Consider the following 54,258-nt stretch of genomic DNA (forward strand, 5'->3'; position numbering starts at 1 on the left):
CGGCTCGTCCACTGGGCCCGAACTCGGTTGCCGCACCGGCACTTTGCAGTATCCGGTAGACCTCGTCGTCGAGGTGAACAGCGCGAGGTAACGGATGCACGCCCCGTCGCCGTTCGACGACCACACAATCAACACCGTGTGCGGCCAGCAGGCAGGCCGCGGTCAGCCCTGTCGGTCCGGCCCCGACGACCACCACCGGCACCGTTGTCATCCTGCCGACCCCGCTTGTGCCCGCGGGGGCCGGGTGAGCGCCAGGCTGATGTTGGCCGGCCCGTCGAGCTGCGCGATCTCATCACCCAGTTCACGAGCACGCCGGCGATACCCCGGATCGGAGAGCACCGTGTCAACCGCGCGACGGATCGCCCGCGGTCGCGCTGATCGGAGCCGAATCCCACACCCGGACCGGACTATTCGGGCGGCGACCTCGTTCTTGTCCTCGGTTGTCCCGGCAACCACCATCGGAACGCCGTGCCTCAGCGCGTAATGCACCCCGCCCCAGCCGCCGTTGGTGACCAGCACGTCTGCCTTCGGCAGCATGAGATCGAACGGAACGAACTCTGTGACAATCGAATTGGCCGTTCGAACCCGCACCGACGATTGCGGTTTGCCACCTGTCGCAGCGACCACCACGGCGTCCATGTCCGCCAGACCGGCCAGGGTCGGTTCCACCAGCTTGCTCAGGTCACCGTTGTCGAGGGTGCCCTGCGTCACCACCACAACTCGCCTCGACGCGGTCACCTCGGGCCACCATTCCGGCGGATCATGCTGGCTGCCAACCGGATCGAGAACCGGTCCGACGAAGTCGAGACGGTCGGCAAGGTCGCGTCGCGGGTATTCGAACGATGGCGTGGTGAGCACGAAGATGTCGTCTGCCAGCAGTGGCCAATCCAGGATGAACGCGCCGGCACCGTGCCCGACGCACTCACGCACCGCTGTGTCGGCGAGGTGTTGCACCCGGCGCAGCACGAGGTGTTCGGCACCGACGGTCAGCAATCGGTTGCGCATCATGCCCAGGCGCGTGGTCGACGGCGGGATCCCTGGCCCGAACGGACCCGTGTCCCGGCTGTTCACCATCAACGGCGACGTACAGACCGAACCGACTCTCGGCCGCCGGCCGGCCCGCGTGAGCAGTGGGAGAACACCCAGGAACAGGTTCTCGGCCAGCACCACATCGACGTCGGTCTCGGCCACGAGCGCCGACAGCGCCCGGTATTGGTCGGCGATCTTTGCTGCGAACAAATGCTCGAGGTCAAAACGCGACCGCAGGACGCCGGGCATCCGGTGGCGGCCGGGAAAGACCCGGTCGAGGTCGCGGTCATCGAAGTCACACGACGCAGGAAGCGGAACGTGTGCCAATCCCGCCTCTTCGATGCGGCGGCGAAACCGGCTGCCGGTGAGAACCACAACGGTCCAGCCGTCCAGCCGGAGTTGTCTGCCGATGGCGATCATCGGCGCCACATGGCCGGTCAGCGGCGCACTGCACAACAAGACACCGGGCACCTGCGAACCTCGTCCTTCCAGCCCCACCGAACTCCCGATGTTGCCACACGAGCGCCATCATCGACGTCGCCGCGACGGATCGGCGGCCCAAAGGTCGAGCGGCTGAACGACACGCCCTGAAGATCTCCTGAAAATCACGGTCGAACCGGCGCCTCACGGTTGCGGTGGCACCCGATCGGACCTACGTTTGCGTCAGTCACGACGTTCGCACGGATGCGAGAAAACGACTGCCCCAGTTCTTTTGAGACAAGATTCGGACTTCATCTCATGGCTACTGCCTTTGTCAACCAGATCAGCACCGCTGTACCTGACCTCGATGTCCACAACATCTTCGTCGACCACGCGCCCGAACTGATCGAGGAACGACGCAAGATGCTGTTGTTCCGGCGAATGGCAGAGCGCGCCCAGATCTCTCATCGGTGGTCCGCGGTGGAGGACCCGATCACCTTCTACGGCGGAAACCCGAGCTCGGTCGACACCGAGACACGCATGGTCGAGTACGAGGACAAGGCCCCGAAACTCGCACGCAAGGCCGTCGAAGGCCTCGATCTCGGTGACGCGGCCAACGAGATCACCCATCTGGTGATCGTCACCTGCACCGGATTCTATTCTCCGGGAATCGATTACGACATCATCAAAACCTGTGGCATCAGCCCCAACGTCGACCGCACCCAGATCGGGTTCATGGGCTGTTTCGCCGGCATCACCGGACTCAAGACCGCCGACAACATCGTCCGCGCGAACCCACAGGCGAAAGTCCTGCTCGTGAGCGTCGAGCTGTGCTCGGTCCACATGCAGCAGCCCAAGAGCCTGGAATCGATGTTGTCGTTCCTGATCTTCGGGGACGGTTGTGCCGCCGCCGTCATCTCGGCCGATCCATCGGGCATCGAGCTCGACTCGTTCAAACAGGTCATGGTTCCCGATACGCGGGATCTGATCACCTGGCGCATCGGCAACGCCGGCTTCGACATGGTTCTCTCGGGCAAGGTGCCCGGACAGTTGGGCCGCGCACTGAACCAGGAGAACCTCAAACTCATCCTTGCCGGGCGCACCCCTGGCGACATCGATCTCTGGGCGATCCACCCGGGGGGCCGCACCATTCTCGACGCGGTGGAGAACGCACTCGAACTCGAGCCCTCCGCCTTGGAGGTGTCGCGGTACGTGCTCGACAACTACGGCAACATGTCGTCGGCCACCGTGCTGTTCGTGCTCGCCGAGATGATGAAACGGGCAGCTGCGGGAGGCCCGACCGGGATGGGCAGTGCGATGGCATTCGGGCCAGGCTTGACTGCGGAGACGATGCTGTTCCGCCTCTGATCGGTCCGATCAGTCCTGTTCGGCGCGGCGCCTGCGGTATGCCGCGACGTGGGCCCTGTTGCCACATCCCCCATCGCTGCAGAATCGACGAGATCGGTTGCGGGACAGGTCGATGAAGACGAGCCGGCAACCCTCACCCGCACATGTCTTCAGTCGGCTCAGCTGATCGGTGCGGATCAGGTCGATCAACGCCATCGCGTTCTCTGCAGCCATCCGGTCGGCGAGTGGCGCCTCGGGTTCGGTGACGTGAATATGCCAATCCCAACCGTCGTGGCGGGTGAGGTACGGCCGGGCGTCAGCCTCTCGGAGCATCACGTTCACCTCGTGCGCCGCGTCATCGATCCCGAGTTGCCAGAGGGTGTCGAGCCGGGTGCGCAGTGCTCGCACGGCATCGAGTTCGGCGGCGTCGCCGTCCCGGCGGCCCGTGTAGCCCTGGTCGTCGAGGAAGTCGCGGAGCTCGCCGGTGGTGCTCAGCGTGTCGACGTCGTCGCGGCCGGAGTTGATCAACGCGGCAGTGGCCACCAACGCGACGTCGGTGTCATGAGCAAATAGCATTTGACTCCTTACCAGCGATCCGTTTAGCTGTCATGAGTGTAAACAGTTTTACTCCTGTCACCCTCATCGGAGGAATCTTGAAGTTCGTTGATGCGCGCACCCTGCCCGGGTTCGGCTTGGTGATGGGCGTGACGTCGGCCGTGTCGTTCGGCACCTCGGGGCCGCTCGCCAAGGGACTGATCGACAGCGGCTGGTCCTCAGCCTCAGTGACGGCCGTACGCCTGGGCGCCGGTTCGCTCCTACTCCTCGTTCCGTTGATAATGCTGCGCCGCAACCTGTTTGCCCAGTGGGCCCGATCGCCGATGCTCGTGATCGCCTACGGCATCCTCGGCGTCGCCGTCGTCCAACTCAGCTTCTTCAACGCGGTCCGATACCTCGACGTGCCGGTTGCCCTGCTCATCGAATACTCGGGGCTGATCCTCGTGGTGGGGTACGACTGGCTCATCCGCGGACGCACGCCGACACCCTTGACCGGCCTCGGTTGTGTCATCGCACTGGCGGGTCTGGTGATGGTCATCGTCGGCGGCGGCGACATCGGTGACATCGACCCCGTCGGGTTCGTGTGGGCCGTCATCGCCGGAGTCGGACTCGCGGCCTATTTCATCCTGGCCACCGAGGATTTCGGCAAATCGGGTCAGAGCGTGGAGCCATTGGCCCTGACCACCGGCGGATTGCTGCTCGGTACAGCGGTGATCGGCATCGCCGGCGCGCTGGGTCTGCTGCCCATGGCCGCGGGCACCGGGTCCACCGTGCTCGCCGACACCTCGGTGCCCTGGTGGGTGGTCGCACTGGCGATAGCCGGGATCTCCACCAGCCTCGCGTACGTCACCGGCGTACATGCCGTTCGGCTCCTCGGCGCCACCCCCGCGTCGTTCGTGGCGCTCATCGAGGTGCTCTCCTCCGCGGTGGTGTCGTGGTGGCTGCTGGGCCAGACCATGACCGCGGCCCAACTGGCGGGCGCGGCGGTGCTGCTGTCGGGGCTGGTGGCGGTCAACATGGGCGGTCGACTCAAAAGCGATTCACAACTCGCGGCACGGGTATCCGTGGAATAACCCGCCAGGGGTCCGGACTTGCACCACAAGGCCGATGAACAGACGGCTGAACCGGACGAAAGTGCAAAGGAGCATGTTGTGGCAAAGGTGTTGTTCGTGATGACCGCCGCCGATCATTGGACCCTCAAGGACGGAAGCAAGCATCCGACCGGTTTCTGGGCCGAGGAGTTCGTGGCGCCGTACGAGGAGTTCACGAACGCCGGCCACGAGGTGGTGGTGGCGACCCCAGGCGGCAAGGTACCCGTGGTGGACCAGGGCAGTTTGGCCGCCGACGCCAACGGTGGGCAGGACAAGGCCGACGCGATCGCCGCGAAACTCGAGTCGAATGAAGAACTGAAGCAGCCGATCTCTCTCGACGACGTCGACCTGAGCCAGTATGTGGCAGTTTTCTACCCCGGTGGTCACGGCCCCATGGAAGACCTCGCGGTCGACGAGGTGTCCGGTCGACTGCTGACCGAGGCCATCGATTCCGGGCGACCACTGGGTGTGGTGTGCCACGCTCCCGCCGCACTGCTGGCCGCGACCCGCGATGACGGATCGTTCACCTTCGCCGGCTACCAGGCGACGGGATTCTCCAATGCCGAGGAAACCCAGGCAGGCCTGGCCGACAAGGCCGTGTGGCTGCTCCAGGACCGGCTGATCGATCTCGGCGTCGACTACCAGGAGGGCGAGCCCTGGGCACCCAAGGTTGTCGTGGACCGCAACCTCTACACGGGCCAGAACCCAGCGTCGTCCGCACCGCTTGCGCAGAGGATTCTCGCCGATCTCGGCTGACCACAACTGGTGCATGGGCGCCGGCAACGACGAGCGGTCGAAGAGACCGATCAGCCCCGTCGTTGCCGGCGTCTTGTTGTCGGCGTCTTGACGGCGTCTTCTGTACGGGGCCACGGCGCGGAATTAAACGGACCGTGGTTTCATTTACAGTGTCATGAAGAACATCGGATTTTTGTCGTTCGGGCACTGGTCGGATTCACCCGGTTCACAGACCCGCTCAGCCGCCGACACCTTGCTGCAGTCGATCGACCTCGCGGTCGCGGCCGAGGAACTCGGCGCTGATGGCGCCTATTTCCGCGTGCATCACTTCGCTCGGCAGCTGGCGTCGCCATTTCCACTTCTTGCCGCAGTCGGGGCGAGAACCAGTCGCATCGAGATCGGGACCGGCGTCATAGACATGCGCTACGAGAACCCGATGTACATGGCCGAGGACGCCGGCTCCGCGGATCTGATCTCGGGTGGCCGACTGCAGCTCGGCATCAGCCGTGGTTCGCCCGAGCAGGTGATCGACGGCTACCGGTATTTCGGCTATGCGCCGAACGAGGACGCCTCGGACGCGGACATGGCCCGCCAGCACACGGATGTCTTCCTGAAGGTCATCGACAACGCCAAGTTCGCGCAGCCGAACCCGTCGCCGATGTTCCCCAATCCCCCTGGCCTGCTGGGCATCGAGCCCCAATCGCCCGGCTTGCGGGACCGCATCTGGTGGGGTGCCGGTACAAGGGCCACCGCGGAGTGGACAGCCGAGCAAGGTATGAACCTGATGAGTTCAACCCTGCTGACCGAAGACACCGGAGTGCCCTTTCATCAACTGCAGGCCGAACAGATCGAGCGTTTCCGCGAGACCTGGGAGTCAGCCGGACACAAGCGCGAGCCGCGAGTGTCCGTCAGCCGCAGCATCTTTGCACTTGTCGATGATCGGGACCGCGCCTATTTCGGGCGTGGCGGGCAAGATGCCGATCAGGTGGGCATCATCGACGGGACCACGGCGCGATTCGGCCGGAGCTATGCCGACGAACCGGACCGGTTGATCGAACAGCTCCGCGAGGACGAGGCGATCGCGGCAGCGGACACCCTACTTCTCACCGTGCCGAACCAGCTCGGTGCCGACTACAACGCACACGTCATCGAGTCGATCCTGACGCACGTCGCGCCCGCCCTCGGTTGGCGCTGACATCGCCCGCGCCTGCGTGCGACCATGTCTCGATGAGCGAACGTGAAGTACTCACCTGGGACCTTTTCGGGGCGGCGAGTCGTGAACTCGCTCAGACGGTCGCCGATTCCGCATTCGCGCCCGACGTGGTTCTCGGCATCGCCCGAGGGGGCCTGGTGCCGGCCGGGGCGCTGGCGTACGCGCTCGACTGCAAATCACTGTTCACCATGAACGTCGAGTTCTACACCGGTGTGGGCACCACGCTCGACGAGCCGGTGATACTCCCGCCCATCCTCGATGCCACCGAACTGGACGGCCTGACCGTACTCGTCGTCGACGATGTCGCGGACAGTGGAAAGACACTGGAACTCGTACACACCTTCTGTCGCAATCACGCCTCCGAGGTACGGACGGCGGTGTTGTACGAGAAGCCTGCCTCGGTGATCAAGGCCGACTACACCTGGCGGTACACCGACCGCTGGATCAACTTCCCCTGGTCCACCGAGCCACCCATCACGCCTCGCTGACCACGGTGCACGTCCAGCCGTACTGTCGAGCCGCGCAGTGGGCGCCGTGATCAATCGGCGCACACTGACCAGCGAGACCGCCGTTGTTCTCCGCGGAGCGAGACAGCGTCTGGCCGGCGGCGACATCGCAGGTGCTGCCGCAACGCTGACCTACTTCGCCGCGATCGCCATCGTCCCCTGGTTCCTGCTCGCGGTGTGGAGCACCACATGGTTCGAACCCGACCAGCAGGCCCAGGAGGAACTGCTGGCATTTCGGGTCCTCATCCCGCCGGACATGGGGGCACGACCGGCGTACGACGCACTGGTCGAGGCCGGGGTACAGATGGACCCGCTGAAGGCACTTGTCCTGTTGTTCCCGGCATCGTTCTACGGCGAAGGTCTGCGGCGCGCATGCCTTTCGATGGCGCCCGAACCCGACCGATTCACCGGATGGCGCGCACGTGCCCGCGTACTGGCATTGCTGGTCGCGATACCGGTGTTCGGACTGGTGTTCCGGACCGTGGGCGAGCAGCTCGTCACTTTCGCACCGGAGGGCGGTGGCACCGGCAGTGCGGGGGACCTGATCTTCCGAACCTGGATCGGGTTCCTCACCACATGGCTGGTGCTGTCGGTGGCACTCGTCTGGGTGTATCGCGCTGTGACACCGGGCAGCCCGAGATGGTGGGTGGCAGCGGTAGGCGCAGTCACCACCGCATCGTTCATGGCCGGATTCCTCCAGGGCTTCGCGTTGTTCCTGTCGCTGCCCATCGACGTCGGGATCCCCTACGCGGGTCTCGATGTCATCGGTGGTGTGGTCGCGGTCGGTCTGTGGCTCTGGATCCTGCATATGGTGGTGATCATGGGTTGGGCGGTGACACGATCCCTCGACACCGTGGTGGACGGCCGGCGTGGGGCCGAACCCGACCACACCAGCAACGATCCGGAGGAGAAGGCTTGAGCCACATCGTTGTTGTCGGAGCGGGTGTGGGCGGATTGGCCGCGGCAACACGTCTGGCGGCACAGGGGCACGCTGTCACCCTCGTCGAACAAGCCGCCACGGTCGGCGGCAAGCTCGGTGTGGAGAAGATCGATGATTTCGTGTTCGACACGGGCCCATCCCTGTTGACTCTCCCCCAGGTTCTCGACGATCTGTTCGCCGCGACCGGCGGAGGCTCGGCATCCGACGAACTCGGACTCCAACGCCTCGACATCGCCTGCCGGTACACCTTCCCCGATGGCGCCGTCCTCGATCTCCCCGGCGACATGCGCGACATCCCCGCCGCACTCGACGCGGCACTGGGCGAGGGACGAGGCGCACAGTGGAGTGCATTCTCCGAGCGCGCCCAACGGATCTGGGACGTCACCCGCATCCCGTTCCTGGAATCACCGATAGACGTCCGCACGATGCTCGGACTCTCTCGCCGCCTCGATGAGCTCGCGGCGGTGGCACCGTGGCGGTCGTTGCGCGGGATCGGTAAGTCGTATCTGTCCGATCCCCGACTACGGATGTTGCTCGACCGATACGCGACGTACACCGGGTCTGATCCCCGCAGGGCCCCGGCCGCACTGGCGAGTGTGCCGTACGCGGAGCAGGCTTTCGGTTCCTGGTACGTCGCCGGGGGTCTGGGGCGTATCGCTGCCGCGCTACTCGATCGCGCGCTGACCTTGGGCGTCGACGTACGTCTTGGCACGAAGGTCACCGAGATCGTCTCGGACGCAACAGGTGTCAGCGGTGTTCGGCTCGACGACGGAGGAGTCATCTCCGCGGATGCCGTGGTGGCCAACGCCGATGCGCACCAGGTCTACAGCACCTTGCTCACGGCTCGCCGATGGTCGATCCGGCAGGCACGATGGCGCCTGCGTCGCACCACCCGTTCGCTGTCCGGGTTCGTGATCCTATTGGCGTTGCAGAACGCCCCTGCCGGACAGCCACACCATCATGTGATGTTCGCCGAAGACTACGACGACGAGTTCGACGCGGTCTTCGGCCGTCATGGTCGGGCCCGTCCGGTTCCTCGTCCTACGATCTATCTCAGCGCTCCCCCCGACCCGGCGATCGTTCCGCATGAGGGCGCGGGTGCGTGGTTCGTTCTTGTCAACGCGCCTCCGCACGACCCCGAATCGGGTACCGATTGGGACGCCCCCGGGCTGGGCGACCGGTACGCCGACCAGATCCTGGACCTGATGGCCGAACGCGGGCTGGATGTACGTGGCGAGGTCGAGAACCGGGTGATCATCAGCCCGGCCGATCTGCAGCGACGGACGATGACACCGGGCGGCTCCATCTACGGCACTTCGTCCAACGGTGCGATGGCGGCGTTTTTGCGGCCGGCCAACAGGTCGCCCGTTCCTGGCCTGTTCCTCGTCGGCGGCTCTGCCCACCCGGGGGGCGGCCTGCCATTGGTGATGATGTCGGCCAAGATCGTCGCTGACATGATCGGGAACGCTGAGGGCAGTCAGTCCTCTAGGTCGGAGTGAACAGCGACCAGTAACTGGGCCAGGCCCGCAACGGCCAACACGGTCGCGATGATGGAGTAGATGGTCACCAGGGTGATGCTGTCGAGCGCGGGCAACACGTCGATCCCCGAACGCCTGGCACACCATTCGATGGCGCTGGTCGCGGTGGCGAAGGAAGCGACGATCACCCGCGATGGACGTTCCCACCAGGTCAGCACTCCGGGCCCCTCCATCCCGGTGGCCTGGGCGTGCGCGCGCACGGATTCGAGCAACAACGTGAGCAGGGCGAGCGAAACCCCGAGCCACGCAGGAGCACCGAGGACAACCAGGGTGAGGATCAGCAACAGGTCCGAACAGCGGTCGGCGAACGGGTCGAGTACCCGACCCCATCGAGACGCCTTGCCGGCGCGTACCGCGATTGCGCCGTCCACACCGTCGAGCACCGCGCCGACGAGGATCACGAGCATGGCCACCATGGGCCACGCGGCACCGGCCGAAGCGATCAGCGGAACGGCCGCCATGACCGCGACACCCGCCACCGTGACCGTGCTGGGGCTGACACCTGCGCGCACCAACGGGGTCGCGCATGTGTGAGCGATACGAACCCAACCGCTGATCCATATCGAACTCCGGGGATCGATACCACCATGCAGACGCGACCATCCGGCATACGCTTCTTCACGGGAAAACACGGGCCGCATGAGTACTGATACCTCCGATCCGCGACTCGCAAACCCGACCGCACCGTGGCGTACGACATGAACCGGCAACGTGGTGCGGGCTGGGACGCACTTCGATCGAGCAGAGGAAGGAAGCCGTGGCCACCTTCGCGTTCATCCACGGGGCCGGGGATGTCGGCTGGTACTGGCACCTCGTGGAATCCGATCTACGCACGCGGGGACACGACACCGTCGCGCCTGATCTGCCCTGCGAGGACCACTCGGCCGGCGTTGCCGAGTATGCCGACACAATTGCCGCTGCGGTGGGCGATCGGTCCGACATCGTTGTCGTCGCGCATTCGGCGGGCGGTCTCACCGCTCCCCTCGTCTGCGAGCGGGTCGCCGTCGAGTTGCTCGTTCTGGTCGCGCCGATGATCCCGACCCCTGGTGAAGCACCCGGCGATTACTTCACCAACACTCGCCTCGGCGACGAAAAGCGCACGCACTACGACGATGTTGTCGCGCTGTTCTATCACGACGTGCCGCCGGAGCTGGCCGCGCAGGCCGTTGCGAAAGGTCGCGATGAGTCCGAGGCGCGGGCCGACGAACCCTCACTTCTGCGCGCCTGGCCTGATGTGCCCACCCGAGTGCTGATCTGCCGCGATGACCGGGTGTTCCCTGTTGCCTACCTTCGTCGGGTGGTCACGGAGCGACTCGGCCTCACACCGGAGGAGATCGACGGCGGACACACTCCCGCACTCAGTCGACCATCCGAGTTGGCAGACCGCCTCCACACCTATGCGGCCGAAAAGGGCCTGGCGCCTGCGATTGCCGGGCAGAAGACCGGCGGCCAGGTGCTGCCATGACAGACATCTACGACGGTTACGACGCCGAATTGTCGCTCTACGATGAACCACTGCATCGGGCCTGCGCCGTCGGAGCAGGCGACCGCGTTCTCGACATCGGGTGCGGAACCGGACACTCCACGCGCCAGGCGGCGCGAACAGCCCACGCCGGCAATGCCTTCGGGATCGACATCTCCGAATCGGCCATCGAGCGGGCCCGCGAATTCGCTGACGCCGAGCAACTTTCGAACGTGACGTTCGAGGTCGCGGACGCACAGACCCATCTGTTCACACCGGGCGGCTTCGATGTCGTGATCAGTCGCTTCGGAACCATGTTCTTCGACGATCCGGTCGCAGCGTTCGCCAACATCGGCCGCGCGATACGGCCGGGCGGGCGACTGGCCATGCTCGTGTGGCAGGCACGCGAGCACAACGAGTGGAGCTCGGCCATCGCCCGGGCGCTCGGCACACCCCGCCCCTCGGGCCCCGGTCAGGTACCTGATGCGTTCTCACTTGCCGACCCATCAACCGTCACCGCGATCATGAGCGATGCCGGGTTTGTCGACGTCGTCGTGGACGGCGTCCATGAGCCGGTCTTATACGGCCGAGACGTTCACGCCGCACTCGAATGGGTCGGTGGCTTTGCAAACGTTGCCGACACGATGGCACGGCTGAGTCCGCTCGAGGTGGAACAGGCCACGGGACGATTGCGCGACATGCTGGCGAGCCACCAACGTGGAGACGGTGTCTGGTTCGACGCGCGGGCCTGGCTTGTCACGGCCCACGTGGCCGGCCCTCAGTGACCTGGCCGTGTCCGGGAGCGGTGCCTGTGTGACACCGGCCATCAGTCGATGCGCCGACCCATCCGATTCGGGTTCTGTTCCGAAGAAACCAATGCAACGACTCAACAGTCTGACCGCCGCTCGGGGACGGAGAACGCCACATGACGTCAGTAGATCAACACACCGACGCGCCGATCTTCAACGATCTGCTCCGAGACCGAAGCCACGAGATCGTCACTGCTGTCAACGCCGTGCTCACCGCCCATGTCTCCGACCACTCGGCCGCAATGAGCGACCTGAGCGCGGAGGTCACCCCCCTGGCCACGGCCGTCACCGACAGCCTGGACCGCGGGAAACGACTACGAGCGCAGTTCTGCATGTGGGGTTCATACGGTGTGACTGGAGGCGAACTGACTGCCGGGGTCGCCGAGATGGCGGCGGCGATCGAGCTCTTCCACTTCGCTGCGCTCGTACACGACGACCTGATGGACAACAGCGACACCAGGCGCGGCCTGCCCACCATGCACCGCCACTTCACGGCCGAGCACGCGCGACAGCAACGACTCGGCGACGGTGACGAACATGGCTCGGCGGCCGCCATCCTGGTCGGCGACATGTGCCTGTCGTGGTCTGACGACTTGTCCGCGATGGCCACCGACACTCTCGATCCGCGGTCGCGCCGCGCGGTTCGGGCCATCTGGTCGCAGATGCGCGACGAGGCCTACGCGGGCCAGTACCTCGACATGCTCAGCCAGACCGAGGCCGCCACCTCCCGCCGCCGCGCCGACCTCATCCTCCGATTGAAGAGCGCGAAATACACGATCAGCCATCCGCTTCGACTCGGTGGCGCGATCGCCGGCGCCGATGACAGGCTCCTGCACCTCTACGACCAGATCGGACTGACCGCCGGCGAAGCCTTCCAGCTGCGAGACGATCTCCTGGGTGTGTTCGGTGACCCCCAGATCACTGGCAAGCCGGCGATCGACGATGTTCGTGAGGGCAAGCGCACCCTGTTGATGGCGGTCGCCGAATCGCGTGCCGGCAGCACACAAAAAGAAGTCCTCAGGCGCTCGCTGGGCAATCCCGAACTGACCGACGCCGACCTCGAGGCCGTGCGTTCGGTGCTCACCGAGACCCGCGCCGATCAGGCCATCGAAGCGCGGATCGGTGAACTCACGAGCGACGCAATGGAAATCGTGGGCTCACTGCCGGTGGACACCGTCACCCGGCAGGCTTTGACCACCCTCATCGAGAAGTGCGTCTGGCGCCAAGCCTGACCGACCTCTCCGGCAGGCGCGTCGGTGTGACTGGCCGACGTCAGTGTGACGGACCGACGCGTCAGTGTGACGGACCGACGGTCCGGTCTCCCTTGAGGCGTTTGCGGATGAGTTCGGCGCTGATCAGACACATCGGCAGACCGATGCCGGGGCGGGTACTCGACCCCGCATAGAACAGGCCCTCGACCTTGCGGGAGCGGTTGGTGGCGCGCAGAAACGCACTCTGCCGCAACGTATGCGCGGGGCCGAGTGCACCACCAGACCACGAGTTGACGTTGTCGACGAAGTCGGCTGGCCCCACCGACCGCCGGACGACGATCCGCTCGGCGAGATCCGGGATGTTCGCCCAGGAGGCGATCGTCGCTACAGCCTGGTCCACGACCTTTTCGATGTCGGGAGCGCCGGCACCGTCGATGCCCCCACGTCCCAGACCGGGATCCGGAGGTGAGGGCACCAAAATGAAGACGTTCTCGTGGTCTGCGGGCGCCACGGAGTCGTCCGTCGCGGACGGGCGGCACACGTACAGCGACGCGGGATCCGGCATGTGCGTCGGGGACTCAAAGATCGCGTCGAAGTTGGTTGTCCAGTCGTCGGTGAAGAACAGCGAATGATGAGCCAGTTCAGGAAGACTTCCCTGCACGCCCAGATACGCCAGGACAGCGCCGGGCCCCGAAGTCGCCTTGTCCCACCACCGTTGGGGGAACGTCTGCAGATGCTCCGGTAGCAGCCTGGTCTCCACGTGGTGCAGGTCCGCGGCGCCCACGACGATATCCGCCGCGATATCCCGGTGGGTGCCATGGTCGTCGGCGACCCGCACCCCGACAACCTCGTCGCGTCGTCGCCCGATGACCCGACGACCCTGTCGACTACCGGCCCGCGGGCGGGTGAGAATTGCGGTCGCGGCCGTACCGGTGTGCAGTCGCACCCCGTTGTCGGCCGCCAGCCGGGACAGCGCCTCGACAAACGTGGTGAAACCCCCGTCGGGGTAACAGACTCCGTCAGCGAGATCGAGCCAGCTCATCAGGTGGTAGATGGCCGGCGTGCGTTCCGGGGAAGACCCGAGGAACACCGCCGGGTAACCGAGAACCTGTTGCAGTCGTCGATCCGAGAATCGTTGCGAGACAAATGATTGCAACGACCTGGTGAGCAGCTCGGCCAGCTTCGGTGCGTTGCGCAACACGTCTCGGCCGAGGAAGGCTCGCGGCGAATCGAAACTTGTGTAGAGGAAACGTTTGACGGCAATGTCGTAGGCATGCCGGGCGGAGTCGAGGTAATCGCCCAAGCCCGCTCCGGCACCCGGCTCGATGCTCTCGAACAGTGCTCGGTTACGTTCTTCGTCACCTTCGACATCGATCTTCTCGTCGGCGCCCTCGAAGAACACTCGATAGCCCGGTTCGAGACGAACCAAGTCGACCTGCTCTTCGGTGGACGTCCCGAGCAGATCGAAGAAGTGGTCGAACACCTCGGGCATCAGCCACCACGACGGTCCGGTGTCGAAACGGAATCCGTCGTGCTCCCAGGAGCCGGCACGGCCACCGAGATCATCGTTCTTCTCGACCAATTCGACGTCGTGGCCGTCATGAGCCAACAGGGCAGCAGTGGCCAGCCCCGCAACACCACCGCCGATGATGACTACCTTTTTCGATGGTGCGGTCACTTGAAGCTGTTCTCCGTATCGATGTCGTGAGGTCGCCCACGGCGCAGGGCTGCTCTGGCCGCGATGCGCGCCTTCTCCGGCGTGGGCACGCGCACCCTGGTCAGCCGAGCTTGCGCCGCCGTCGTCGCCCGCAGGCGCCGGGTCAGTTCGGCGAACAGGTCGTGTGCGGTACACACTGCCACGCGAGAGCCTCGCGGTAGCCGCGGAATGACCTCCGCGGCCGCAGCCAGGTCCATCTCGATGTCGTCGAGCCAGCTGCTCCAGATCTCTTCGTCGAGGTCGTCGGGTTGGAGGCCGACAAGATACTGCCGTCCGAGGCCGTCGCTGTCGTCGCCGAAGTCCCGGAGGAAGTTGATTTTTTGGAATGCGGCACCGAGGCGCTGGGCGCCAGGCGCCAGCTCCGCGTAGCGACCGGAGGGATTGGGTTCACCGGCCACGAATGCACACAGGCACATCAGGCCGATCACTTCAGCAGAGCCGTAGATATAGCAACCGAGGCTCGCGAAGTCGTGCTTTGTGCGCTGCAGGTCGGTGCGCATCGAATGGAAAAACGGTGCGACGAGTTCCTTGTCGATCCCGACTCGACGAGCGGTCCTGGCGAACGCGTGGACAACAAGATTGGCACTCGACCCCGTGTCGATCGCGGCGAAGGTGTCCTGTTCGAGCTTGTCGAGCTCCACCAGCCGGTCGACGCCATCCTGACCGGGCCGAGGGGCATCCACCACTTCGTCTGCTATCCGCACCAGTGCGTAGATGTTGCGGACGTCTTGCCGCACCTGCCCACCGAGCATTCGGGTCGCGAGCCCGAAAGACGAAGAGTAACAACGGATCACCAACGCCGCACTGGCGTCGGCTGCTGCGTCGTACCGCAGATACGGCGCCATCGCATCCATGCGCCCACGTGTTTGCACCATTCGACTCGCCCTCGCTTTCGGTCCACCGGCTCGCAGAGTCATCGGTTGACCTCCATCTGCGCCCGCAGCCAGTTGGGATGTGCGTCGAGACCGTAGGGGTCGGGTGCGGGCATCGACCGGATCTGTTCGACGAGCCATGGGCTCAGGGCCCACGGGGCACGGTCGACAACTGCCCACACATCGGAGATGTCGGACCACGCGTATTCGGCAACTTCGTCCGGGTCAGGCCGCAGTGTCCCCACCGGACTCGCGACGAACACCGGACAGATCTCGTTCTCCACCACGCCGCTGGAATCGACGGCCCGATAGCGGAAGTCGGGTAGCACGCAACGCAGATCCTCGACATCGATGCCCAGCTCGCGTTGCGCGTAACGGTAAATCGCGTCCTCGACGGATTCACCCGGCCGCGGATGCCCACAGAAAGAATTGGTCCATACGCCGGGCCATGTTCGCTTGCTCAGTGCACGCCGGGTCATCAGCAACCGGCCCTCGTCGACCACGTGGCACGAGAATGCAAAATGCAGGGGTGTGTGTGAGGTGTGCACGGTCGCCCTGTCGGCCGTCCCACACGGACGTCCGTCAGCGCTTGCCAAAACCACCAAGTCGTCGGTCATGCATACCTCGTCTTTTCGGGTGTGTATGTTCCTCTCCTGGTATTCGGAACCGCTAACAGAGCGGACGTCTTCGACCAGAAGAAGTTTTTGGTCCCCTTCGGGCATGCGCACAGCCTGGAGATCGCGGGCTGGACCGGCGCTGCTTCTCCTCGGATACCCAGCAAGAGGCCTGGTCACTCCTGCCCAGCGGCCGATCCGCGCCAAACGCTCCACATACGCAGAAACGCTCCACCTGTAGGTGGAGCGTTTCGAGGTAGCTGGCGCGTATTCGGCCCGGTGTTTCTGTGGAGCTCGATGTTTCTGTGGAGCTAAGGGGAATCGAACCCCTTGCGTTGCCAGGGAAAATAGGGGTTTACCTGCACGAATGTGCTACCAACGATGATGCCAGAATATCGAGCCACCTGGGAAAACCCTCCGGGCGTGTTGCCTGAGGCAACAATAGACCGGGCGTCCATTCACTCCAGGAGTACTGCGGTCGCGGTCACCGTCTCCGAGTCCGCCATCGTGGCTGAGCAAGTGAAGACCGTGTAGCCGACCTTGCCTCCGAAGCTGTTGTTTGCGTTGAACTCACCGACCACTGTCCAGCCGTCGGCCGGGTCACGGGACACGATCTTGACCGAGCGAAACTTTGCGGAGTCCGGATCCTTGAGCTGATTCTTGACTGAGTTCTGGCAGGCCTTCTTCGCGGTCTCGTCATCGTCGCTACTGGCGACCGGGTCAGCTGGTGCTGCGGTCGTCGTGTCGCCCACATTGCCGGGCGCTGCGTCCGCATCCTCGTCGTCACCTCCGGACCCGACGCCTACAAGAACTGAGATGAGGAGCGCGAGGCCAATGACGCTGGCTACGACCCAGCCGATCGTATTGCTCGTACCGGTGCGCGTACCTGACGCTGACGAACGAACGCCGTCCGGACGGGGCCGCGTTTGTGCTGTCCATTCGTCGCCATCCCAGTAACGCTGGCCATTGAATTCGGGGAGTGGGTCCCGATACCAACCAGGACGGCGGTATTTCGGGTTGATCGAAAAGTCATCCTTGGCCACGCAAGTCTCTTCTCTGCACGCGGGCTGCGACCCGCTGGGAACGTAGACGCCGCAGCCGATTCACGAGTATCGGGTTGTACGCGAGCGCTTCTGGATTATCCAGTATCTGGTTGAGCTTTTGGTGGTAACGGATCACCGACATTTCGAAACGGCGCACGATTGCCGCTTCTTTCCCGCCGGCATACCTCCACCACCTGCTCTCGAAATCGAGGATCGCGCGCTCGAGGTCGGTCATGCGCCGAACTCCGATCCGTCGGGGTCCGGCCGGTCGTATTCGGCGTCCCATTCTCGCTGGAACTTCTGCAGTTCGGTTTCGCCGTAGAAGCGGCAGTAGACGACGCCTGGGGTGCCTTCGGGCGGCGGTGGATTGTCATGCGGATTCATGGCGTGGCTCCGTTCGTGCGTAGCTCCAGTCGCCGCCGAGCTGGTACTCGAGGTCGGCGACTTCGATGGGGTCCAGGTGGCGCATGCGGGTGTCGAGGACGTCGATGGTCACCCACAGTTCCTCGGCCATCTCGGCTGGGTCGGGGTGGCGATCCCAGCGGAATGCGGACAGCAGCTCCTCGAATGTGATCATCCGCAGCGCGGTGAGACGCTCGACGAGCGCTTCCTCTGCCGCGTCCGCCGGGAAGATGCCCCGCTCGACGTGGATCAGCTCGTGCGTCAACGCGCAACGACGCTGAACCTGAGTGAGGCCAGCACATATCCAGATGTACCGGCCGTCGTGGTGACCGTGACGGCCCGCCGGTAAGTGCCGCGTTGTCACCACCCGTAGGTGCGGGTATTGCTCTCGCAATGTGCGCCAAGGGTGCCACCGGTGGTGGCTTGGCAGGAGCTTCGTATCCATGCCGATGTTCTATCGGCAAGCACCGACAAACCTGTGCGGCACAACGAATTACAACAGCGTCATTCGTGTCTGTTGACCGGAACCTCGACCGCCCGCACTTTGTCGATAGCGGTTAACGGCAGCATGGGGGCCGGGAGCCCAACAGAGCGCGCCGCGTCTGCCATTCCGGCGCGGAGATAGCCGAAGAGGTAGTCCACTGCATAAGTGCCCAGAAACTCAGAAAGCTCGGTGTCGTCTGGTTCCGGCGGCTCAGCATCGAAGAAGAAACGAACCGCCAGATCAAGTGTCAACTCAAACTGCGCCTCTTCGATCTTCATTCGAGCGCGAACCTCAGCCCACCGCACCTGATCCTTGGGTCGGGCACCCAACACCAATGTCAGTGCTACCTGAAAGTCGTCCTCATCTGGATCGTCGTCGGGTTCCGGCTCGACATCCAAGGGTTCGTCGTCATGAAACCTTCTCTTGATCGACCGCTCCCGCCAGCGCAAAGACGCGTTCGTGCATCGCTCCGCAAGCTTCACTAGGTGGTGACCCTTAGGTCCATCGGATTGGGCCTCGGTTCGAGGTCGGCATCATTCTGACTGTCGACACTTGTCCACAACCGGCCCTCCATCCGAGCTAAGAGCCGATCGTGCTGCCGCTCCCACTCCTCAGCCGGAACCGCGCGCAGACTCAGGTTGGCCCCTACAGCGTGGGCGTAGCGCAGAATGACTTCCATCGTAGGATTGCTCCCCTCGATGTCAGCCTCAAACTTGCTGATCCCTGATCGATGGATTCCGATCGCGTCGGCGACCTGTGTTTGAGTGATCTTCCGCTTCTCCCGGATAGCAATGAGATCATCGAAGAGACGCCGACGCTGCTGAGTCAGACGCATCGCGTTCCGGACATGACCTTCACTCGTCAAGTCAAGTGGTTCTGATCGATCCTTCTTCCGGCGCATAGGTGCAATATAGCGCAACAAAAACCGCCTCAGCCGGGGAACGGTGCCCACCGGTAGCCCTTGTCCTTGAAATATCGCTTCAGGTATTTCATCGCGGCACCGATCTGCTTGCGCTGGTGGACGCGGTTCTGGGCCTCTGTGAGCGATGGCTTCTTGTCGCCTAGCTTGATGCCGATGACATGATCGCGGCGGTTGATCGCTTCACCGAAATACAGCCGCCACTCGAAGTGCTTGTTCGATCGCTTCCGCACGGGCCGGCCTTTTGCCTTCAACTCTCCCAGCCAGGGCGGCGAAGCAACGTTCGTCGGCGCGTACTCCAAAGGACACCGGTAGTCCCTTTCTCGACGGTAACGGCCGCTTCCGCCGAGTCCACGCTGCGACTTCGACTCAGCGATCTGTCCCAGTAGATTCCCATGAGCGAAGGGATCTTTCAGGAGCAGATCCCCGAACCCAGCCTCGACCTCCGGCGCGTGTTCCCAATGGCAAAGGCCACGAAGGACGCGGTTGCCGTGAGGAAACTCCGACTCGTTGGAACTTTCCCCCTCTCCGTTCACACGCCCTCCTCCGGCCCCTCAGGGTCGGGCCGCTCCGCCAGCTCATCCTGATCGCGTGCCTCCTTCGACCCCTTCTCTCCCAACTTGGGTGTGTAGGCCACATTGGGTAGCGAATAGTCGGGCTCGGGGTCATCAAGCTCGTCGGCTTGATCCTTCGGATTCAAGGCGTAGACCTTTGCCTCCTGGTCTTCGTTCGTCTCGCGCGGTGCATCCGGTTTCTGCGTAGTTTCCATGCCATTGGTGGCCTCCGTGATTGAGCGAACGAGCGTCACAATCGCGTCCCGCTGCACCTCGTTGAGGCGGTCGGCCGTGGATGGCAGCCGTGCAGCAAGGTCGGACTGGGCGCCCCGCTTGACGTCGAGCCCGATCGAGCGCGCCGCCGCGAGGACGACTTCCGCGACATCCACATCGAGGGCTTTGGCCATCGCGGTGATTGTGGCGGGCTCGGGGAACTCCTTGACGCGCACACCCGTCCCGAGCTGTTGCCATCGCTGGCGTGAGATCACTGCGTCTGCACGGTTCTCCAGGTCTGCATAGGAGAAGCCGCGGAGGCGTTTGCGTTCGCCGATCAGCTCGTCGAGGGTGGGCACCTTTGAAGCGTGTTCGTTCCCGCGGGTCATAGCAACGCTCCCAAAATCGTGCCGCCTAGCCCGAACACAGGTCGGGCCGATCCGGATACAACTCGACTGACTGCATCCCTGCCTACCAATTGACAGTGGCAATTGTGCCGCAAACCCCCAGGCAGGCAAAACACATCGGTGTCATTCGCTTGACACCTGCCTACTACTAGGCACATACTCACCAAGTATTGATTGACAGATAGGCGCCTAGAAGGCAGGATGGAGAAGGTCAGAGATGGCTACCCGATACAGACGTCGACCGAAAGGGACTTGGATGAAGCTCCGCAGTCCTCAACTGCTTCAGGCGTTCGTGGGTCCTGAACCGGACAAGAAGATGAGTGCCCGACAGCTGGCGCGGTCCGTCGAGGTGCACCCCAGCTTCATTAACCACCTCACCGCTGGCCGCTCGGCCAGTTGCACTCCGAAGGTTGCCGATCGCATCGCGGGTGCGCTCGGCGTACCGACCGACATCCTTTTTGAGGAGCGACTGTCAAGTACCGAGCGCCAGTCCGACAAGTCGACTGCGGCCTAGGCCCACGAAAAAACCCGCCGCGGGCAGGCGACGGGTTCCGGAACGAGATCTCGTGGAAGGAGATCCAGTGCAAGACCATCGTAACGCCCCCGCCAGGATCGGCGAAGTCTCGCCGTTCGACACGATCAGGCACGTCACCCCCGAGGGCCGCGAGTACTGGTCGGCCCGCGACCTCATGCCCATCCTTGGGTACGAGCGGTGGGAGAGGTTCGCTGACGCAATCGACCGAGCCAAAGTCTCCGCCTCCAACGCCGGATACGACGTGGCAACCAATTTTCCCGGCGCCGCGAAAATTACCCAGACGAAGCCGGCAGTCGACTTTCACCTTTCCCGCTACGCCTGCTACCTCGTCGCCCTGAACGGTGACCCTCGTAAGCCGGAGATCGCGGCGGCGCAGACGTACTTCGTCATCAAGACGCGAGAGGCTGAGGTTGCGGCCGCGACGCCGGCACTCCCCCGCACCTATGCCGAGGCGCTCCGCGCTGCGGCCGACGAGGCTGACCGGGCGGACCGGGCTGAGGCTCAGGTCGCCGAGCTCGCACCCAAGGCCGACCTCGCCGACGACTACCTCCTGTCGCAGGGTGGCGCCCGCCTGGTCCGCGAGGTCGCCAAGGTTCTCGATTGGAAAGAGAAGGACCTGCGGCGGTGGCTGCTCGAGGAGAAGTTGATCTTCGTGAAGCACGCCCCGTGTGGCGCAGTGATGTACGACTTCTACGCCCAGTACGCGCACCACTTCCAGACTCGCGAGAGGGTCGTGGAGCATCAGTGGGGCAGCTGCACTCACTACACCCTGCAGGTCCTCCCCCGTGGTGTTGAGCTGATCCACCGCCGCATGAACGGGCGTGCGGCATGAGTGACATCGAGAGGATCCGAGGTCTGGTCGGCGATAAGGCGCCGAAGGGGTCGGTGCCCGCCGCGTGGTGGATCACGACTGATGCCGATCAGATCGCCGCCTACGACCGATGGGTTGCTGACTACAAGGCATACGTCGATCAGGTGCAAGCGCTGGCAGAGAAGCTCGGTCTGCGAGTTGAGGATGCCAGGCTGTCGAGTTTCGCTGGACAAAGCAGGCTGACAGGATTCGCCCCAACGCGCGGAATGCGTTTGTGGTCAGGGCATCCCGAGTATGTCCCCGCACCCGTCGGATGGCGGATCGATTCCAAGTCCGATCACTTGGTCCCGAAGCGGAAGACGAAGGCCTACCGCGAGAGCCAGGCGAACAAGGACTTCAAAGCGCTGCGGGTGGTGCCGGATGTTGTTGCCTACATGTCGGGTTTGCCGTCTGAGATCTACCTCGACGACCGGGACTGGGGCGGCACCGCGTACGGGGTGCACTACCGGCGCGGCGCCAAGTGCGTCATGGCCTTTAGCGGTGGCGATCCTGATCGGCAGTCGGAGGACATGCGTCATCGCGAGGCTCGGATCGACGCCGCCATCTGGGAGCGCCTGCCATTGAGTGCACTCCTAATCCTCAGGGAGAAGGCCGCATGAGCGACACCGAAACGAAGCCACTGACGATGTCAGTCGAAGATGCAGCTGCCCTGATCCCCTGCTCGGTTGAGCACTACAAGCGCCGCCTCGCCGCCGGCATCTGGCCCGGAGCGAAGCCATCTCGCGAATGGCGGGTGACACCAGCACAGGTACAGCAGGCGATCGACATCTCTTCCACCAAGACTCACGGCCTCGAGCAACCGCGCGCATCAGGCCTCTCCCCCAGATCTCGAACCATCAAACGCAAGTCCGCCTGATCACCCACCCCCATCTCTGAAAGGCATTCCGTTGTACATCTTCCTGACCTATCTCGCCATCTATCTGGGTAGCGCCGGCCTCGCCATTGCGGTCCTTACTGCGATCGGGGTCGTCAACTCCAGTCGTAGCGTTGACATCAACGCCTACGCCAAGGAAGTTGATCGCGGGCGCATCGTCGGTGGTGACGACCTGTGAACACAGCCGACATCCACACCGTTGAACAGCGTCCAGAGTCGACGGCCGTGACGGCCGCTCCGCTACAGAGTCTGGGGCTCGCGCTCACCGCACGCGAGCCCTCACCCTACGAGGTCGCCATATTCCGCGCGCTCCAAGAGCAGCCTGTGTACCTCGGATATGGGGCCGACACGGTCCACCTGCCGCGCGCTCCGCATGGGCCCGGAGAGGTCGGGCGCCTTGAGGGCCACAGTCAGCCTGACCCCCGCATTGCGCGGGTGCAGCAGCGGAGGGAGAAGAACCGCGTCGCCCGCCGCTCCCGGCGCGTCAATCGACTGGCAACCCGATGACCCGACTGTCGCGCAGACAGCGCGCGAAGCAGCTGCGAACCCAGCCCTTGCCGGCACCGGTCTTGCCATCACCGTTTGTCCCGGGCGACGACACCCCGCGCGCCCATTACGCCGGTGACTGCCGGAACCACGACCCGGAACAGCTATACGGCCCGGACAGGTTCGGCGCCGCGTACCTCGCGGCCGCCGCCGAATACGACGCCGACCGAAACCGGACCACTCTCTACTTCAATCCGGAACGGAGGACCGCATGACTGACACCGACATCCGTTGCGAACAAAGCGATCTGCTCGTCGAGCACTGCGCCCACTGCCGCGGCCTCGATGACCTCCCGAGCGGCTCGGAAGTCCTCTACTCGTTCGCGGCGAAGTTCAACAGCTACTGCGATCGCTGCGACGCAGAGGTGCGTGAAGGCGACCAACTGTTCCGGCTCGGCGACAACAGCCTGCTGTGCGGGAGGTGCGCGAAGTGAGCGAACGCGACCTCGTTTTCCTCGACGTCGAGAGCACCGGCCTCGAGGACGACTCGGACATCTGGGAGTTCGCCGCGATCCGGCGCACCCCAGAGGGCGACGAAGATCGGATGCTCATCCAGATCTTTCATGACGCCCACAAGGTGGAGGGTCTGCCGCCCGAGTTTCAGGCCGACCATGCGACCCGGTTCGACGCGGGCCAGGCGCTGCGGCAGTACGACGCGGCCCGCAAGATCGCGACGTTCCTCGCTCCCGGACCCGGTAACCTCGCGCCCCAGATCGTCGGCGCGGTACCCAGTTTCGACACCGGTCTGATCGCTCGACTGTTGCGCCGCAACATCAGCCCGGTCGTGCCGCCGCCCTGGTACCACCGGCTGCGGTGCGTCGAGTCGATCACCGTCGGCCACCTCGGACGCGAGATCGGCGGCCTACAGAACTGCCTCGACGCTCTCTGTCTGCCCAGCGGCGAGAAGGCCGGCGCCCACACGGCAATGGGTGATGCGCTGAGTGCCCGTGCGATCTGGGATGCGGTGATGAAGTGAACAACGTCTATCGCCGCATTCCCTCGGTCGTCCACCGCGTGGCGTTGCCGCTGCAAGACACTCAGACGCTGCAGCTCCGAGGGTTCGTGGCGGCCCTGCACGTGGAGCGTGTGCGCACGCAAATCCTTGCCCGGGAAAACGACCAGGCGGCGTTCGAACTTTGGTACGAGGCGATCCCCGGCAGCGATGAGCTGCTCCGGGTCGACGTCCACGTCGCGGGGACCGGTCACCAGTTCAAACACGACGGCCAGTACATCGGCACCTTCACCCAAGATGACGGCGACTTCGTCTGGCACGTGTTCGTGGAGTACCCGGTGACGTCCAATGTCTGACGTCATCACCACCGCACCCACAGAACCCGGTATCTACGACGGCATCTCCGACCTGACCTACCACGCCGACCGCAGTTCACTCTCCTCGTCCGGTGCCCGAAAGCTGTTACCGCCGAGCTGCCCCGCGATCTTCCGCTATGAGCAGGACCAGCCTCCAGAGATCAAGACAGAGTTCGAGTTCGGGCATGCAGCCCACACCCTCGTGCTCGGTAAGGGTGCGGACCTCGTCGATGTCGGGTTCGACTCCTGGGCCACGAAGGCCTCGAAGGAGGCCCGCGACGCGGCGCGGGCCGCGGGCAAGACGCCACTCAAGTCCGAGGACTACGCGAAAGCGCACGCCATGGCCGCGGCAGTGAAGCGGAACCCCGTGGCAGCCGCGTTGCTCGAGAACGGAATGCCCGAGTTGTCGATGTACTGGGATGACCCGGAGACCGGGTCGCGGCTGCGGTGCCGACCGGACTGGCTCACCCACACCACCACGGGCCGGCCGCTGTGCGTCGACTACAAGACGACCGCGAAAAGCGCACAGCCAGCAGCGTTCGGAAAGTCAGCGGCCGACTTCGGCTACCACCAGCAAGCGCCGTTCTACCTCGACGGCCTGGAGGCGAACGGACTCGCCGACGCAGCGTTCCTGTTTGTCGTTCAGTCGAAAGTCGCCCCCTACCTGGTCAGCGTGGTCGAGCTTGACCCCGAAGCGATCGCACTCGGCCGTGACCTCAACCGCGCGGCGATCCGCCTCTTCGCCGACTGCATGGCGACCGATACGTGGCCGTCCTACGGCGACCACATCCACCTGGTCAACATGCCCCAGTATGCCTACTACCAGTCAGCGGGGTTGCTCAATGCCTAGTGAAGAATGGCGGCCCATCGCCGGGTACGAAGGGCAGTACGAGGTCTCGTCGCACGGTCGGGTTCGCAGCATGCGCAGGTTGGTTGCCGCTCGCGGCGGGTCGCAACGTGTTCAACATGAACGGATTTTGAGACCAGCTCTCCTGTCGACCGGCCACCTCATGGTGAGACTTTCTAGTCATGGCGTCGGCAAGTCACGATCCGTCCACCGGTTAGTCCTACTGGCCTTCGCGGGACCGCCGCCCGAGGGGTGCGTGTGCCTCCACCGTGACGGCGTACACACGAACAACCGGATCGAAAACCTGCACTGGGGAACGTCTTCCGAGAACACCGTCGATCAGGTTCGACATGGCGTTCATCAGGCGGCGCGAAAGACCCACTGCAAACACGGCCATGAGTTCACACCCGCTAACACCTACACGTACCCGAAAGCCGGTGGCTCTACCCGAAAGGGCCGCTGCTGCAAGACCTGCATCGCGGATCGCGCTCGCCAGTACCGACTCAACCGAACGAAAGAGGCAACCAATGTCTAGTCCCGCGAAGTACCAGCCACTCGCCGCGCTCCCAGGCTCAGGCAACAACACCAAGATCAGCCAGGCCACCGCCGTCGAGCAGCAACGGGCGATCGCGGAGGTGCAGGCCGCCGTCGTTGTGGCCCAACAGGTCCCCCGCGACATGAGCCGCGCCGAAGCTGAAATGAAAGACGTCTGCGGCCGACTGTCCATGGCGAACTCCGCGTTCTATGCCGTCCCCAACCGCGGCAACGGGCCATCCGTTCACCTGATGCGCGAGCTCGCTCGTATCTGGGGCAACCTCAACTACGGTGTCCGCGAACTCCGGCGCGACGACGCTGCCGAGGAGTCCGAGATCCAGGCCTTTGCTTGGGATATTCAGACGAACACCAGGTCAACCAGAACATTCATCGTTCCTCACGCCCGCATGAAGGCTGGCAACAGGCAGAAGCTCGTCGACCTCGGCGACATCTACCTCAACAACCAGAACATCGGTGCCCGCGCTGTCCGTGAGTGCATCAGCACCGTGCTTCCCCGCTGGTTCGCCGAGCAAGCCATCGATATCTGCGAGGCCACTCTCGAGCACGGTGAAGGCGAGCCGCTCCCCTCCCGGATCGACAAGATGGTCAACGCGTTCAAAACGATCGGCGTCACTGGCGAGCAAATCGAGGCCAAGCTTGGTCGCCAGCAAGGCGCCTGGACAGCCGCCGATGTGGCCAGGATGGGCGTTGTCTACCGATCGATCAAGGCTGGAGATGCGATCAGGGATGAGGAGTTCCCCCCACTTCGCGCCGTGTCCACCGACGACATCATCAAGCCTGTCGCGCAGCCGGACCCGGAACCCGCCAGCGAACCCGACCCGACTCCGGAACCCGAGCAGGACGAGGCTCCGGCTGTCGCCGAGTCAGACGCCCAACCAGACGAGACGCCAATCGCCGGCATCTCACGAGCCCAGGTCACAAAGCTGAACATCCTCCTGAAGGAGGAGGGCGTCACCGAACGCCCGGCCAAGCTCACATGGCTGTCCGAGCAGTTGCGTCGCAACGTCAAGTCATCTAACGAGCTCACCGCGGACGAGGCGCACAGCTTGATCGACTTCTTGGAGCGCTCACAGGCCGAGGATCGCGAGCTCGCTGAGGGGCAGCAACTTCCAATCGAAGGCGAGACCGCGAAGTGACCACCGTCGATCACCTCGCCGAGGCGGAGCGTCGCGCCGTCCACGCGGCGAGCCCAGAGGCGGAGAACGCGTACGAGGTCCAGAAGAGTCTCGCGATCGGACAGCTGCACGCGGCGATCTCAATGGCGCAGAGCCTGGCCGCCATCGTTGGCACAGACGATCAGGTCGACGCCGCGGTCGCGGCACTCGCCTCACTGCCCGTTGTTGCTCTTCCACCCGAACCGACGCACCTCCCCGATCTCGATTCGCCTGAGGCATATCGGTTCGCAGAGCGCGTCATTCGCCACACCTGGCGGTGCGGCCCAGGCACCCGGTCGCAGCGCTTCGCTCAAGAGTTGGCTGACCGAGCGGCGAGTGCCGAAGAGGTCGAGCTGTGAGTTACGACGAGGTCGCAGTGCAGCGCGCGCTTCGCGGGGAACACGTGAAACTCACTCACCCGGAGCGGATCGTCGCTGTGCGTCGGTTGACGGAGCGCGGCTACTCGGCCGACGAGATCAGCGGTGTCCTGCACGTGAGTGAGCGGACGGTGTGTCGGCTGCGCGGCAAGGACTTCGACCCGACGATCGCGGACGACGGGCCCATCGGCGCACCTTCCAAGGCCGAGCGCCGTCGTCTCCTCGATGGTGCTGTTCCGGCCGCGGTCGCGATGGCCAACCATGTCCGCGAAGACGACCCCCGCGTCGTCTGGTCCGAGCTGGGCACGATCACGCCGAACCAGCTGAAGACGCTCGTGGTCACCCTCGCCGCGATGGTCCCCGTCGACGACTACTCGGCGCAGGAGCTACTTGCATGGACCGACCAGCTCGTCGACGGCGAAGCGAGGTCGGCATGAGGACGCGGCACCCGAAGGGCCACGGCACCGAGGCCCGCTACAGGAGGCACCTACGCAACGGCGAGCAGGCGTGCCAGGCATGCAAGGACGCTGTCGCTGCAGCTGTCGCGGACCGTCGCCGGATCAAGCGGGCCGAGGCGGCATGACGGCCCGAACGATCCGCCAAGAGAACCACCGCAGCTGGGGGAACAGCATCGAGTGGTCGACGCCACCTCATGAAGTGCGAACTGGCCTGCTGCGACGTCGAAAGGCTGTCGGGAAGCTGGTCGGCTGGCTCAGCCGCCGCCCTGAGGTTGGGGACAAGTTCGTGTCGCCGATGCAGTCAGGCAAGAACGCGATCTTCACCATCACCAGCGTGGAGGGTGTCCGCGACCCTCGTGACATGTTCTTCGCCGACGTCGAGTTCGAAGGCTATGAGCAATGAGGCGCCGCTCTGACCCGGCCGAGTTTCGTACCCGCCGCAGCAACCGCGGCCCATCCACCGCCCGACACCCCGGCACCTGCGACGCATGCGGCGAGCCCTGGGTAGTTGGCATCACCGAAGTCCAGCGCGTGCGCGGCCGAGAGCTACATATCACCTGCGCCGGAAAGGAATAACAATGCCTGATCTTGTTCTGCACGTTCGCATCCCGATGGATTCTGATTGGGATCCCGACTCGCTCGCAACCGACCTCGTATGGCCCGTCGAGTCTGCCGTAGAGAAAGAGATCGGCGTCGCGCCGACCGGTATCACACATGAGATCGAGGAGGCGTAATGATGGCCTACCTCCAGATGTGTTGGCATCGCTGGGTGTTGCGCCACTGGCAGATTCCGCGCCAGAACGGCGTCAAGCCGCCCGCTGTCATCTGCGGGTGCGGAGTGGTGTGGGAGGACCCATCATGACGCTTACCGCAGAACACAGGCCCGCCGTTCGCGAGCGACGGTTCGCCCACGACGACCTGGTCGCCGTCGATCTGTTCTCCGGATTCGGTGGCCTCACTCGAGGCATTGAACGCGCCGGGTTCACCACGATCATGGCCGCCAACCACAACCGCTACAAAGTCGAAGTCCACGAAGCGAACCACCCGACCGCCGAGCACTGGATCGCCGACCTCGTCGACCCCACCTCAGCGGACTACCACTCCGCCCGAGACCTGCCACCCGGCGATCTCCTCGTGGCCGGCGTCTCCTGTGTCAACCACTCGCAGGCCAACACACAGAAGGCGTACCAGCAGGGGGTGTCGCTGTTCGACCTCGACGACCCCGACTTCGACGAACGCGTCACCCGATCCGAGCGGGACCGGGCCACCGCGAACTGCGTCCTGCACTATGCGGCGCAACACCATCCACGAATGATCCTCGTCGAGTGCACCACCGAGCTCACCTCGTGGGGCCCGGCCATACCCGGTCGCGCGAAAGTCGGCGACGGATCGACCTACCGATGGTGGCTCAACGAGTTCGACAAACTCGGCTACCGCCACAAGGTGCTGTACCTCAACTCGATGTTCTTCGGTGTCCCCCAGTCTCGGGACCGGCTGTACATCGTTTTCTGGGACCGCAACGTCCCGGCGCCCGATCTGGATCACCGGCCGCCGTCGTGGTGCAGCTCTTGCGATCAGACGGTGGAGGCCGTGTGGTCCTGGAAGACGGGTGTGCCCCCGACCGGGTCCGTTCGGTACGGGAAGCAGTACAACTACAGGTGCCCTCGGTGCCGAGGCGAAGTGGTTCCACCGCAGACGCCCTCGCTCGCAGCACTCGACCTATCTGACCTCGGTACCCGTATCGGGGACCGCAAGAAGCCGCTCGCCGCCGCAACCATGGCCCGGGCCGAACGATGCAGGCAGAGATTCGCCGAGTTCCCAGCTGTCCTCCTACCCGCGAAGGCCACCCGGGGATCAGAACGGCATCCGTGGCAGCCGATGGCCACCCAAACCAGCCAGCAAGAGACAGCACTCCTGTCGACCGGCGCGATCATGGTCGCCGCCGGCAACACCTACGAGCGCGCTGGCTCCGATTGCCGTAGCAGGGATCTCACCCAGCCGCTGTGGGCGCAGACCGCGACCAACACCACCGGGGTGATCACTCCCCCGGTCGCAATCACCGGACAAGTGATCGCCGCGCATCGGCACAACGGCGACGGTAAGCACCTCACCCAGCCGATGGACACAGTCACCAGCACCCACGAGAAGGCGATCCTGCTCGCCGTCAACAACTTCCAAGGCGCGCCACGAGGTGCCAACGAATCGCTGCCCACTCAAGGTGGGTCAGAGACCCTCGGCCTGCTGTCATCCGGCGTGATCCCGTTCCGGCGAAACACCGTGCCCACCACCCACGCCGAAGCTATGCCAACCGTCACCGCCGACCAGATCCCCGGGATGTTGTTCTCCGGTTGGTACAAGCAGAACGGGTCCACCGGCACCGAGACGGCCCCGCACCCGCTGTCCGACCCGTTCGGCACCCTCACATCCCGAGACACCACCGCCCTGCTCGCGGCCGAATGGCAGCGGTCCCTGTCCGAACTGGCCCTCGAGGACTGCTACTTCCGGATGATGGCCGCCCACGAAGTCGGCCGCGGCTGCGGGTTCGACGTCGACTTCGCCGGCGAGCAAGGCACCTTCATCGTCTGGGGCAGCGCACGCAACCAAGTCGACGGCTTCGGTAACGCCGTCAGTCCTCAAGTTGGCGAGTGGATCGGCCGCAGGCTGCACACCGCACTCCACAGAGAGACGGTGGCAGCATGAGTTACTCAGACTTCCTAGACCGCAAGGTGAAGCTGGCAATCGCTCCCGGTCCCGACATCGCGGTGTGCGAGCTCCACCCGTCACTTCACGAGTGGCAGGCCCGGATTGTCCAGTGGTCGTTGCGTGTCGGGCGGGCCGCGATCTGGGCTGATACCGGGCTCGGCAAGACCATGATGCAACTCGAATGGGCGTGGCAGCTTTCGAAACAGGCGAACATGCCTGCACTCATCGTGGCCCCGCTAGCCGTGTGCGCGCAGACCGTCCGCGAGGGCGCGAAGGTGGGGATCACCCGTAACGCGATCCAGTACGTCCGCACCGATGATGCTGTGGTGCCGGATGACTCGATCATCTACGTCACCAACTATGAGATGGTCGAGCACTTCGACCCCGACTTGTTCTGCGCGGTCGTCCTCGACGAGTCGTCCATCCTCAAGCAGTCGGACGGCAAGACCCGGACCCTGCTGATTGATCACTTCAACTCGGTTCCGTTCCGCCTCGCGTGCTCCGCCACGCCTGCACCGAACGATCCCGAGGAACTGACAAACCAGGCAGAGTTCCTGGGGCGCATGACCCGCACTCACATGCTCGCCGCGTACTTCATCCACGACAACGACGGCTGGCGTCTCAAGGGCCACGCCAAGCAGCCGATGATGCAGTGGATGGCCCAGTGGGCGATCGCACTCACCCGACCATCCGACATGGGCGGAGACGACACCGGCTACATCCTGCCCGGGTTACAGATCATCCCCGAGCTGATCCCGGTCGAGGTCGACTCGCCTGACCAGCTGTTTGCGACGGAGCTCGGCGGAGTGTCGGGCCGCGCACAGGTCCGGCGCCAGACACTCACCCAGCGCGTCGAGAGAGCGAGCGCGCTAGTCACCGCCGACCCAGGTCCATGGATCCTCTGGTGCGGCCTGAACGCCGAAGCCGACGCGCTCACTGCTGCACTACCGGGCGCAGTCAACGTCCACGGCGCACTTCCAGCTGACGAGAAGGCCCGCATGCTCATGGCGTTCGCCGACAGGGAGTTCGACATCCTCATCACCAAACCGCAGATCGCATCACAAGGACTCAACTACCAGCACTGCCACCGCATGGCGTTCGTCGGGCTCGGTGACTCGTACGAGCAGTACTACCAAGCGATCCGGCGCTGCTACCGCTACGGGCAAACCGAGGTCGTGCGCGCCCATGTCGTGCTGTCCGAACTCGAATCGCAGATCGCATCCAACGTCGCACGCAAAGAACGCCAGGCGTCCGACATCACCACCGCGCTCGTCGCCGAGATGCAGCGCGCACGACAGGAGGTCGCAGCAGCATGACCGAGGACTACATCACCGCCGACGAACGCGGGCAGAACTGGCACCTCATGCTCGGCGACAGTTGCGAACGACTCGCCGAAATTGACACCAGCACCGTCGATCTGAGCATCTGCTCACCGCCGTTCGACAGCCTCTACACCTACAGCCCGTCACTACGCGACCTCGGCAACTCATCGAGCCGCGTCGAGTTCCTGGACCACTACAGGTTCATCGTCAACGAGCAACTTCGGGTGACCAAACCTGGCCGCGTCGCATGCGTCCACGTCCAGCAGATCGCCACCAAGAAGGCCGTCGACGGGTACATCGGACTGACCGACTTCCGAGGCGACGTCATACGACTGTTCCAAGATGTGGGCTGGATATTCTTCGGCGAGGTCACCGTATGGAAAGACCCACAGGCACAGTCGATCCGCACCAAATCACAGCAACTCGCGTTCGCCAGCAAGAACCGCGACTCCGCCCGGGTCAGGCCCGCCATGGCCGACTACCTCCTGATCTTCAAGAAGCCCGGCGACAACGCCGTCCGCATCCCGCACGACGTCACCAGCGGCGAAGTCACCAACGACGACTGGATCGAATGGGCCTCCCCGATCTGGGCCGACATGCACGCGGGCGGATGGCTCACCGACGACGGCGGCCTGTGCCCCGTCTGGCACGGCATCAAGGAAACCGACACCCTCAACGTCCGCGTAGCCCGCGAAAGCGCCGACGAACGGCACATCGCCCCGCTGCAACTCGGATTCATCGATCGCTGCGTACGGCTCTGGTCCAACCCCGGCGAACTCGTCCTCACCCCGTTCGCAGGCATCGGGTCCGAGCTCTACCAGTCCGTGAAGCGCGGACGTCGAGCCGTGGGGATCGAACTCAAGCCGAGCTACTGGCGAACCGCGGTCGACAACCTCATTCGCCTTGAGTCCGAACTCCACGCGCCCAACCTGTTCGATTCCGAGGCGTCATGAGCACCCTCTCAAACTGCTTGCGCTGCGGGCACACCGACGACCAGCACGGTGGCGGCATCGGCTGCGACGGCACCAACTCCTGCCGCTGCTCCGGATTCAAGGCCATGGTCATCCCGGAACGGATCCAGCGCAAGCGCACCAAAGGCTGGCGAATGCCCGAAGGTGCTGTGTATGTGGGCCGAGGCAGCAAGTGGGGAAATCCATATCGCATCGGCGCCCCATCCGCTTACTGGATGGGGCCAGGGATGGGAAGCCCATACCGCCCAAAACCTGTTCCGCGAATGACTGCAGAGGATGTTGTCGACATCTATCGAAACATGGTCACCACCAATAACGCAGCGTTTGAACGTGGAGACCCAGAACGAGAACTGCGCGGCAAAGATCTTGCCTGCTGGTGCCCGCTCGAAGACGAGAACGGGAACCGAATGCCCTGTCACGCAGACGTGTTGTTGGAGTTGGCCAACCAGGGAGATGTGAGATGACCCGCAGCATAGTCACGCATCCGCTCGAGAATGACCGGATTGGCTTCAACCCGACCAAGGAAAGTGTTACAAGAAGGGCAGAGCGCACCGCGCACTCGCCCCGTCGTGTGGCAATGGTCCACGAACAATTCGCCTTCGACGCCGCAGATCAAGCACCGGCCATCCTGCGCAGCCTTCATCGCCGCCACATCGTCGGGGGTGAGCCCGTACTTGCGCATATACCGGGCCCTGAGGTCCTTCGCTCGAGCAGCATCGGGGTTGGCTCTACGCCATTCCTGAAGACGCTCATTGCGTCGAGCCTTGTTTTCCTGCGCGTACTGCCGCGTGCGCTCGTTCGCGCAGTCCTTGCAGTCGGACCGGAGGTACTTCCCGGACTTCCCGAAGCGATCGACGGGAAGCGTCTGGCCGCAGCGGGTGCACGTCTTGGTCGTCATCGGTTCAGTGTGGCATGTCAGCGTGACAATACGCGGGAACTCGGCCAGCCGTGCCACGCCGACGTCCTACTCGAGCTCGCGAACGGGGGTGCAACATGACCTACCTCGCGTTCCAGAACAAAGACTCGACCGGTGCGTGGGTGGGCACCTTCGACATCACCATCTCGTGCGTCGGTGCATGCGGTCGGCAGATCGAGCAGACGAACATCAGCGCGTCAGATCTCACCGAGGCGCTCGCGACAGCCCGGGCCCGCCTCGTACCCGAAGGGTGGGAGACCGACGGCAGCGGCAGCGACAAGTGCCGTGCCTGCCTCCTAGATGCCGCAGGCTGGCAATCGCAGCCAGGCCCGAACGCCATGGCGCGGTTCTCAAACGAGAGGACTGGTACCTGATCGTGTCCGAGAAGGACCCCCGTCCGTTCATCAAAGTCACCACCGACTTTGTGCGGAATCCGAAGGTGCTCGCGATGCCGATGTCGGCTCGCTGGGCGCTCCTGGATCTGTGGTCACACTGCGCTGACTTCAAGACAGACGGTGTCGTGGACGCCCGGACCTTCAACAAAATCGTTCCATATCGCGTGCGAAATGAACTGATTCTGCACGGATTCTGCACTCACGATGTCGTGAAAAAAGAGTTCATTTTGCACGACTATTTGAAGCACCAAACGTCGGCCGCAGAGCAAGCCGAAGCCATCGAAAAGGCCAGGGCAGCAGGCAAAAGAGGCGGCCAGGTGCGGGCTGTGAACGCCGGTCAGAAGCTCAAGCGTCCGCTTAGCGATGGGATCAAGCGAAACCTAAGCCAAGAAGAAGTAGAAGAAGAAAAGAGAACTACTGGTCACCTACCTGAGGCATCTCACCTAAGTGACGCGACCGCCGGCGAGACGCCGAACGAACGCCCCACCGGTCCCGCCATCAAGCCCGACGCCGCCCGCATGGTCCGCGAGATCATCCCCCGCAACCAGCCCGCCGCCGTCAAGACCGCACTCCGCATCAAGGCCAGCGAACTCCTCGTCGGCGGCACCGAACCCCACATCGTCGAACAGGCACTCCACGAGTGGATGACACGCACCGACGTTGGCCCCGGAATCCTCCCCTCGCTCGTCAGCGGACTCCTCAAGGCCCGAGACCCCCGAGCCGCCCCCAAACGAGCTCTCACGAAGTCTGAGCGCCAATTCGTCGAACTCGAACTCATGAAAGACAACCCCGACCCCGTCGCCCTCCGGCAACTCGGCATCAACCCACCAACCACCAACCTGCGAGCGATCAACGGAGGCGCCCAGTGAACCGCGACGACATCATCGAACTGCTCCAGGTCATCCAGTCCTACGACAACCGCGACATCGGCGAAACCGCCATCGCAGCCTGGTACCAAACCGCACAACGCGGCCGCTGGACCAAAGCCGCCGCACTCGAAGCCGTCCACACCCACTTCACCAACTCGACCGCCTGGCTCATGCCCGGCCACGTCACCACCATCGTCCGGGCCGCCATGCGCCAACCCGCACCCGCCGCCGAAGTACTCGCACTCGACAAACCAATCGCCAGCGACAGCGCCCGCCGCAAGGCCATGGCCGAGATCGCGAAACTCGCTGAGAGCAAGAGGATCCCAGAATGAGCATCCCCACCCACCAAGTCGCCCCGCTAGACGTCGCATCCCTCGACGCGACACCGCAGTGCGAGTGCACCTGCCACGAAGAGACGCCACCGGCCACGCTGCGCATCCGCTACCACGCACCGCGCGACAACGACCTGTACGCCTGCGACAACGTCAGCGCGCTCTTGTGCAGCGAATGCTTCGAGACACTCCGGCAGAGCATCGAACGCGAACTCGCCACGGCCTGCCGACACGGGCACCAATGCGGTGGCTGCGGCAAACGCCTCCGACAACTCGGCGACGTCATCCTGGCGGTGATCACCCTATAAACCTTCCGCACGGCTCCCGAACGATCCACTGCTGCACCAACAATCGGAGGCGCTCGCATGAACGACACAGACCACCTGTACCTCGACCGATCACTGATGAAGATCCTGTCCAAACGCCTCAACGACATCACGTCATGGCTCGCCGATGCACTCGACGACGTCGTTGCCCGCGACACCGCCCGCGAACGCAACGACGGAGGAAAGTCCGCCGACCAACCACTCCCCTTCCACGACAAAGCCGGCGACGCCGCCATCGAACTCACCGGCACCCTCCAAGCGTGGGTCGACACAGTCAGCCACACCCGCCACCTGCCCTGGCCAGGAACCCTGCGCGCCAAACAATCCGCCCACTGGATGAAAGACCACATCGTCGACCTCGCACTGTGCACCGACGCATTCCAAGCGTTCGACGAAATCTCCGACGCCCGCAAACGAGCAGTCCACTTCGCAGACATCCCCATGCCCGTCGAGTTCGCCGGCCCCTGCCAATCCACCACCGACGGCATCACCTGCGACGGCGTCTACTGCCGCGAGAAAACCGACATCCACCACTGCAGCAAATGCAACGCCGACGTGGACGTACCCGCACTACAAGCCACCATGATCGAGACGATGCAACACCGCCTATTCGACGCCGACGAACTCCAGGACGCCCTGACAATCGCAGGTAAAAAGCGCATCCACCGAAGGACTATCAAGTCCTGGATCGACTCCGAACGACTCGTCGCCCGCGGCGGCAAATACCTGCTCGCCGACGCACTCGTCCTCCTCGCCCAGCACAAACCCAAGACACGAACAACCAAGCACGCATGACCGCTACATGTTTCCCCACCACCGGTGCTAAGCTTCGCTCGCAGAGCGCGACACGAATGCCCACCGGCATCGTCGCGCTTTCGTCGTTTCAGACGAGTTCACATTCTTGGCTCCCCGAGTGATCGGAGCACCACGTGCTGCAACTCCGATGCTCGCGCTGCTGGGCCAAACGCACCGCACCCTGCTCTGGTGTCTGCGCCCTGCCCGTCCACCACGGCCAACTGGAACGTTGCGGCAAGCCCGAATGCTCCTGCGCCAAAGTGATACTCGTCATCCATCCACAGGAGGCGGCTTCGTGAGTGCAGAGCAAAGCAACTACGACGACGGTGGTTGGATCCAGCCCGGTGCCACCCCGATGGCCTTCACTCTCGCGGATGATGAATGCGTCATTGCTCCTCGGGACGGCCAGCTCGTGTGCATCCGGGATCACGAGCCGAGTGCACGTGGCCACTATTGCGAGCCGATCGCCGACCCCGCCTCATACACAGCGCAAGCGCACGGCGGCCCATCGTGACCTGGACAGCGACCCAAGCTGAACCAGGCGCTGATGTCCATGTGCTCCCGGACAGCGACTTGATCGCCCACGCTGAGGCCGAAGACTGCACCTGCGGCCCAACACCTGCACCAGTCAAACGTGACGACGGCAGCGTGGGCTGGGTGATCGCGCACCACTCCCTCGATGGACGCGAGGCGGACGAATGACCGACGCAGAGAAGGCGCTGAACGAAGCCATCGAATCCTGGATGGCTGAAGAAGCGCCGGGCTCAGTCCTCACCGAGTACGTGATCGTGGCAGCCTCACAGTCATTCAGCGAAGACGGATACTCCGAGTACTTCACCTCGACCCTCGCATCCAACGGTAACCACACACCAACACACCGCATACTCGGCCTGCTCGAACATGCAGCAGCGAAGTACCGGGCGTTCGTGATGGCACTGGAATGGAACAGCAACGAGGACGACGATGACTGACCGCATCGAGACGACCATCGCATTCGCCCGACAGGCCGAGCACCAAGCCCGTGAAGCACGCGAACCATTGACCATGCTGCTCCAAGCTCAGCAAGCCGAGTGGCTTGCATCGCAGGATGCCTGACACCAGCCCCGGGGTCGGTGCCTCAGCTGAACTGAACAGGTACTGGACCATCGGCGAAGGCAAAGCCAAATGGGCAAGCAGCCCAACGCCATACCGCACACTGCTCGCTTTGCTCATGAAGTACATGAGCAAGGACAAAGCAGAAGGCCTCGCAGCCGAGTACTACCACCGCGTGTTCGGACGCTGGCCAGGCAAACACTGATGGTGTGGACCGAACGAACCGAGTCAAGCCGCATCACCTCGACACGAGCATGGCGCGAAGTGAGACTGCAGGTCCTGGAGCGCGACAACTACACCTGCCAGATCCACGGACGCGACTGCATCGGCAATGCCACCGAGGTAGACCACATCAACAACGTGGCCGCTGACGGTGACCCATACGATCCGAGCAACCTTCGAGCCAGTTGCGAACCATGCAACGCAGCCAAAGGCCGCCACGAATCCGCCATCCGCCGGCGCACAGACAGACGATCAGCCCGACACCCCGGAACACGCGAAAACTCACCCGGAATGCTCTGACCGCTCACACACGAACACCCCACCCCATCCACCCCTCCCCCCGGCCACCAAATGGAAGCCACAGAGTTCTGGCGCTGGCATCTGGTACGGGTCTGGGGGTCTCCCCTACCAGCTGAGGAGGTTGATTGCCATGGCCGGCAAGGGACCTCGCCCGAAGGGCAATGCGGTTCGAAGGAACTCGAGCCAGGTGGGTATGCGCGTGTACACGGCCGAGCCGGTGGCGCAACCGGATCTGCCTGAGTTTGATGTGCAGGTCAAGGTTGATGACACCTTGGTGTCGCAGCGGTTTGAGTGGCCTGAGGCGACCCGACGGTGGTGGCAGACCTGGGGCGATGAGCCTATGGCCGAGGACTTCACCGCGACCGACTGGGACTTTCTCCTCGACACCGCCCTACTTCACGCGCGGGTGTGGGGCGATGGCGATCTGAAGTTGCTCCCGGAGTTGCGGCTTCGTGTCGCGAAGATGGGTGCGACTGGTGAGGATCGGGCGCGTCTGCGGATTACGTATGCGGCGGCCGATGAGGCTGAGAAGAAGAACCCGCCGCGTGGTGGTTCTGCCCGCGACCGGCGGGGTCCTTTGAAAGCGGTCTAGTGCCGTGGAAACCTTCGGAGCCCAATGAGGTTCCGACGTTGGGTTGGTACGTCCTCGACTGGATGACTGAGTATCTCGCTCGGCCGGCGGTTGGCGAGTATGAGCCTTTCGTGCCCTACCGGGAGCAAGAGGATTTCATCCTCCGCTGGTATCAGCTTGATCCTCTGACTGGTCGGTTCACGTTCGGCCGCGGCTTGTTGGGCCGGCCTCGTGGCTGGGGCAAGTCGCCGATCTTGGGCGGGTTGTGCATCGTCGAGGCTTTGGCGGACGTGCTGTTCGACGGCTGGGATGCGAACGGGCAGCCGGTTGGTAAGCCGTGGTCCACAGTCCGGACGCCGCTGGTGCACGTTGCGGCGGTGTCTGAGGATCAGACGAACAACACGTGGCAGCCGATGGTTGAGATGCTCCGCGAGGATGCGCCCCTTCATGACGCGCATCCGGGTGTGGAGCCGTTCGACACGGTCGTGAACTTGGCCCGCGGGAAGATCGAGAAGCGAACGAGCTCAGGCAGAACCGTCAAGGGTGCGCCGACCACGTTCGCGGTGCTTGATCAGACTGAGGAGTGGGTGCCGTCGAATGGCGGGCCCGCGTTGGCGCAGAAGATCCGTACGAACACTGCGAAGAATGGTGGGCGGACGATCGAGTCGCCGAATGCCTACATCCCGGGTGATGGTTCGGTGGCTGAGAAGTCAGCGGAGACAGCGACTGCGGCCGCTGAGGGTCGGACACGAATCGACCAACCGATCCTGTGGGATCACCGTGAGTCTCCACCCGATACCGATATGACCGACCGCGAGTCACTGACCCGCGCATTGCGTGTGTCCTATGGGGATTCGTCTGGGCATCCCGATGGGTGTGTGATCCATGACCCGCCGTGCGCGCCTGGCCATGTGGACCTCGAGGCGCAGATCGCGATCATCTGGGATCCGGCGACGGACGTGCAGACTGCCCGTTCTGACTACCTGAACCAGATCACGTTCGCATCGAATTCGTGGCTTTCGGAACCGGAGTGGGCTGGCTGCAAGGCCGAGGATGTGGTCGTCACGTCCCGTGAGCCGATCACTCTGGGGTTTGACGGGTCCCGTGGGCGCGCGAAGGGAAAACCGGATGCGTCCGCGCTGATCGGTTGCCGCGTGAAGGATGGGCATCTGTTCAAGATCGCCATCTGGGAGGCCGACGACGATCCGCGCGCGTGGGCCGAGTGGGAAGCGCCCGTCGAGGAGATCAACGCGACGGTCGCGGACACGTTCAAGCGGTACAACGTCGTCGGCTTCTATGCGGACCCGGGCAAGGATTGGCGCTCTCACGTGAATCAGTGGGAGGCAAAGTACTCGTCCCAGGTGAAGGTGAAAGGTACCGCCGCTCACCCGTTTGAGTGGTGGATGACCGGCGGCCGGTCTGGGCTGGTGCAACGCGCGATCGAGCAAATGGAGTCCGCAGTCAGAAACCACGATCTGACGCACGACGCCTCGCTGGGACTGACACGGCACGTGCTCAACGCGCGCCGCAGATTCTCCAGAGACAAACTTTCGCTCTCGAAAGAGAACGACTACTCCTCCCGAAAGATCGACGCAGCGGTCGCCGCGGTCCTGGCCTTCCAGTGCCGCCTCGATGCGTTGTCTGCCGGAGTCATGCCAGTGAAGAAGAAGCGACCGAAGATATCGAGGGTGAGGTGAGCTGGTGGAACCGTCGGAGTGGTTTGACCTTTTGAATGCTCGTTTCACCGCTCCGACGCAGGAAAAGTGGCAGGACAATCGGACTCGTCCGGTTGATCCGAAGCCGCGGAACCAAATCCTGGACACGTTGTGGTCGTACTACACCGGCGATCCGCCGCTTCCTTTGGTGGCGGCCGAGTACGAAGACATCTTCAAAGACGTCATGCGCAAGGCGCGCTGCAATTACGCACCGATGTGCGTCGCAGCGATGCTCGATCGCATGGAGTTGCAGGCGATCTCGACTCCACAGGACCGGGACACGAACGGCGACGACGTGGCTGCTCAGATCATGGAGGAGTCGGGTTTCACCGCGCAGTTCAACGACACCCTGAGCTACATGTTCGCGCTCGGTGAGGGTTTCGCGATGGTCGTGCCCGGCGTCGGCAAGGCGCTGCCCACGGTCCACGCGATCGACCCCCGCCGGTGTGTGGCCATCCCGGACCCGAACAATCCGGTGCGCGTGCTCGCGGCGCTGGTCCGCCAGTACGACCCGATCGCCGAAGTAGAGACCGCACACCTGTTCCTCCCCGGCGAGAAGTGGACGGTTCGGTTCGACGCCGACAGCAATATGTGGCGACCGAACATGGAGCCCGAGATCATCACGGGCATCGACGAACTCGGTGGCATCCCGGTGGTCCGGTTCGAGAACAAGCACGGTGCCGGCGAGTTCGAAGAGCACATCGACCTCCTTGACCGCATCAACGACGTCACGCTCAAGCGCATGGTGTTGATTGAGTACCAGAGCTTCCGCCAGCGCGCGGTGGTCGGCGACCTCGAGGGCGATGAGGATGACGACGAAGACGACGGCCCCACTGACGAGCCGGACTGGGCGGACATTTTCCGCGCTGACCCGGGCGCTCTCTGGCGGGTCCCGAAAGATGTGACGTTCTGGGAGTCGAATCAGGCTGATCTGACACCGATCCTGAATGCGAAGCGCGACGACGTCAAAGAGTTCGCCGCGGTGACTTCTACCCCGCTGCATCTGGTCACGCCGGATGCAGCGAATGGGTCTGCGCAGGGGGCTGGCCTGATGCGTGAGTCGGCGACGTCGAAGGTGCGTGATCGTCGTGCACGCGTGACTCCGGCCGCGAAGCTGTTGTGGCGCATTGCGTTGACGATGGCGGGCTACCCGGAGCGCAAACGAATCCAGTTGCACTGGGGACCGATTGAGTTCCGTACGTTGGCCGAGAAGGGCGCTGCCTCGTCGCAGGCTGTCGGCACGTTGTCGCTGGAGAAGCGGGCCATCACCATATGGGAGATGTCTCCGGAGGAAGCGGCTGACAATGCTCAGGAGCTCGCGGCGGACGCGATGATGTTGGGTGCGGCCCAGGCGACGCCAGTGCCGCAGGTGACACCACCAACGCCACCAGCCGCGACGGATGACCCAGCCAGCGCCGCCTGACTACGGTCAGGCTCTCATTGCAGCTGCGGCGTTGCAGGCAGCAGTAGCGGCACCGGGCCCGGTGGATCGTGTCGGTCAGCTGGTCAACACGATGGCGGCGTCGATCGACGTGATTCGCGACCGGGTGACTGGTCGAGTGCAGCAGCGATATCGGCAGGTCAACCCTTACCGGGGTGACGAGGTGCAGGCGTTCATCGCCGACGCTGCTCGTCAGATGCGGTCGGCGCAGACTGCGGTGGCCACGTCGGTGGCTGGCGCGCAACGGGCCGAGTTGCGGGCGATGGGATTGAGTGTCCCGTCGATTCGTCCGTCGAACCCGATTGATGTCCGCGGTCCAGCGGCCACGCTGCACGATGACGGCACCTTCGATGTGGTCCGGCCGGACGAGTTGACGATCACAGTTCCCGACGCCACGCCGCGCACCGACGACGCTGACCCCAGCGATGAGCCTCCCGACGTCGAGATCCATATTGCCGACGAGGACTACACCACCGAGGGCATCTTCAACCGGCCCGCACGCACCTACCGATATGAGCGGTCCATCGGCACCAGTGAGGTCGAGGCCGAGCAGAAGGCGCTCGATCGGATCGCCGGCCTGGTAGATGACAACCTGATGCTGGCCCAGCGTCTCGCCGAGCATGAATCGCTGGCGCAGGCAGCGGATCTGGACAACCGAGTCATCGGGTATCGCAGGGTCATTCACCCCGAGTTGGCTCGGGGCGGATCGTGCGGCATGTGCATCGCGGCCGCAGACCGTGTCTACAAGATCCGGGAGCTCAAGGCGATCCACAAGCGCTGTCACTGCACCATCACCGCGGTCACCGACGACTTCGACCCGGGCGACGAACTGAACAAGGCCGACCTGGAAGCGCTATATGGCGACGCCAAAGGTACCTCGAGATCTGCTTTGAAGCGCACCCGCTACCGGGTCGACGCACACGGCGAGCTCGGTGCCGTCCTGGTGCCACGTCGCCGCCAAAAGACTTCTGCCACTGGCAGTTGACCCGACATGGGTATCACCACATTCCTGACATGGGAGTCCTCTTGACCGACCTGCCTTTCCATCCGATCACCGGCCTCCAGGCCATCGGTTTCGCCGGATCCAAGCCAGTGTGGCCCGTCATGGGCGGCTCAACGCCTGAACCTCCTCCAGCGACACCCCCGGCCCCAACACCTCCCGCTGGCCCGCCTACGCCACCTCCGAACGCCGACAAGGGGTTTCCGGAGAACACGCCCATCGCGGACATGACCGTCGAACAGCAGTTGGCGTACTTCAAGCATCACGATCGCAAGAAGGCCGACACGCTCAGCAAGTTCGGTGGTTTCACACCGGAGCAGGTGAAGCAACAGGCCGAGGATCTTGAAAAACTCCGCCAGGCGCAGTTGACAGCTGACCAACGGGCCATCGAAGACGCGAAGACCGAAGCGGCAAACGCTGCCAAGTCCGAAGCGGCGGGCACGTGGGCGCCGAAGCTACTCAAGGCGGTGGCCAGCAGATTCGTTGAGGGCGATCAGCTCAAATCGTTTCTCGCGGTCACGGATGCGAAGGCGTTCATCAAGGACGGCGAATTCGACGACGAGGCAGTCGTCGGGCATCTCACCGGACTGTTCGGTACTGCCAACAACACCAGTGGCAATCAGCAGCAACGACAGTGGGGACAAGGCGGTGGCCGACCGCAGGCTCAATCGGGCCGCGATCAAGGACTGGCCGAGGCAAAGCGCCGCGGCTACATCAAAGACTGAGGAGTAACCAATGTCGACAGACATTTCAGTGCACTCCAGTGCGTACCAGGTGGAGAACCGGTCGTGGCTCATTGGAACCCACGGCGTCGATCTCACACCCAGTGTCACGCTGGACATCACGAAGTTCACCAAGGCGACCCACTACCCGAACGGCTATGTCCCCTCGGGGACGCGCCTGGGCAAGGTCACCGCGACGGGCCTGTATGGACCGTACGACAACGCCGCAACTGACGGCCGGGAAACCGCAGCAGGACTGCTGTTCTCGTCCGTTCGCGCAATTGACACCTCCACCGGAAACGCGCTCGCCAAGGTTGCCGGGGCGATCTTCGTCCACGGCCTCGTCGCAACCGCGAAACTGCCGGGCGCGGTGGATGCACCCAGCAAAGCCGACCTGCCGCTCATCGTGTGGCTCTGAGAGGACCTGAATCATGGCAATCGTTTTCGATGGTCCCGTCTCTCCAGACGCTCTGACCACACTCGCTCGAACCGTTCCCGTGCCGTCGAGCAATGCTCTCGAGCAGCTCTTCCCGACGCGAGACATCCTGTCCAACCGCATCGACTGGGCCGAGTTCGTCAAGACGAACCGCACCGCCCAGTACCGCAGCTTCGACGGCACTATCCATGTGTCGGCACGCGATGCGGGCAGCGGCAAGTACGTCGAGCTCGCCCCGTTCTCTGACTCGCTGAACAAGGGCGAGTACGAGCGCATCGCACAGGAGATGGCGCGCCTCGGCGGCACCAACCTGGCTGCGAAGGTGACGGCTGCGTACAACGACGCAGAACGCCTGGTCACCAACATGCACAACCGTGTGGAGTTGGCGTGGGGCGACGTGCTGACCGACGGCAAGCTGACCATCAACGAAGGTGGCCTGCAGAGCGAAGCCGACTATGGGGTCCCCGCCGGCCAGATCACCGGTGTGGCCGGTGCCCTGTGGACTGATCACGCAGCCTCTGTGCCGCTGACTGACCTGGAAGCTCAGCAACAGGTCCGCCTGAACAACGGCAACGGTCGCGCGGCACGCATGCTGATGTCGCGTGCAACACGCAGCCATCTCCGCCAGAACAAGCAGATCATCGACGCAGTGCACGGAGCTACTGCAGGACGCACCAGCGTGTCCGTGACCGAGCTCAACACCCTGCTCAACGACGAAGAGCTGCCCATCATCGAGACCTACGACGCCATGCTCGACGTGGACGGCGTAACGACCCGGGTCATCGCAGCCGACAAGGCCATTCTGTTGCCGGAGAACATCGGCGACCTCGGCTTCATGGCCTACGGAATCTCGGCCACGGCACTCGAGTTGGTCAACTCCAACCTCGCTGAGCTGTCTTTCCAGGACAGCCCAGGCATCGTGGGTGTCGTCGAAAAGGTCGGTCCCCCGTACCGCGAGTTCACCTTCGTGGACGCGGTCGGTATGCCGATCCTGTCGAACGCTGGACTGCTGTCGGTGCTGGATGTGGCGTGATGGCGAAGCTGACCACCTACGTCTCACTGTTTGACGACGTAGGCACTCTGCACACGTTCGGCCCGAGCATTGAGGTGCCGGGCTGGGCGCGTGCGCGCATCACCAATCCGAGCGTGTGGGACTCGCAGCCGGAGCCTGTCGAACCCGTGCAGGTAGCTCCGCCCGCGTCTCCCACTGTTCCCGTCACCCCGGTGATTCCCCCACAAGGGGATGACATTCCACCGCAAAACGGTCCTGGCGCAACACGTCAGGTCTGGGCTGACTACGCCGAGAAGCATGGCGTGAAGATCCAGGCGGACTGGAAGCGTGAGGCGATCATCGACGCCGTCGAGGCGGCTGGAGTGCCGGTCGAATGACGATGCCCTTCCTGGGGCAGTTCGCTGACTTCGAGGACGTGAAGAAACGTTACCGGGGTCAGAGTCCAATGCCGGACAGCGATCGGGAGTGGGTCGAGGAGAAGATCATCGATGTCGAGGCGATCCTCCTCGGCCTACTCCCCTCGCTGAACGGCACTACCGATCCCGGCCGTCGTGCGCGAGCCAAGTCGCTGGTTTGCGAGAAGGTGCTTGACCTTCGGCGCGGTGCACGCGGTCTGGCTTCCCGCACCGCGGAAGGCTTCGGTGAGACGTATGTGCCTGGATCGGTGAAGACGTCGATCTCATTCAGCGAAGCTGAATTGAAGCCGTTGCGGCTCAGACGGAAACGGCGGTACGGGATGATTCCCGTTGATCCTTGGCGGCCCGGCGGTGTTTGACGGCGGATACACCATCGAGGTGTGGCGCGGCGGAGCCAATCAGGACGGCGACCGCGCTCGCACCCTCGCTGGCGAATACCCCAACGTCGGCATCAACTGGGGGTCCTCGAGCGAAGTGAACGCAGAGTCGGGGCCCGAGCGATCCGAACGCGTGGTCACGACAGCGAAAGCCGTGTTCGACGTCGAACCGGACATCAAGTCAACCGATCGCATTGTGGTGCAGGGCATTACCGGCAACTTCGAAGTCAATGGCCGAGTACTTCCCACCCGATCACCGTTCGACGATTGGGACCCCGGGGCGATCGTGAATCTCCGGGAGGTTGTCTGATGTCGAGGTACAACTACAGGCCGAATCTCGTCAGCATGGGACGACTACTCGTCGGCCCTGAGTTGCGCCGAGTGATGCACTCCAAGGCTCAGGTCGGCGTGATGCTCTACCAGGCTCAAGTCAAACGCGACACCGGTCGCAACGCACGAGAAGTCCGCGGCTACACCGAGATCATCGGCATCCCCGCAGGTGGAGGTGTGTCGCGCCGGTGGTGCGGCGTCATCGAAGCCTACGGACCGTATGCGGCCTACCGCGAGTTTGGAACCAGACAGCACGCCGCCGAGCACACGCTTGAGAAGGTTGCCCGCCAGATCGGCCGGGCCGGCTGATGGCGGACTATCCCGACGCCGAGCAGGTCGCACAGAACCTGTTCACCACTTTGGGCTACGCCTGCAAGTGGCTGCCCGATCCGGACCAGTTCGACTCGAAACTCCCCATTATCGCGGTCGCCCGGGTGGGCGGCACTGACGACGGAGTGACAGACCGGGCCGAACTCCAGATCGACACCTGGGCCAAAGACCGGCCTGGCGCATGGGCGCTCGCATCACAGGTGCGGGAACGCATCAACGCCCTGGTCTATGGCGGCGACGTTGACGGCGTGTGGATTGACCACGCAGAAGTGCTCGTCGCCGGCCAGCTGATTCCAACAGAGATGCCCGACGATCGCCGGGTCACTCAACGGGTGCGCATCGATATGCGCCGACCTCTCTGACGGGCCACGACGGCTCATAAATCTCCGCCAACCCCTTGGGTGTGGCGGTGCTCCATCACACCCAAATCACTTGAAGGAGTGAGACATAATGGCCGACCTTGACGTCCTCGCGAAGGACAACGCCAACAACATCAAGAAGTTCACCCGCGCGGTAATCTTCTTCGCCCCCATCGACGCAGAGGTACCCGAATCGTTGACCGAAGCGGTCGCTGGCGTGCCGGTGCTGACGACCTTGCCGGACGGCTACGAGAGTGGCGGTCTGATCAAGAAGGATGGCGGATTCGAGTTCAACTCCGACCGCGAGATCTCCGACACCGAATCGCTGGGCTACTCCTCGCCGACGCGGCGTGACGTGCAGTCCGAGGACGTCTCGGTCGCGTACTCGCTGCAGGAGTTCAAGCGCATCGCGTTCGAGAAGTACCTCGGTGTGGACCTGTCGACGGTGACCCCGAACGCCACCACCGGTGAGGTGTCGTTCGCGCGTCCCATCACCCCCGAGCTCATCGAGTTCCGGGCACTCATCATCGCCCGCGACCGGTCCGGGCCGCGCGCCACGTACTTCGGCCGCTTCTACCCGAAAGCCTCGATCACTGAGGTTGATTCGCAGTCGTTCTCCCCCGAAGACGAGTACGCGTTCCCGCTGACCATGGGCGGCCAGCCCGACCCCGTGCTCGGCTACTCCGAGAAGTTCTTCATCGGCGGCCCGGCCTTCTTGGCTCAGGGCTCGGCCGGCCACGGCTTCGGCACCGTCACGCCCTAGTCACTGATTGTTGCTGCGCGGCGGATGTTCCTCCGAGCCCGCCGCGCAGCAACTTTCATCCGCATCGGAGGCGCGAAGGAGATGTCCATGAGGACCATTCTGAAGAACAAGAAGGGCGACGTGTGGGTCGCCGAGTCACCGGCCGACCTCGTCCGCGCGCAGTCCGCCGGATACGTCGAGACCGACGAGGGTTCGTCTGACAGCAAGGTCGAGTCGGATCCGAGGGCCACACAGCAGAAGGTGACTGAACCACCGACCCTGCCCTCACCCACGGCCGGCGCTACCGCAGCGCCGTCGCCGTCACTCACCAAATCCAAGTAACCGCACGACCATCGGAGGCACGGAATGGCTAAGAAACTGCAAGGCTGGGACCAGCGTGTACGTGAAGCGCAGCGCGAGCCCATCGAGTTCGACCTGGCTGACGGCACCACGATCACCGTCAAGAAGATCACCGGCGGGCAGTGGCGCAAGATCAAGCGCATCCAGCGCGGCGTGGAACCGGACGTCGAGGACGAGGACGAGGCCGCTGTCGAGGTGCTCTTCGGCAAGGAGAAGGCCGCCAAGATCCTCGCCGACTACGAAGACGCTCCCCTCGGCGTCCTCGGTGACCTGACCGGCGAGATCATCGAGCACTTCGCCGATAAGAAGAAGAAATCCTCGGACGACGATGAGGATGACGACGAGGGAAAAGATCAGCCGGAGAACTGATTTGGCTAATGGCCGAGCGGGTCGAACTGATCGACCGCTTCGGTGACCAAATCGAGTACGACCTGCACAAACACCTCGGCGTAGACCTCCTGGATTTCTTCCGGGGGGTCTTGCCGTGGGAGAAGCTGGATCGCCTGTTGCCACAGCTGCCTTGGCAGTCCCAGTTCAAAAAGGCAATGGAGAACGACCCGGAGCAGGCCCGAAAGTACGCGGAGCAATTCACCGACCTGGAGCAGTTCGATAGCCAGGAAGCGTCAACGGCTGGACCGTCCATCTTCGACTGGGACGAATGGCGCGAATTGTCTGCGGACATCTCGGACAAAATCTCCGAACAGATTGTGGCAGCGCTGCTTCCACACATTCCCAAGGGCAAGTCCAGGCCCAAGGTCAAACCAGTGCGACGCCCCAAGACCGCCCGGCAGAAAGCCGTGGCGGCTCGTAAGCGCGCGCTGGAACAGATCGAGCAATCCGAAATCGAAGCCGCGTTCCTTGGGCGGTAGGTGAGAGGGGGATCCGATGGCCACATACACAGCAGGATCTGCCCGGGTCCCCCTCGTACCTGACCTCCGCGACTTCCACCGGACCGCGAACCGAAAGATCGAGGCGCGGCGCCTGCGCGCAAAGGTCGAACTGATCCCGGACGTTCAGCGCCTCCAGTCGCGGCTCAACGGCAGCTCGGTCTCCATCAAGACGCAACTCAAGATCGACATCGCGCAGTTCAAGCAGGACGTCAAAGCCCTTTCGCCCGTTCAGGTGAAGCTTGAGGCCGACCTTGCGCGACTACAGGCGCGGCTGCAGTCCAGTCACGTTCGCATGCGTGTTCAGCTCGAAATCGACCGGGCCCACCTGCGCGCACAGATCGAGTCACTGCCCGTCTACACCGTCCGCGCGATCGTGCGCCTCGACGACACTGCAGCACGCGGGCGCCTCGAGACACTCGCCCGCGACCGGACTGTCGACGTCAACGTAAACACCCGCGGCAGCAAAGCCTTGTCTGCGATCGCCGGCGGCGCCGGGAGTCTCGCGACATCGATGCTCAGCGCCACTGCGTCGGTCGGCAAGTTCCTCGGAATCGCCGGCAGCCTTGTCGTGGTCGCCGGTTCAGCCGTACCGGTCATTGGCGCGCTGGCCGCGAGTGTCGCCGCAGTTGGTGGCGCCGCAGCAGGTGCCGGTGTCGCCGGCTTGTCCGCGATGATCGCAGTCGTTGGCACCCTCAAGGTCGCCACCAGCGGTGTCGCGGACGCGTTCACGAACGCATTCGATCCAGAGAAGGCCGAGGAGTTCTACAAGGCCCTCGCCAAACTCTCTCCGCAGGCACAAGATTTCGTGCTCTCCATCCGCGGCGTCGTTGGCGCCTGGAAAGAGATGGGCGCGCAGACCGCAGTCCAGGACGCACTCTTCGCAGGGCTCGGCGCCAAGATCACGCACCTCGGCGACATCGCCCTGCCTGCCGTCCGCGACTCAATGCTCACTGTCGCAGACGGATTCAACGAGGGCGCAGCCTCAGCGCTGAACTTCCTCACCAGCGTTCAAGGCGCCGGAATGCTCGAGCAGTGGCTGACCGCCTCGGCGAACATGGGCGCCAACCTGGGTTCGGCGATCGGTAACCTTGTCCCCGGCCTGCTCGCAGTCGGCACTACCGCCTCCGAAGTGTTCTCCCCGATGACCGACGGCATGGCCGGTGCCGCTCGCGGCATGTCCGACTGGCTGATCAAGGCTCGCGAATCGGGTGAGCTCGCCGAGACCATACGCGGCGCCGTTGACACCGCGAAACAATTCGGTGCAGTACTCGCCGACATCGGCGGCATCATCTCCGGCGTCTTCTCTGCCGCGCAGGCCGGATCGGGTTCAGTGCTCGGCTCACTCGGCAACACCATCTCTCTGGTCAACGACTGGGTCAACTCGTTCACCGGCCAAGAAGCCCTGACTTCGTTCTTCCAATCCGTTACCGCCGCGGTGTCCGCTGTTCTGCCTGTGTTCCTAGACCTCGCAGGCATCATCGGCGGGCAAGTCGCCCCGGTCATTGCTGACATCGCGGTCGCCCTCGGGCCGGTGTTGATCGAAATAGTCCGCGGCATTGGCTACGCTTTCGCCGCGTTCGCCCCAGCTATCCCGCCGCTCGTCTCTGTGATCGGCATGCTCGGCACCACCATCGCGAACCTCATGCCGGTCGTTGGTCCGGTGCTCGGGAAGATCGTCACCCTGTTCGCCAGCCTGCTCGCAGCCGTGCTGCCGATACTAGAACCGCTGATCACTCTTGCGGCTGGCATCCTCACGCCGCTCGCAGACGCGCTCACACTCGTGGTCGATGCGCTCGCACCGGTAATCGGCGCTCTTGTGGGTGCACTGATGCCGGTCATTCAAGCTCTGATGCCCGTGTTCGCGGATCTGGTGAACATCTTCGCGACATTCCTGGTTGACGCGATCAATCAGCTCCTGCCGGTCCTGCAGCCGATGCTCATGGCGTTCGGGCAGTTGGTGGTCGCGTTACTGCCGCTGATCCCGCCGCTGTTGCAGGTGGCCATTCAGCTGTTCCCCACACTGGTCACGATCATCGCTGCGGTTCTACCGATCGTCACCGAGTTGATCACGAATTTCACCAAGCTCGTGAACTTCCTTGTGCCGATACTGATTCCGGTCATCGAGCGGGTCTCTTCGGTAGTGACCACGGTGTTCAACGCCGTCGCCTCTGTGATCTCCGGCGTCATCAACAACACGATCGTCCCCGCGCTGCGGTGGTTCGGCGACCGCATCGACAACGTTGTGTCGATCGCCCGGCAAGCCCCAGAGTGGATCCAGGAAAAGTGGAACAGCCTGGTCGACTTCTTCACCGGGCTCCCGGGCCGCATTGGCTCGGCCGTGTCAGGCATGTGGGACGGAATCAAGAACGCCTTCAAGGACATGCTCAACACGATCATCGATTGGTGGAACGGCCTGAGTTTGGGCTGGGACAAGATCGAGGTCAAGTTCGGTCCCGACATTCCCGCGTTCCATCTCGACATGCCGGACATCCCGCGACTGCGGACCGGTGGCCCGCTCGCCGGCGGGACGTCGCCGAACAAGGATGACATCCCGCTCCTGGGCGCCAAGGGCGAGTTCATGATGCAGGCCGCCGCGGTCGACAAGTACGGCCTGTCGTTCATGGAGCTGATCAACGCCGGCAAGTTCGGTGGCGCGTTTGCTACCGGCGGTTCAATCGGTGGCGCCACCGCCGCGACTCCCCTCGCGGCCGCCGGCCTTATCGACACTTCACTGCTGGTATCGGTGTTGCAGCAGATCGCCGTGAACACTGGCGCTACTGCCGCCGCTGTGCCCGCAGCCGTAGGAGCAGCGGGTGGTGCGGCTGGCGCTGCAACTGGTGGGGACCCGGCGGCCGATCCCATCGCGGCCACGGCTGGCATGGTCACACCTTTGGTCGACACGGCCCTGCCCGCGTTCGCTACGTTCGCGCAGGGACTGGCCGATACCAAGGCCACGCTGATTGACCCGGTGTTCGCGGGGATCGAGACCGCCACAACGGGTCTCGGGACCGCGTTCACCACCCAGCTCGGTGTCATTGCGACACCAGCTTGGTCGCTGTTCGGAACCAATCTGTCATTGACCAACGCGGGCATCATTCAGCCCACGTTCGGCGCTGTGCAGGCATCACTCGGGGCGACCGGGCTGGCCTTCGTCAACACCGTGAACGGCACCATCAACCCGCAGTGGCTGGCCGCCGGTAACCACATCCGCGCGGTACAGACCGGGCCGGTGGAGACCGCGTTCCGCGAGACCCGCGACTCGCTGATGTATACCGCAAACACTTTCGGGCCCGCCACCGGCATGATCGCCACCCAGTGGTCCGGCGTGAAGGAAGGCACTGCAGCACCGGTCCGGTACACGATCGGGACCGTCTTCAACGACGGCCTTGTCGGCATGTGGAACTCGGTCACTGATCTGATCGGCACCAGCAAGATGGCTGCGTACCCGATCCGGTTCGCCACTGGTGGTGTGGTTCCCGGCGGCGGTGCACCTCGAGCCGACGATGTGCCTGCCCTGCTGTCCTCGAAAGAGTTCGTCGCGCCCGTCGACATGATCTCCGACATCGGCGGCGGATCGTGGTCACGCGGCGCGGGAATGCTCGAGTCCGCACGCCGTCGCTCACTCGGCCCCAAGTCCACCAGAGGCATGGGCGCCGAGGGACTGTTCAGCGCGTACGCCGACGGTGGTGTCGCACAAGGCACACCAGCATGGAATGCACTCAAGCGCGGACACGACTTCGCCCGCCACTGGAACGGGTCCCCGTACGTGTGGGGTGGCAGCTTTGGACCCAACGGCGGCACGGACTGCTCGGGATACATGTCGTCGATTGCCGACGTCATCCTCGGCGGTAACGGTCTCATGCGCCAATGGGCAACTGGATCGTTCCCCGGCGGCGGTGGTTCCCAGGGCGCGAGCGGACCGCAGGGCTTCGTCCAGGGTCTCGGTGCTGGCTTCTCGATCGGCGTGTCCACTGAGCACACCGCAGGCACTCTCGGCGGCGTCCCCGGCCTGCCCACAGTGAACGTGGAGTCCGGCGGCTCACACGGCAACGTCGCGTACGGCGGCCCCGCAGTCGGCGCCGACTCGGGACAGTTCCCGTCGCGATACCACCTTGCGATCGTGGACGGCAGCTTCGTGTCAGCCGGCGGTGGCGGCGGAACATTCGACCCGTCAGCGATGGCCGCCGAGATGCAGAAACCGTTCATCGACAAGGTCAATGCGTCCCTCGCGGCGTACAAGCAGCCCGGCATCGTCGGCGAACTCCCGCCCAAGACGTGGGACAAGATGAAGGGCGCCGCGGACTCGAAGATCAACGCGAAGATCCAAGAGATGCTCGCGTCCGGCGGCATGGGGCCGCTCGGCTCGGGCTCGGAGTTCTACGCCAAAGAGATCATCGCCGCGGCCAAGCTCCGCAACCTCGGCCCTGACGGTGCCGCGATCGGTGTTGCCACCGCGATCGTGGAGTCCGGCCTCAAGATGTACGCCAACGCTGGTGTGCCGGAATCGTTGTCCTTCCCCCACGACGCGGTCGGCTCCGACCACGACTCGGTCGGCCTGTTCCAACAGCGGCAGGCTGGGTGGGGAACGCTGCAGCAGCGCATGAATCCACGCGCCTCGGCGGGCCTGTTCTTCGACCGCCTCATGTCGTTCGACTGGCGGTCAATGGACCCCGGCGCTGCGGCACAGAAGGTGCAGGTGTCGGCATTCCCGGACCGCTACGGGCAGGCAATGCCGCAGGCTCGCGGCTTGGTGACTCAACTCGGCTACGACGGCGGCGGCTGGCTCGACCCCGGTATCTCCACGGTCTTCAACGGGTTCCGCAAGCCAGAAGCGATCCTCTCGCCGGCCGAGTCGGAGGCGTTCTTGGGTATTGCGAACCAGTTCCTCGACGATGCGCGGTCCGGCTCAAGCTACACCGGACAGCACGTCGAGAACCAGTGGGTGGTTGATCCGGACGAGATCACCGCAAAGACGAGCCGTGCTGTGCGGCAGGCAATTCGGCAGGATGTGACGCTCGGTGTCTGAGACTGATATGCAGCTGTACTGGCATGCACCCGACGGCACTCGGTGGGACTGGCTGGACGGCTCGATGGGCGTGAACCTCGGTGAGGGTCTCGAGGGTGTGGTGTTTCCCGACTTCGAGCAACTGTCGTCGGTCACCCCGTACGGGCGTCGGTACAACGGCACCCGCTGGAAGCCCGCCACCGTGCAAGCGACCCTCCAGGTCTGCGACATCGCAGTGAACCAGGAAGCGCGCGCCGCCGGCGGGTACTACCGTCGCGGACCGTTGTGGCGCGCACTCGATCGCCGAGTTCGCCAGTCCCTCTCGGCCACCGAGCCCGGCAAGTTCGAATGCGTCGTGGACGGTCAGAGCCGGTTCCTGTCATGCCGCTTGGAGGACATCGGGTGCAAATGGACAAAGGTCCCGGATCTGCGCGGCATAGTCAGCTACGACATCACCCTGGTGGATGACGAGCCGTTCTGGAAGGGCGAGACCGTCTCGTACGACTTCCCCTACCAGGAGTCCTCGTCGCAGGACTACTACGGCGGCGCCGGCCCTCCGCTCTACATCTCGACGGGCAACGCCTCGGGACTCGGGGAAGTCGACAACTCCAGTGACGTCGCAGTGTGGCCGACGTGGGAGATCACCGGCCCAGTCCAGGCGACAGTCGGGTTCGGCGAAGCGGTCACCGCTGTCACGTTCATCG

At 64.0% G+C, this 54,258-nt stretch carries 76 protein-coding genes (2 of these 76 running past the window's edge); 60 read left to right on the top strand and 16 right to left on the bottom strand.

Features of this window, described 5'->3' with window-relative positions; genetic code table 11:
- Positions 1–211, bottom strand: the start of a protein-coding gene (locus KXR83_RS05460) for a bifunctional 3-(3-hydroxy-phenyl)propionate/3-hydroxycinnamic acid hydroxylase (RefSeq protein ID WP_437423921.1). The gene continues 1,319 nt to the left of window position 1, outside the view; only the first 211 of its 1,530 coding nucleotides appear in the window; its start codon is at positions 209–211; its stop codon lies off the left edge, out of view.
- Entirely contained in the window at positions 208–1,500 is a 1,293-nt protein-coding gene (locus KXR83_RS05465) for a glycosyltransferase (protein ID WP_437423922.1), read from the bottom strand. The genes KXR83_RS05460 and KXR83_RS05465 overlap by 4 nt, the downstream gene beginning before the upstream one ends.
- A gap of 267 nt (positions 1,501–1,767) precedes the next feature.
- Between KXR83_RS05465 and KXR83_RS05470 the strand changes: the two genes are divergently transcribed.
- Entirely contained in the window at positions 1,768–2,817 is a 1,050-nt protein-coding gene (locus KXR83_RS05470) for a type III polyketide synthase (RefSeq protein WP_437423923.1), read from the top strand.
- A 9-nt stretch (positions 2,818–2,826) separates the two neighbouring features.
- Here the strand turns inward: KXR83_RS05470 and KXR83_RS05475 are convergent, their stop codons facing one another.
- The gene (locus KXR83_RS05475; protein WP_437423924.1) at positions 2,827–3,372 is read right to left on the bottom strand and encodes a CGNR zinc finger domain-containing protein; all 546 of its coding nucleotides are present in this window, start codon (positions 3,370–3,372) and stop codon (positions 2,827–2,829) included.
- Between the two features lie 77 nt (positions 3,373–3,449).
- On the opposite strand from KXR83_RS05475, the gene KXR83_RS05480 reads away from it, so the two are divergent.
- From KXR83_RS05480 to KXR83_RS05505, 6 genes are all read left to right on the top strand, one after another.
- Complete coding sequence (locus KXR83_RS05480; RefSeq protein WP_437423925.1) at positions 3,450–4,424, top strand: EamA family transporter; 975 nt, start codon at positions 3,450–3,452, stop codon at positions 4,422–4,424.
- A gap of 78 nt (positions 4,425–4,502) precedes the next feature.
- A complete protein-coding gene (locus KXR83_RS05485; RefSeq protein ID WP_437423926.1) occupies positions 4,503–5,198 on the top strand; it encodes a type 1 glutamine amidotransferase domain-containing protein in 696 nt (231 codons plus the stop codon).
- A 154-nt stretch (positions 5,199–5,352) separates the two neighbouring features.
- The gene (locus tag KXR83_RS05490; protein ID WP_317713139.1) at positions 5,353–6,372 is read left to right on the top strand and encodes an LLM class flavin-dependent oxidoreductase; all 1,020 of its coding nucleotides are present in this window, start codon (positions 5,353–5,355) and stop codon (positions 6,370–6,372) included.
- A gap of 32 nt (positions 6,373–6,404) precedes the next feature.
- Positions 6,405–6,878 carry a phosphoribosyltransferase gene (locus KXR83_RS05495; protein ID WP_437423927.1) on the top strand — a complete coding sequence of 158 codons (474 nt, stop codon included), beginning with the start codon at positions 6,405–6,407 and terminating at the stop codon, positions 6,876–6,878.
- Between the two features lie 37 nt (positions 6,879–6,915).
- Positions 6,916–7,815 (top strand): YihY/virulence factor BrkB family protein, encoded by a 900-nt coding sequence (locus KXR83_RS05500; RefSeq protein WP_437423928.1) that lies wholly within the window; start codon positions 6,916–6,918, stop codon positions 7,813–7,815.
- A complete protein-coding gene (locus KXR83_RS05505; RefSeq protein ID WP_437423929.1) occupies positions 7,812–9,335 on the top strand; it encodes a phytoene desaturase family protein in 1,524 nt (507 codons plus the stop codon). Before KXR83_RS05500 ends, KXR83_RS05505 begins: the two co-directional genes overlap by 4 nt.
- On the opposite strand, the gene KXR83_RS05510 is transcribed toward KXR83_RS05505, so the two are convergent.
- On the bottom strand, positions 9,314–10,015 hold the full coding sequence (locus KXR83_RS05510) for a CDP-alcohol phosphatidyltransferase family protein (RefSeq protein ID WP_437423930.1): 702 nt from the start codon (positions 10,013–10,015) through the stop codon (positions 9,314–9,316). The genes KXR83_RS05505 and KXR83_RS05510 overlap by 22 nt on opposite strands.
- Before the next feature lie 116 nt (positions 10,016–10,131).
- Here KXR83_RS05510 and KXR83_RS05515 point away from each other — a divergent pair, with 116 nt between their 5' ends.
- From KXR83_RS05515 to KXR83_RS05525, 3 genes are all read left to right on the top strand, one after another.
- The gene (locus KXR83_RS05515; protein WP_437423931.1) at positions 10,132–10,839 is read left to right on the top strand and encodes an alpha/beta fold hydrolase; all 708 of its coding nucleotides are present in this window, start codon (positions 10,132–10,134) and stop codon (positions 10,837–10,839) included.
- On the top strand, positions 10,836–11,621 hold the full coding sequence (locus KXR83_RS05520; RefSeq protein ID WP_437423932.1) for a class I SAM-dependent methyltransferase: 786 nt from the start codon (positions 10,836–10,838) through the stop codon (positions 11,619–11,621). The genes KXR83_RS05515 and KXR83_RS05520 overlap by 4 nt, the downstream gene beginning before the upstream one ends.
- Positions 11,622–11,761: 140 nt before the next feature.
- Complete coding sequence (locus KXR83_RS05525) at positions 11,762–12,877, top strand: polyprenyl synthetase family protein (protein WP_437423933.1); 1,116 nt, start codon at positions 11,762–11,764, stop codon at positions 12,875–12,877.
- A 61-nt stretch (positions 12,878–12,938) separates the two neighbouring features.
- Here the strand turns inward: KXR83_RS05525 and crtI are convergent, their stop codons facing one another.
- The 11 genes from crtI to KXR83_RS05580 form a co-directional block, all read right to left on the bottom strand.
- The gene (gene crtI / locus KXR83_RS05530; protein WP_437423934.1) at positions 12,939–14,534 is read right to left on the bottom strand and encodes a phytoene desaturase family protein; all 1,596 of its coding nucleotides are present in this window, start codon (positions 14,532–14,534) and stop codon (positions 12,939–12,941) included.
- The gene (locus KXR83_RS05535) at positions 14,531–15,448 is read right to left on the bottom strand and encodes a phytoene/squalene synthase family protein (protein WP_437423935.1); all 918 of its coding nucleotides are present in this window, start codon (positions 15,446–15,448) and stop codon (positions 14,531–14,533) included. Before KXR83_RS05535 ends, crtI begins: the two co-directional genes overlap by 4 nt.
- 38 nt (positions 15,449–15,486) lie before the next feature.
- Positions 15,487–16,062 carry an isopentenyl-diphosphate Delta-isomerase gene (gene idi, locus KXR83_RS05540; protein WP_437423936.1) on the bottom strand — a complete coding sequence of 192 codons (576 nt, stop codon included), beginning with the start codon at positions 16,060–16,062 and terminating at the stop codon, positions 15,487–15,489.
- 455 nt (positions 16,063–16,517) lie between these two features.
- Positions 16,518–17,102 carry a DUF2510 domain-containing protein gene (locus KXR83_RS05545; RefSeq protein WP_437423937.1) on the bottom strand — a complete coding sequence of 195 codons (585 nt, stop codon included), beginning with the start codon at positions 17,100–17,102 and terminating at the stop codon, positions 16,518–16,520.
- Positions 17,089–17,337, bottom strand: a complete 249-nt coding sequence (locus KXR83_RS05550; protein ID WP_437423938.1) for a DUF3263 domain-containing protein — start codon at positions 17,335–17,337, stop codon at positions 17,089–17,091. Before KXR83_RS05550 ends, KXR83_RS05545 begins: the two co-directional genes overlap by 14 nt.
- Entirely contained in the window at positions 17,334–17,486 is a 153-nt protein-coding gene (locus KXR83_RS05555) for a hypothetical protein (protein ID WP_437423939.1), read from the bottom strand. Before KXR83_RS05555 ends, KXR83_RS05550 begins: the two co-directional genes overlap by 4 nt.
- Positions 17,473–17,769: a hypothetical protein gene (locus KXR83_RS05560; protein ID WP_437423940.1), complete on the bottom strand. Its 297-nt coding sequence runs from the start codon at positions 17,767–17,769 to the stop codon at positions 17,473–17,475. The genes KXR83_RS05555 and KXR83_RS05560 overlap by 14 nt, the downstream gene beginning before the upstream one ends.
- A 239-nt stretch (positions 17,770–18,008) precedes the next feature.
- On the bottom strand, positions 18,009–18,470 hold the full coding sequence (locus KXR83_RS05565; protein ID WP_437423941.1) for a hypothetical protein: 462 nt from the start codon (positions 18,468–18,470) through the stop codon (positions 18,009–18,011).
- Positions 18,470–18,940, bottom strand: a complete 471-nt coding sequence (locus KXR83_RS05570; protein WP_437423942.1) for a helix-turn-helix domain-containing protein — start codon at positions 18,938–18,940, stop codon at positions 18,470–18,472. Before KXR83_RS05570 ends, KXR83_RS05565 begins: the two co-directional genes overlap by 1 nt.
- Complete coding sequence (locus KXR83_RS05575) at positions 18,919–19,443, bottom strand: hypothetical protein (protein ID WP_437423943.1); 525 nt, start codon at positions 19,441–19,443, stop codon at positions 18,919–18,921. Before KXR83_RS05575 ends, KXR83_RS05570 begins: the two co-directional genes overlap by 22 nt.
- The gene (locus KXR83_RS05580) at positions 19,440–20,033 is read right to left on the bottom strand and encodes a hypothetical protein (protein WP_437423944.1); all 594 of its coding nucleotides are present in this window, start codon (positions 20,031–20,033) and stop codon (positions 19,440–19,442) included. The genes KXR83_RS05575 and KXR83_RS05580 overlap by 4 nt, the downstream gene beginning before the upstream one ends.
- A 304-nt stretch (positions 20,034–20,337) precedes the next feature.
- On the opposite strand from KXR83_RS05580, the gene KXR83_RS05585 reads away from it, so the two are divergent.
- The 22 genes from KXR83_RS05585 (at position 20,338) to KXR83_RS05690 (ending at position 33,065) form a co-directional block, all read left to right on the top strand.
- On the top strand, positions 20,338–20,595 hold the full coding sequence (locus KXR83_RS05585) for a helix-turn-helix domain-containing protein (protein ID WP_437423945.1): 258 nt from the start codon (positions 20,338–20,340) through the stop codon (positions 20,593–20,595).
- A gap of 67 nt (positions 20,596–20,662) precedes the next feature.
- Positions 20,663–21,448, top strand: a complete 786-nt coding sequence (locus KXR83_RS05590; protein WP_437423946.1) for a phage antirepressor KilAC domain-containing protein — start codon at positions 20,663–20,665, stop codon at positions 21,446–21,448.
- Complete coding sequence (locus KXR83_RS05595; RefSeq protein ID WP_437423947.1) at positions 21,445–22,086, top strand: hypothetical protein; 642 nt, start codon at positions 21,445–21,447, stop codon at positions 22,084–22,086. The genes KXR83_RS05590 and KXR83_RS05595 overlap by 4 nt, the downstream gene beginning before the upstream one ends.
- Positions 22,083–22,343, top strand: a complete 261-nt coding sequence (locus KXR83_RS05600) for a hypothetical protein (RefSeq protein ID WP_437423948.1) — start codon at positions 22,083–22,085, stop codon at positions 22,341–22,343. Before KXR83_RS05595 ends, KXR83_RS05600 begins: the two co-directional genes overlap by 4 nt.
- A gap of 31 nt (positions 22,344–22,374) precedes the next feature.
- Positions 22,375–22,539: a hypothetical protein gene (locus KXR83_RS05605; RefSeq protein ID WP_437423949.1), complete on the top strand. Its 165-nt coding sequence runs from the start codon at positions 22,375–22,377 to the stop codon at positions 22,537–22,539.
- The gene (locus tag KXR83_RS05610; RefSeq protein WP_437423950.1) at positions 22,536–22,868 is read left to right on the top strand and encodes a hypothetical protein; all 333 of its coding nucleotides are present in this window, start codon (positions 22,536–22,538) and stop codon (positions 22,866–22,868) included. Before KXR83_RS05605 ends, KXR83_RS05610 begins: the two co-directional genes overlap by 4 nt.
- Positions 22,865–23,122 (top strand): hypothetical protein, encoded by a 258-nt coding sequence (locus tag KXR83_RS05615; protein ID WP_437423951.1) that lies wholly within the window; start codon positions 22,865–22,867, stop codon positions 23,120–23,122. Before KXR83_RS05610 ends, KXR83_RS05615 begins: the two co-directional genes overlap by 4 nt.
- Positions 23,119–23,340 carry a hypothetical protein gene (locus KXR83_RS05620; protein ID WP_437423952.1) on the top strand — a complete coding sequence of 74 codons (222 nt, stop codon included), beginning with the start codon at positions 23,119–23,121 and terminating at the stop codon, positions 23,338–23,340. Before KXR83_RS05615 ends, KXR83_RS05620 begins: the two co-directional genes overlap by 4 nt.
- Positions 23,337–23,882 carry a hypothetical protein gene (locus tag KXR83_RS05625; RefSeq protein ID WP_437423953.1) on the top strand — a complete coding sequence of 182 codons (546 nt, stop codon included), beginning with the start codon at positions 23,337–23,339 and terminating at the stop codon, positions 23,880–23,882. Before KXR83_RS05620 ends, KXR83_RS05625 begins: the two co-directional genes overlap by 4 nt.
- A complete protein-coding gene (locus KXR83_RS05630; RefSeq protein WP_437423954.1) occupies positions 23,879–24,214 on the top strand; it encodes a DUF7352 domain-containing protein in 336 nt (111 codons plus the stop codon). The genes KXR83_RS05625 and KXR83_RS05630 overlap by 4 nt, the downstream gene beginning before the upstream one ends.
- A complete protein-coding gene (locus KXR83_RS05635) occupies positions 24,207–25,064 on the top strand; it encodes a PD-(D/E)XK nuclease-like domain-containing protein (protein ID WP_437423955.1) in 858 nt (285 codons plus the stop codon). The genes KXR83_RS05630 and KXR83_RS05635 overlap by 8 nt, the downstream gene beginning before the upstream one ends.
- Positions 25,057–25,596, top strand: coding sequence for an NUMOD4 motif-containing HNH endonuclease (locus tag KXR83_RS05640; RefSeq protein ID WP_437423956.1), 540 nt, complete (start codon positions 25,057–25,059; stop codon positions 25,594–25,596). The genes KXR83_RS05635 and KXR83_RS05640 overlap by 8 nt, the downstream gene beginning before the upstream one ends.
- On the top strand, positions 25,589–26,752 hold the full coding sequence (locus KXR83_RS05645) for a hypothetical protein (RefSeq protein ID WP_437423957.1): 1,164 nt from the start codon (positions 25,589–25,591) through the stop codon (positions 26,750–26,752). Before KXR83_RS05640 ends, KXR83_RS05645 begins: the two co-directional genes overlap by 8 nt.
- The gene (locus KXR83_RS05650) at positions 26,749–27,129 is read left to right on the top strand and encodes a hypothetical protein (protein WP_437423958.1); all 381 of its coding nucleotides are present in this window, start codon (positions 26,749–26,751) and stop codon (positions 27,127–27,129) included. Before KXR83_RS05645 ends, KXR83_RS05650 begins: the two co-directional genes overlap by 4 nt.
- Positions 27,126–27,584: a helix-turn-helix domain-containing protein gene (locus tag KXR83_RS05655; RefSeq protein WP_437423959.1), complete on the top strand. Its 459-nt coding sequence runs from the start codon at positions 27,126–27,128 to the stop codon at positions 27,582–27,584. Before KXR83_RS05650 ends, KXR83_RS05655 begins: the two co-directional genes overlap by 4 nt.
- The gene (locus KXR83_RS05660; RefSeq protein WP_437423960.1) at positions 27,581–27,730 is read left to right on the top strand and encodes a hypothetical protein; all 150 of its coding nucleotides are present in this window, start codon (positions 27,581–27,583) and stop codon (positions 27,728–27,730) included. Before KXR83_RS05655 ends, KXR83_RS05660 begins: the two co-directional genes overlap by 4 nt.
- A complete protein-coding gene (locus KXR83_RS05665; RefSeq protein WP_437423961.1) occupies positions 27,727–28,008 on the top strand; it encodes a hypothetical protein in 282 nt (93 codons plus the stop codon). Before KXR83_RS05660 ends, KXR83_RS05665 begins: the two co-directional genes overlap by 4 nt.
- Positions 28,009–28,183: 175 nt before the next feature.
- A complete protein-coding gene (locus tag KXR83_RS05670) occupies positions 28,184–28,339 on the top strand; it encodes a hypothetical protein (protein WP_437423962.1) in 156 nt (51 codons plus the stop codon).
- A 124-nt stretch (positions 28,340–28,463) separates the two neighbouring features.
- Entirely contained in the window at positions 28,464–30,305 is a 1,842-nt protein-coding gene (locus tag KXR83_RS05675) for a DNA cytosine methyltransferase (RefSeq protein ID WP_437423963.1), read from the top strand.
- The gene (locus KXR83_RS05680; protein WP_437423964.1) at positions 30,302–31,624 is read left to right on the top strand and encodes a helicase-related protein; all 1,323 of its coding nucleotides are present in this window, start codon (positions 30,302–30,304) and stop codon (positions 31,622–31,624) included. The genes KXR83_RS05675 and KXR83_RS05680 overlap by 4 nt, the downstream gene beginning before the upstream one ends.
- Positions 31,621–32,583 (top strand): DNA-methyltransferase, encoded by a 963-nt coding sequence (locus KXR83_RS05685; RefSeq protein ID WP_437423965.1) that lies wholly within the window; start codon positions 31,621–31,623, stop codon positions 32,581–32,583. Before KXR83_RS05680 ends, KXR83_RS05685 begins: the two co-directional genes overlap by 4 nt.
- Before the next feature lie 110 nt (positions 32,584–32,693).
- Positions 32,694–33,065, top strand: coding sequence for a DUF4326 domain-containing protein (locus KXR83_RS05690; RefSeq protein WP_437424455.1), 372 nt, complete (start codon positions 32,694–32,696; stop codon positions 33,063–33,065).
- On the opposite strand, the gene KXR83_RS05695 is transcribed toward KXR83_RS05690, so the two are convergent.
- The gene (locus KXR83_RS05695) at positions 33,017–33,499 is read right to left on the bottom strand and encodes an endonuclease VII domain-containing protein (protein WP_437423966.1); all 483 of its coding nucleotides are present in this window, start codon (positions 33,497–33,499) and stop codon (positions 33,017–33,019) included. The two genes, KXR83_RS05690 and KXR83_RS05695, sit on opposite strands and share 49 nt — an antisense overlap.
- A 95-nt stretch (positions 33,500–33,594) precedes the next feature.
- Between KXR83_RS05695 and KXR83_RS05700 the strand changes: the two genes are divergently transcribed.
- From KXR83_RS05700 to KXR83_RS05835, 28 genes are all read left to right on the top strand, one after another.
- Complete coding sequence (locus tag KXR83_RS05700; protein ID WP_437423967.1) at positions 33,595–33,891, top strand: hypothetical protein; 297 nt, start codon at positions 33,595–33,597, stop codon at positions 33,889–33,891.
- A 2-nt stretch (positions 33,892–33,893) separates the two neighbouring features.
- The gene (locus KXR83_RS05705; RefSeq protein WP_437423968.1) at positions 33,894–34,781 is read left to right on the top strand and encodes a hypothetical protein; all 888 of its coding nucleotides are present in this window, start codon (positions 33,894–33,896) and stop codon (positions 34,779–34,781) included.
- Positions 34,778–35,113 carry a hypothetical protein gene (locus KXR83_RS05710; RefSeq protein WP_437423969.1) on the top strand — a complete coding sequence of 112 codons (336 nt, stop codon included), beginning with the start codon at positions 34,778–34,780 and terminating at the stop codon, positions 35,111–35,113. Before KXR83_RS05705 ends, KXR83_RS05710 begins: the two co-directional genes overlap by 4 nt.
- Positions 35,110–35,421 carry a hypothetical protein gene (locus KXR83_RS05715; protein ID WP_437423970.1) on the top strand — a complete coding sequence of 104 codons (312 nt, stop codon included), beginning with the start codon at positions 35,110–35,112 and terminating at the stop codon, positions 35,419–35,421. The genes KXR83_RS05710 and KXR83_RS05715 overlap by 4 nt, the downstream gene beginning before the upstream one ends.
- Before the next feature lie 57 nt (positions 35,422–35,478).
- Complete coding sequence (locus KXR83_RS05720) at positions 35,479–36,234, top strand: hypothetical protein (protein WP_437423971.1); 756 nt, start codon at positions 35,479–35,481, stop codon at positions 36,232–36,234.
- 295 nt (positions 36,235–36,529) lie between these two features.
- Positions 36,530–36,748: a hypothetical protein gene (locus tag KXR83_RS05725; RefSeq protein ID WP_437423972.1), complete on the top strand. Its 219-nt coding sequence runs from the start codon at positions 36,530–36,532 to the stop codon at positions 36,746–36,748.
- Between the two features lie 184 nt (positions 36,749–36,932).
- The gene (locus tag KXR83_RS05730; RefSeq protein WP_437423973.1) at positions 36,933–37,205 is read left to right on the top strand and encodes a hypothetical protein; all 273 of its coding nucleotides are present in this window, start codon (positions 36,933–36,935) and stop codon (positions 37,203–37,205) included.
- Positions 37,198–37,329 carry a hypothetical protein gene (locus KXR83_RS05735; RefSeq protein ID WP_437423974.1) on the top strand — a complete coding sequence of 44 codons (132 nt, stop codon included), beginning with the start codon at positions 37,198–37,200 and terminating at the stop codon, positions 37,327–37,329. The genes KXR83_RS05730 and KXR83_RS05735 overlap by 8 nt, the downstream gene beginning before the upstream one ends.
- A complete protein-coding gene (locus tag KXR83_RS05740; protein ID WP_437423975.1) occupies positions 37,322–37,531 on the top strand; it encodes a hypothetical protein in 210 nt (69 codons plus the stop codon). Before KXR83_RS05735 ends, KXR83_RS05740 begins: the two co-directional genes overlap by 8 nt.
- The gene (locus KXR83_RS05745; RefSeq protein WP_437423976.1) at positions 37,531–37,848 is read left to right on the top strand and encodes an HNH endonuclease; all 318 of its coding nucleotides are present in this window, start codon (positions 37,531–37,533) and stop codon (positions 37,846–37,848) included. The genes KXR83_RS05740 and KXR83_RS05745 overlap by 1 nt, the downstream gene beginning before the upstream one ends.
- 130 nt (positions 37,849–37,978) lie before the next feature.
- Positions 37,979–38,440 (top strand): hypothetical protein, encoded by a 462-nt coding sequence (locus KXR83_RS05750; protein WP_437423977.1) that lies wholly within the window; start codon positions 37,979–37,981, stop codon positions 38,438–38,440.
- Positions 38,441–38,550: 110 nt separating this feature from the next.
- A complete protein-coding gene (locus tag KXR83_RS05755) occupies positions 38,551–40,116 on the top strand; it encodes a terminase (protein WP_437423978.1) in 1,566 nt (521 codons plus the stop codon).
- A gap of 4 nt (positions 40,117–40,120) precedes the next feature.
- Positions 40,121–41,557, top strand: a complete 1,437-nt coding sequence (locus KXR83_RS05760; protein WP_437423979.1) for a phage portal protein — start codon at positions 40,121–40,123, stop codon at positions 41,555–41,557.
- On the top strand, positions 41,535–42,560 hold the full coding sequence (locus KXR83_RS05765; RefSeq protein WP_437423980.1) for a hypothetical protein: 1,026 nt from the start codon (positions 41,535–41,537) through the stop codon (positions 42,558–42,560). Before KXR83_RS05760 ends, KXR83_RS05765 begins: the two co-directional genes overlap by 23 nt.
- 29 nt (positions 42,561–42,589) lie before the next feature.
- Positions 42,590–43,300: a hypothetical protein gene (locus KXR83_RS05770; protein WP_437423981.1), complete on the top strand. Its 711-nt coding sequence runs from the start codon at positions 42,590–42,592 to the stop codon at positions 43,298–43,300.
- Positions 43,301–43,310: 10 nt separating this feature from the next.
- Entirely contained in the window at positions 43,311–43,715 is a 405-nt protein-coding gene (locus tag KXR83_RS05775) for a head decoration protein (protein ID WP_437423982.1), read from the top strand.
- Between the two features lie 13 nt (positions 43,716–43,728).
- Positions 43,729–44,766 carry a major capsid protein gene (locus KXR83_RS05780; RefSeq protein WP_437423983.1) on the top strand — a complete coding sequence of 346 codons (1,038 nt, stop codon included), beginning with the start codon at positions 43,729–43,731 and terminating at the stop codon, positions 44,764–44,766.
- Entirely contained in the window at positions 44,766–45,122 is a 357-nt protein-coding gene (locus KXR83_RS05785; RefSeq protein ID WP_437423984.1) for a hypothetical protein, read from the top strand. The genes KXR83_RS05780 and KXR83_RS05785 overlap by 1 nt, the downstream gene beginning before the upstream one ends.
- A complete protein-coding gene (locus KXR83_RS05790) occupies positions 45,119–45,520 on the top strand; it encodes a hypothetical protein (protein ID WP_437423985.1) in 402 nt (133 codons plus the stop codon). Before KXR83_RS05785 ends, KXR83_RS05790 begins: the two co-directional genes overlap by 4 nt.
- The gene (locus KXR83_RS05795; RefSeq protein ID WP_437423986.1) at positions 45,513–45,848 is read left to right on the top strand and encodes a hypothetical protein; all 336 of its coding nucleotides are present in this window, start codon (positions 45,513–45,515) and stop codon (positions 45,846–45,848) included. The genes KXR83_RS05790 and KXR83_RS05795 overlap by 8 nt, the downstream gene beginning before the upstream one ends.
- A complete protein-coding gene (locus KXR83_RS05800; RefSeq protein WP_437423987.1) occupies positions 45,848–46,177 on the top strand; it encodes a hypothetical protein in 330 nt (109 codons plus the stop codon). The genes KXR83_RS05795 and KXR83_RS05800 overlap by 1 nt, the downstream gene beginning before the upstream one ends.
- Positions 46,177–46,560 carry a phage tail termination protein gene (locus KXR83_RS05805; RefSeq protein WP_437423988.1) on the top strand — a complete coding sequence of 128 codons (384 nt, stop codon included), beginning with the start codon at positions 46,177–46,179 and terminating at the stop codon, positions 46,558–46,560. The genes KXR83_RS05800 and KXR83_RS05805 overlap by 1 nt, the downstream gene beginning before the upstream one ends.
- 88 nt (positions 46,561–46,648) lie before the next feature.
- Positions 46,649–47,320 (top strand): hypothetical protein, encoded by a 672-nt coding sequence (locus KXR83_RS05810; protein ID WP_437423989.1) that lies wholly within the window; start codon positions 46,649–46,651, stop codon positions 47,318–47,320.
- An 87-nt stretch (positions 47,321–47,407) separates the two neighbouring features.
- Positions 47,408–47,641 (top strand): hypothetical protein, encoded by a 234-nt coding sequence (locus KXR83_RS05815; RefSeq protein ID WP_437423990.1) that lies wholly within the window; start codon positions 47,408–47,410, stop codon positions 47,639–47,641.
- Between the two features lie 24 nt (positions 47,642–47,665).
- Entirely contained in the window at positions 47,666–48,028 is a 363-nt protein-coding gene (locus tag KXR83_RS05820; RefSeq protein WP_437423991.1) for a hypothetical protein, read from the top strand.
- Positions 48,029–48,036: 8 nt separating this feature from the next.
- Complete coding sequence (locus tag KXR83_RS05825; RefSeq protein ID WP_437423992.1) at positions 48,037–48,528, top strand: hypothetical protein; 492 nt, start codon at positions 48,037–48,039, stop codon at positions 48,526–48,528.
- Positions 48,529–48,544: 16 nt separating this feature from the next.
- Positions 48,545–53,575: a hypothetical protein gene (locus KXR83_RS05830; RefSeq protein WP_437423993.1), complete on the top strand. Its 5,031-nt coding sequence runs from the start codon at positions 48,545–48,547 to the stop codon at positions 53,573–53,575.
- On the top strand, positions 53,568–54,258 hold the 5' portion of the coding sequence (locus KXR83_RS05835; protein ID WP_437423994.1) for a hypothetical protein. Its footprint extends 209 nt past the window's final position; only the first 691 of its 900 coding nucleotides appear in the window; it begins with the start codon at positions 53,568–53,570; its stop codon lies off the right edge, out of view. Before KXR83_RS05830 ends, KXR83_RS05835 begins: the two co-directional genes overlap by 8 nt.

It is taken from the genome of Williamsia muralis, from assembly GCF_051487485.1.
Lineage (GTDB): Bacteria > Actinomycetota > Actinomycetes > Mycobacteriales > Mycobacteriaceae > Williamsia > Williamsia muralis_B.

Bases quoted from the DNA above. Each gene is read 5' to 3' on its own strand.
- KXR83_RS05470 (WP_437423923.1), top strand. From the start codon at position 1,768: ATGGCTACTGCCTTTGTCAACCAGATCAGCACCGCTGTACCTGACCTC.
- KXR83_RS05475 (WP_437423924.1), bottom strand. From the start codon at position 3,372: ATGCTATTTGCTCATGACACCGACGTCGCGTTGGTGGCCACTGCCGCG.
- KXR83_RS05490 (WP_317713139.1), top strand. From the start codon at position 5,353: ATGAAGAACATCGGATTTTTGTCGTTCGGGCACTGGTCGGATTCACCC.
- KXR83_RS05495 (WP_437423927.1), top strand. From the start codon at position 6,405: ATGAGCGAACGTGAAGTACTCACCTGGGACCTTTTCGGGGCGGCGAGT.
- KXR83_RS05510 (WP_437423930.1), bottom strand. From the start codon at position 10,015: ATGCGGCCCGTGTTTTCCCGTGAAGAAGCGTATGCCGGATGGTCGCGT.
- KXR83_RS05520 (WP_437423932.1), top strand. From the start codon at position 10,836: ATGACAGACATCTACGACGGTTACGACGCCGAATTGTCGCTCTACGAT.
- KXR83_RS05525 (WP_437423933.1), top strand. From the start codon at position 11,762: ATGACGTCAGTAGATCAACACACCGACGCGCCGATCTTCAACGATCTG.
- KXR83_RS05535 (WP_437423935.1), bottom strand. From the start codon at position 15,448: ATGGTGCAAACACGTGGGCGCATGGATGCGATGGCGCCGTATCTGCGG.
- idi (WP_437423936.1), bottom strand. From the start codon at position 16,062: ATGACCGACGACTTGGTGGTTTTGGCAAGCGCTGACGGACGTCCGTGT.
- KXR83_RS05550 (WP_437423938.1), bottom strand. From the start codon at position 17,337: ATGACCGACCTCGAGCGCGCGATCCTCGATTTCGAGAGCAGGTGGTGG.
- KXR83_RS05555 (WP_437423939.1), bottom strand. From the start codon at position 17,486: ATGAATCCGCATGACAATCCACCGCCGCCCGAAGGCACCCCAGGCGTC.
- KXR83_RS05585 (WP_437423945.1), top strand. From the start codon at position 20,338: ATGAAGCTCCGCAGTCCTCAACTGCTTCAGGCGTTCGTGGGTCCTGAA.
- KXR83_RS05595 (WP_437423947.1), top strand. From the start codon at position 21,445: ATGAGTGACATCGAGAGGATCCGAGGTCTGGTCGGCGATAAGGCGCCG.
- KXR83_RS05600 (WP_437423948.1), top strand. From the start codon at position 22,083: ATGAGCGACACCGAAACGAAGCCACTGACGATGTCAGTCGAAGATGCA.
- KXR83_RS05615 (WP_437423951.1), top strand. From the start codon at position 22,865: ATGACCCGACTGTCGCGCAGACAGCGCGCGAAGCAGCTGCGAACCCAG.
- KXR83_RS05620 (WP_437423952.1), top strand. From the start codon at position 23,119: ATGACTGACACCGACATCCGTTGCGAACAAAGCGATCTGCTCGTCGAG.
- KXR83_RS05635 (WP_437423955.1), top strand. From the start codon at position 24,207: ATGTCTGACGTCATCACCACCGCACCCACAGAACCCGGTATCTACGAC.
- KXR83_RS05640 (WP_437423956.1), top strand. From the start codon at position 25,057: ATGCCTAGTGAAGAATGGCGGCCCATCGCCGGGTACGAAGGGCAGTAC.
- KXR83_RS05645 (WP_437423957.1), top strand. From the start codon at position 25,589: ATGTCTAGTCCCGCGAAGTACCAGCCACTCGCCGCGCTCCCAGGCTCA.
- KXR83_RS05660 (WP_437423960.1), top strand. From the start codon at position 27,581: ATGAGGACGCGGCACCCGAAGGGCCACGGCACCGAGGCCCGCTACAGG.
- KXR83_RS05665 (WP_437423961.1), top strand. From the start codon at position 27,727: ATGACGGCCCGAACGATCCGCCAAGAGAACCACCGCAGCTGGGGGAAC.
- KXR83_RS05670 (WP_437423962.1), top strand. From the start codon at position 28,184: ATGCCTGATCTTGTTCTGCACGTTCGCATCCCGATGGATTCTGATTGG.
- KXR83_RS05675 (WP_437423963.1), top strand. From the start codon at position 28,464: ATGACGCTTACCGCAGAACACAGGCCCGCCGTTCGCGAGCGACGGTTC.
- KXR83_RS05680 (WP_437423964.1), top strand. From the start codon at position 30,302: ATGAGTTACTCAGACTTCCTAGACCGCAAGGTGAAGCTGGCAATCGCT.
- KXR83_RS05685 (WP_437423965.1), top strand. From the start codon at position 31,621: ATGACCGAGGACTACATCACCGCCGACGAACGCGGGCAGAACTGGCAC.
- KXR83_RS05695 (WP_437423966.1), bottom strand. From the start codon at position 33,499: ATGACGACCAAGACGTGCACCCGCTGCGGCCAGACGCTTCCCGTCGAT.
- KXR83_RS05700 (WP_437423967.1), top strand. From the start codon at position 33,595: ATGACCTACCTCGCGTTCCAGAACAAAGACTCGACCGGTGCGTGGGTG.
- KXR83_RS05715 (WP_437423970.1), top strand. From the start codon at position 35,110: ATGAGCATCCCCACCCACCAAGTCGCCCCGCTAGACGTCGCATCCCTC.
- KXR83_RS05720 (WP_437423971.1), top strand. From the start codon at position 35,479: ATGAACGACACAGACCACCTGTACCTCGACCGATCACTGATGAAGATC.
- KXR83_RS05730 (WP_437423973.1), top strand. From the start codon at position 36,933: ATGACCGACGCAGAGAAGGCGCTGAACGAAGCCATCGAATCCTGGATG.
- KXR83_RS05735 (WP_437423974.1), top strand. From the start codon at position 37,198: ATGACTGACCGCATCGAGACGACCATCGCATTCGCCCGACAGGCCGAG.
- KXR83_RS05740 (WP_437423975.1), top strand. From the start codon at position 37,322: ATGCCTGACACCAGCCCCGGGGTCGGTGCCTCAGCTGAACTGAACAGG.
- KXR83_RS05745 (WP_437423976.1), top strand. From the start codon at position 37,531: ATGGTGTGGACCGAACGAACCGAGTCAAGCCGCATCACCTCGACACGA.
- KXR83_RS05750 (WP_437423977.1), top strand. From the start codon at position 37,979: ATGGCCGGCAAGGGACCTCGCCCGAAGGGCAATGCGGTTCGAAGGAAC.
- KXR83_RS05765 (WP_437423980.1), top strand. From the start codon at position 41,535: ATGACCCAGCCAGCGCCGCCTGACTACGGTCAGGCTCTCATTGCAGCT.
- KXR83_RS05770 (WP_437423981.1), top strand. From the start codon at position 42,590: ATGGGAGTCCTCTTGACCGACCTGCCTTTCCATCCGATCACCGGCCTC.
- KXR83_RS05775 (WP_437423982.1), top strand. From the start codon at position 43,311: ATGTCGACAGACATTTCAGTGCACTCCAGTGCGTACCAGGTGGAGAAC.
- KXR83_RS05780 (WP_437423983.1), top strand. From the start codon at position 43,729: ATGGCAATCGTTTTCGATGGTCCCGTCTCTCCAGACGCTCTGACCACA.
- KXR83_RS05785 (WP_437423984.1), top strand. From the start codon at position 44,766: ATGGCGAAGCTGACCACCTACGTCTCACTGTTTGACGACGTAGGCACT.
- KXR83_RS05790 (WP_437423985.1), top strand. From the start codon at position 45,119: ATGACGATGCCCTTCCTGGGGCAGTTCGCTGACTTCGAGGACGTGAAG.
- KXR83_RS05800 (WP_437423987.1), top strand. From the start codon at position 45,848: ATGTCGAGGTACAACTACAGGCCGAATCTCGTCAGCATGGGACGACTA.
- KXR83_RS05805 (WP_437423988.1), top strand. From the start codon at position 46,177: ATGGCGGACTATCCCGACGCCGAGCAGGTCGCACAGAACCTGTTCACC.
- KXR83_RS05810 (WP_437423989.1), top strand. From the start codon at position 46,649: ATGGCCGACCTTGACGTCCTCGCGAAGGACAACGCCAACAACATCAAG.
- KXR83_RS05815 (WP_437423990.1), top strand. From the start codon at position 47,408: ATGAGGACCATTCTGAAGAACAAGAAGGGCGACGTGTGGGTCGCCGAG.
- KXR83_RS05820 (WP_437423991.1), top strand. From the start codon at position 47,666: ATGGCTAAGAAACTGCAAGGCTGGGACCAGCGTGTACGTGAAGCGCAG.
- KXR83_RS05825 (WP_437423992.1), top strand. From the start codon at position 48,037: ATGGCCGAGCGGGTCGAACTGATCGACCGCTTCGGTGACCAAATCGAG.
- KXR83_RS05830 (WP_437423993.1), top strand. From the start codon at position 48,545: ATGGCCACATACACAGCAGGATCTGCCCGGGTCCCCCTCGTACCTGAC.